Origin of the sequence: Thalassovita gelatinovora (genome assembly GCF_001458355.1) — a bacterium.
GTDB classification, from domain to species: Bacteria; Pseudomonadota; Alphaproteobacteria; order Rhodobacterales; family Rhodobacteraceae; genus Thalassobius; species Thalassobius gelatinovorus.
Genome location: NZ_CYSA01000025.1, coordinates 283,262 through 327,489 on the forward strand (window position 1 = coordinate 283,262; position 44,228 = coordinate 327,489).

Annotated in this window: 44 protein-coding genes (1 of these 44 cut by a window edge); 29 read left to right on the top strand and 15 right to left on the bottom strand. The window is 58.9% G+C overall.

All coding sequences use genetic code 11. The annotated features are described in order from the left end of the window. The 4 genes from TG4357_RS13660 to TG4357_RS13675 form a co-directional block, all read left to right on the top strand. Positions 1–611: the end of a peptide ABC transporter substrate-binding protein gene (locus TG4357_RS13660; RefSeq protein ID WP_058263451.1), read on the top strand. It extends 1,090 nt beyond the left edge of the window; only the last 611 of its 1,701 coding nucleotides appear in the window; its start codon lies off the left edge, out of view; it ends in the stop codon at positions 609–611. 106 nt (positions 612–717) lie between these two features. After that, a complete protein-coding gene (locus tag TG4357_RS13665) occupies positions 718–1,725 on the top strand; it encodes an ABC transporter permease (protein WP_058263452.1) in 1,008 nt (335 codons plus the stop codon). Then, positions 1,718–2,692 (top strand): ABC transporter permease, encoded by a 975-nt coding sequence (locus TG4357_RS13670; RefSeq protein ID WP_058263453.1) that lies wholly within the window; start codon positions 1,718–1,720, stop codon positions 2,690–2,692. Before TG4357_RS13665 ends, TG4357_RS13670 begins: the two co-directional genes overlap by 8 nt. A 232-nt stretch (positions 2,693–2,924) precedes the next feature. Beyond that, on the top strand, positions 2,925–3,986 hold the full coding sequence (locus tag TG4357_RS13675; protein WP_058263454.1) for a YeeE/YedE family protein: 1,062 nt from the start codon (positions 2,925–2,927) through the stop codon (positions 3,984–3,986). Here TG4357_RS13675 and TG4357_RS13680 read toward each other — a convergent pair. The 5 genes from TG4357_RS13680 to TG4357_RS13700 form a co-directional block, all read right to left on the bottom strand. After that, complete coding sequence (locus TG4357_RS13680) at positions 3,922–5,196, bottom strand: DUF3422 family protein (protein WP_058263455.1); 1,275 nt, start codon at positions 5,194–5,196, stop codon at positions 3,922–3,924. The two genes, TG4357_RS13675 and TG4357_RS13680, sit on opposite strands and share 65 nt — an antisense overlap. Positions 5,197–5,430: 234 nt before the next feature. Beyond that, positions 5,431–6,906 carry an NAD(P)(+) transhydrogenase (Re/Si-specific) subunit beta gene (locus TG4357_RS13685; RefSeq protein WP_058263456.1) on the bottom strand — a complete coding sequence of 492 codons (1,476 nt, stop codon included), beginning with the start codon at positions 6,904–6,906 and terminating at the stop codon, positions 5,431–5,433. Between the two features lie 17 nt (positions 6,907–6,923). Next, a complete protein-coding gene (locus tag TG4357_RS13690) occupies positions 6,924–8,495 on the bottom strand; it encodes a Re/Si-specific NAD(P)(+) transhydrogenase subunit alpha (RefSeq protein ID WP_058263457.1) in 1,572 nt (523 codons plus the stop codon). A 124-nt stretch (positions 8,496–8,619) separates the two neighbouring features. After that, positions 8,620–9,069: a methyltransferase family protein gene (locus tag TG4357_RS13695; protein ID WP_058263504.1), complete on the bottom strand. Its 450-nt coding sequence runs from the start codon at positions 9,067–9,069 to the stop codon at positions 8,620–8,622. Between the two features lie 239 nt (positions 9,070–9,308). Continuing rightward, a complete protein-coding gene (locus TG4357_RS13700) occupies positions 9,309–10,259 on the bottom strand; it encodes an MBL fold metallo-hydrolase (protein ID WP_058263458.1) in 951 nt (316 codons plus the stop codon). A 171-nt stretch (positions 10,260–10,430) separates the two neighbouring features. Here TG4357_RS13700 and TG4357_RS13705 point away from each other — a divergent pair, with 171 nt between their 5' ends. From TG4357_RS13705 to TG4357_RS13715, 3 genes are all read left to right on the top strand, one after another. Next, positions 10,431–11,183, top strand: a complete 753-nt coding sequence (locus tag TG4357_RS13705) for an SDR family NAD(P)-dependent oxidoreductase (RefSeq protein WP_058263459.1) — start codon at positions 10,431–10,433, stop codon at positions 11,181–11,183. Positions 11,184–11,187: 4 nt separating this feature from the next. After that, entirely contained in the window at positions 11,188–11,559 is a 372-nt protein-coding gene (locus TG4357_RS13710; protein WP_058263505.1) for an MmcQ/YjbR family DNA-binding protein, read from the top strand. A 202-nt stretch (positions 11,560–11,761) separates the two neighbouring features. Continuing rightward, positions 11,762–14,593 carry a Hint domain-containing protein gene (locus TG4357_RS13715; protein WP_058263460.1) on the top strand — a complete coding sequence of 944 codons (2,832 nt, stop codon included), beginning with the start codon at positions 11,762–11,764 and terminating at the stop codon, positions 14,591–14,593. A 65-nt stretch (positions 14,594–14,658) separates the two neighbouring features. Here TG4357_RS13715 and TG4357_RS13720 read toward each other — a convergent pair whose 3' ends face one another. Both TG4357_RS13720 and TG4357_RS13725 read right to left on the bottom strand, forming a co-directional pair. Next, positions 14,659–15,438, bottom strand: a complete 780-nt coding sequence (locus TG4357_RS13720; RefSeq protein ID WP_058263461.1) for a gamma-glutamyl-gamma-aminobutyrate hydrolase family protein — start codon at positions 15,436–15,438, stop codon at positions 14,659–14,661. Positions 15,439–15,547: 109 nt separating this feature from the next. Next, positions 15,548–16,141, bottom strand: coding sequence for a helix-turn-helix domain-containing protein (locus tag TG4357_RS13725; protein WP_058263462.1), 594 nt, complete (start codon positions 16,139–16,141; stop codon positions 15,548–15,550). A 164-nt stretch (positions 16,142–16,305) separates the two neighbouring features. Between TG4357_RS13725 and TG4357_RS13730 the strand changes: the two genes are divergently transcribed. From TG4357_RS13730 to cobS, 11 genes are all read left to right on the top strand, one after another. Further along, positions 16,306–16,800, top strand: a complete 495-nt coding sequence (locus TG4357_RS13730; RefSeq protein ID WP_058263463.1) for a fasciclin domain-containing protein — start codon at positions 16,306–16,308, stop codon at positions 16,798–16,800. A 41-nt stretch (positions 16,801–16,841) separates the two neighbouring features. Next, on the top strand, positions 16,842–17,048 hold the full coding sequence (locus TG4357_RS13735) for a DUF378 domain-containing protein (protein WP_058263464.1): 207 nt from the start codon (positions 16,842–16,844) through the stop codon (positions 17,046–17,048). A gap of 129 nt (positions 17,049–17,177) precedes the next feature. After that, complete coding sequence (gene pepN, locus TG4357_RS13740) at positions 17,178–19,730, top strand: aminopeptidase N (protein WP_058263465.1); 2,553 nt, start codon at positions 17,178–17,180, stop codon at positions 19,728–19,730. A 102-nt stretch (positions 19,731–19,832) separates the two neighbouring features. Continuing rightward, a complete protein-coding gene (locus TG4357_RS13745; protein WP_058263466.1) occupies positions 19,833–20,276 on the top strand; it encodes a hypothetical protein in 444 nt (147 codons plus the stop codon). Between the two features lie 32 nt (positions 20,277–20,308). Further along, positions 20,309–21,049, top strand: coding sequence for an SDR family oxidoreductase (locus TG4357_RS13750; protein WP_058263467.1), 741 nt, complete (start codon positions 20,309–20,311; stop codon positions 21,047–21,049). Positions 21,050–21,334: 285 nt separating this feature from the next. Then, positions 21,335–22,540 (top strand): hypothetical protein, encoded by a 1,206-nt coding sequence (locus tag TG4357_RS13755; RefSeq protein ID WP_074646896.1) that lies wholly within the window; start codon positions 21,335–21,337, stop codon positions 22,538–22,540. Between the two features lie 76 nt (positions 22,541–22,616). Next, on the top strand, positions 22,617–24,128 hold the full coding sequence (gene gatB, locus TG4357_RS13760) for an Asp-tRNA(Asn)/Glu-tRNA(Gln) amidotransferase subunit GatB (RefSeq protein ID WP_058263469.1): 1,512 nt from the start codon (positions 22,617–22,619) through the stop codon (positions 24,126–24,128). Positions 24,129–24,414: 286 nt separating this feature from the next. Continuing rightward, positions 24,415–24,897 carry a thioesterase family protein gene (locus tag TG4357_RS13765; protein ID WP_058263470.1) on the top strand — a complete coding sequence of 161 codons (483 nt, stop codon included), beginning with the start codon at positions 24,415–24,417 and terminating at the stop codon, positions 24,895–24,897. Between the two features lie 116 nt (positions 24,898–25,013). Beyond that, positions 25,014–25,481 (top strand): DUF4177 domain-containing protein, encoded by a 468-nt coding sequence (locus TG4357_RS19720; protein ID WP_082644152.1) that lies wholly within the window; start codon positions 25,014–25,016, stop codon positions 25,479–25,481. A 268-nt stretch (positions 25,482–25,749) separates the two neighbouring features. Next, on the top strand, positions 25,750–26,373 hold the full coding sequence (locus tag TG4357_RS13775; RefSeq protein WP_058263471.1) for a DnaJ domain-containing protein: 624 nt from the start codon (positions 25,750–25,752) through the stop codon (positions 26,371–26,373). Positions 26,374–26,634: 261 nt separating this feature from the next. Further along, on the top strand, positions 26,635–27,606 hold the full coding sequence (gene cobS / locus TG4357_RS13780; RefSeq protein WP_058263472.1) for a cobaltochelatase subunit CobS: 972 nt from the start codon (positions 26,635–26,637) through the stop codon (positions 27,604–27,606). Positions 27,607–27,707: 101 nt separating this feature from the next. Here cobS and TG4357_RS13785 read toward each other — a convergent pair whose 3' ends face one another. Beyond that, the gene (locus tag TG4357_RS13785; protein ID WP_058263473.1) at positions 27,708–27,968 is read right to left on the bottom strand and encodes a DUF2312 domain-containing protein; all 261 of its coding nucleotides are present in this window, start codon (positions 27,966–27,968) and stop codon (positions 27,708–27,710) included. A gap of 134 nt (positions 27,969–28,102) precedes the next feature. On the opposite strand from TG4357_RS13785, the gene TG4357_RS13790 reads away from it, so the two are divergent. After that, a complete protein-coding gene (locus TG4357_RS13790) occupies positions 28,103–28,318 on the top strand; it encodes a hypothetical protein (protein WP_058263474.1) in 216 nt (71 codons plus the stop codon). Here the strand turns inward: TG4357_RS13790 and TG4357_RS13795 are convergent, their stop codons facing one another. From TG4357_RS13795 to TG4357_RS13805, 3 genes are all read right to left on the bottom strand, one after another. Beyond that, positions 28,319–30,418, bottom strand: coding sequence for a 3-hydroxyacyl-CoA dehydrogenase NAD-binding domain-containing protein (locus tag TG4357_RS13795; RefSeq protein WP_058263475.1), 2,100 nt, complete (start codon positions 30,416–30,418; stop codon positions 28,319–28,321). A 106-nt stretch (positions 30,419–30,524) separates the two neighbouring features. Further along, positions 30,525–30,740, bottom strand: coding sequence for a hypothetical protein (locus tag TG4357_RS13800; RefSeq protein WP_058263476.1), 216 nt, complete (start codon positions 30,738–30,740; stop codon positions 30,525–30,527). Positions 30,741–30,776: 36 nt separating this feature from the next. Further along, the gene (locus tag TG4357_RS13805; RefSeq protein ID WP_058263477.1) at positions 30,777–31,100 is read right to left on the bottom strand and encodes a TraR/DksA family transcriptional regulator; all 324 of its coding nucleotides are present in this window, start codon (positions 31,098–31,100) and stop codon (positions 30,777–30,779) included. 149 nt (positions 31,101–31,249) lie between these two features. Between TG4357_RS13805 and TG4357_RS13810 the strand changes: the two genes are divergently transcribed. From TG4357_RS13810 to TG4357_RS13825, 4 genes are all read left to right on the top strand, one after another. Continuing rightward, on the top strand, positions 31,250–32,113 hold the full coding sequence (locus tag TG4357_RS13810; RefSeq protein WP_074646898.1) for an MBL fold metallo-hydrolase: 864 nt from the start codon (positions 31,250–31,252) through the stop codon (positions 32,111–32,113). Positions 32,114–32,219: 106 nt separating this feature from the next. Beyond that, positions 32,220–32,645: a YeeE/YedE family protein gene (locus TG4357_RS13815; protein ID WP_058263507.1), complete on the top strand. Its 426-nt coding sequence runs from the start codon at positions 32,220–32,222 to the stop codon at positions 32,643–32,645. Further along, the gene (locus TG4357_RS13820) at positions 32,645–33,103 is read left to right on the top strand and encodes a YeeE/YedE family protein (protein ID WP_058263478.1); all 459 of its coding nucleotides are present in this window, start codon (positions 32,645–32,647) and stop codon (positions 33,101–33,103) included. The genes TG4357_RS13815 and TG4357_RS13820 overlap by 1 nt, the downstream gene beginning before the upstream one ends. A gap of 10 nt (positions 33,104–33,113) precedes the next feature. Further along, the gene (locus TG4357_RS13825) at positions 33,114–33,527 is read left to right on the top strand and encodes a protein tyrosine phosphatase family protein (protein ID WP_058263479.1); all 414 of its coding nucleotides are present in this window, start codon (positions 33,114–33,116) and stop codon (positions 33,525–33,527) included. A gap of 72 nt (positions 33,528–33,599) precedes the next feature. On the opposite strand, the gene TG4357_RS13830 is transcribed toward TG4357_RS13825, so the two are convergent. The 4 genes from TG4357_RS13830 to TG4357_RS13845 all read right to left on the bottom strand — a co-directional run bounded on the left by TG4357_RS13830 (position 33,600) and on the right by TG4357_RS13845 (position 38,300). Continuing rightward, a complete protein-coding gene (locus TG4357_RS13830; protein ID WP_058263480.1) occupies positions 33,600–36,284 on the bottom strand; it encodes an ATP-binding protein in 2,685 nt (894 codons plus the stop codon). Between the two features lie 5 nt (positions 36,285–36,289). Next, positions 36,290–36,556, bottom strand: coding sequence for a hypothetical protein (locus TG4357_RS13835; protein ID WP_058263481.1), 267 nt, complete (start codon positions 36,554–36,556; stop codon positions 36,290–36,292). Then, positions 36,553–36,921 (bottom strand): response regulator transcription factor, encoded by a 369-nt coding sequence (locus tag TG4357_RS13840; RefSeq protein ID WP_058263482.1) that lies wholly within the window; start codon positions 36,919–36,921, stop codon positions 36,553–36,555. Before TG4357_RS13840 ends, TG4357_RS13835 begins: the two co-directional genes overlap by 4 nt. A gap of 68 nt (positions 36,922–36,989) precedes the next feature. After that, positions 36,990–38,300, bottom strand: coding sequence for a helix-turn-helix transcriptional regulator (locus TG4357_RS13845; RefSeq protein WP_058263483.1), 1,311 nt, complete (start codon positions 38,298–38,300; stop codon positions 36,990–36,992). A 215-nt stretch (positions 38,301–38,515) separates the two neighbouring features. Between TG4357_RS13845 and TG4357_RS13850 the strand changes: the two genes are divergently transcribed. From TG4357_RS13850 to TG4357_RS13875, 6 genes are all read left to right on the top strand, one after another. Continuing rightward, the gene (locus tag TG4357_RS13850; protein WP_058263508.1) at positions 38,516–39,862 is read left to right on the top strand and encodes a substrate-binding protein; all 1,347 of its coding nucleotides are present in this window, start codon (positions 38,516–38,518) and stop codon (positions 39,860–39,862) included. A 129-nt stretch (positions 39,863–39,991) separates the two neighbouring features. Continuing rightward, positions 39,992–40,999 carry a branched-chain amino acid ABC transporter permease gene (locus TG4357_RS13855; protein ID WP_058263509.1) on the top strand — a complete coding sequence of 336 codons (1,008 nt, stop codon included), beginning with the start codon at positions 39,992–39,994 and terminating at the stop codon, positions 40,997–40,999. A 6-nt stretch (positions 41,000–41,005) separates the two neighbouring features. After that, a complete protein-coding gene (locus TG4357_RS13860) occupies positions 41,006–42,205 on the top strand; it encodes a branched-chain amino acid ABC transporter permease (protein WP_058263484.1) in 1,200 nt (399 codons plus the stop codon). A 12-nt stretch (positions 42,206–42,217) separates the two neighbouring features. Further along, positions 42,218–42,973, top strand: a complete 756-nt coding sequence (locus tag TG4357_RS13865) for an ABC transporter ATP-binding protein (protein ID WP_058263485.1) — start codon at positions 42,218–42,220, stop codon at positions 42,971–42,973. Between the two features lie 11 nt (positions 42,974–42,984). Beyond that, on the top strand, positions 42,985–43,740 hold the full coding sequence (locus TG4357_RS13870; protein WP_058263486.1) for an ABC transporter ATP-binding protein: 756 nt from the start codon (positions 42,985–42,987) through the stop codon (positions 43,738–43,740). An 86-nt stretch (positions 43,741–43,826) separates the two neighbouring features. Further along, a partial coding sequence (locus tag TG4357_RS13875; protein ID WP_144433927.1) for an acetyl-coenzyme A synthetase N-terminal domain-containing protein occupies positions 43,827–44,228 on the top strand: 402 nt, incomplete at its 3' end.

The following is a 44,228-nucleotide window of genomic DNA, read 5'->3' on the forward strand; positions in this document are numbered from 1 at the left end:
ACATCGAAGGTGCCAAGGCGATGCTGGACGAAGCAGGCTGGAAAGTCGGTTCCGGCGGCATCCGCGAAAAGGACGGCGTCAAGCTGAGCTTCCTGTTCCAGACGTCGACCAATGCAGTGCGTCAGGATTTCCAAGCCCTGATCAAACAGTGGTGGAGCGAGATCGGCGTCGAAACTGAACTGCGCAACATTTCGGCATCGGTGTTCTTTGGCGGTGACCCGGGTTCGCCCGACACTTTCCAGCGCTTCTATGCTGACATGGAAATGTACGCCAACAACTTCGATGGCACCGATCCTGAAAGCTATCTGGCGCAGCACACCTGTGAAAAGGCTCCGAAACCGGAAAGCCAGTGGCAGGGTGAAAACATCAACCGTTTCTGTGACCCGGAATATGACAAGCTGGTCGCTGAAATGGGCAAAACCGGCGTTCTGTCCGAGCGCGGTGCGCTTGGCAAGAAGCTGAACGAGATGCTGACCAAGGAAAGCTATGTCGTGGTGCCGCTGGTCGATCGTGGTCGTGTATCGGCGCATTCCAACACTTTGGGCGGTGTTGATCTGAATACTTGGGATTCAGAGCTGTGGAATGCAGCAGATTGGTACCGGATCAAGTAATTTGATCCTTTTTACCCCGGCCTGAGCAAGGCCGGGGTTTTTCTGGCCCGATTTTCGGTATTAACCTTGGGCAGACAATAAGACCAAGCCGCAAAGGCCTCCGTATATGCTGACCTTTACCATTCGACGACTGGTGTTGGCCGTTCCGACACTGCTGTTCATCAGTCTCGTCATCTTCCTGCTGTTGGAACTCGCCCCTGGCGATCCGATGGCTCAGGTTCCTCTCACCGTCCCACCAGAAGTCAAAGAAAAGATGCGCGAGGCGCTTGGCCTTGGCCAGCCCATGCATATCCGTTTCCTGAAATGGATCGTGCAGTTTTTCTGGATTGAACCGCAGATATTGATCGACAATATTTTCGGCACCGGGTTTGCCGATGGCAAGCTGCGGGTGATGAGCTGGCAGACCCGCAGCCCGGTGATGGATATCGTGGTGCAACGCATTCCGCAGACCCTTTGGGTGGTTGGCACCGCCTACATGGTCGGCGTTCTGATCGCGCTGCCGATCGGGATCTATTCCGCCTATCGGCAATATTCGATCTTTGATCAGGCCGGGACATTCGTGTCGATGATCGGCTTTTCGGTGCCGCCGTTTTTTTCCGGGGTGTTGGTCATCGTGATCTTTTCGGTCAATCTGGGATGGTTTCCGTCGATTTACGACACCACGCACAAGGTGGTGGACTGGGACAGTTTCGTCATCCAGCTGCGCCAGATGGTGATGCCGGTGATGGTGCTGGCGTTGCAGATCACCGCGCAGATCAGCCGGTTCATGCGGGCTTCAATGCTGGACAATCTCAATCAGGATTATGTCCGCACCGCCCGCGCCAAAGGGTTGAGCGAATATATCGTGGTGATGGTGCATGTGTTGCGCAATTCGATGATCCCGGTCGTCACCGTGATCGCGCTTGGCGTCCCGGCGATTTTCGGGGGGGCGATCATTACCGAACAGGTGTTCAAGGTGAACGGGATCGGCCAGTTGCTGATCGGCGCAATTCAGGCCAATGACTTGCCAATGGTGCAGACGCTGACCTTTATCTTTGCGCTGTTGATCGTGGTGTTCAACATCATCGCGGATGTTCTTTACGGCATCCTTGACCCGAGGATCCGCTATGACTGATGACAAACGCTTCGTACCCGATGAAGGGCTGGCTCCGGCGTCTTCGGCGCTGCCCGGGGCGGCCGGACCGTTGCAGGAAACCGGCCCGCCGCCGCGCAACAAGTGGCTGGATGTCTGGGATCAGTTCAAGCATCACAAGGGCGCGCTCTATGGCGGCATCCTGTTTTTCGCGATCGTTCTGGTGGTGTTTCTGGGGCCGTTGGTTTGGCCGTATGACGCGACCTATATCGATATTCGCGCCCGCAATCAGGGCCCCAGCCTGTCGCATCCTTTAGGCACCGATCAATTGGGCCGCGATACGCTGGCCCGAATGATGGCGGGCGGTCAGACATCGGTTTCGGTGGGGATCACCGCGATGTTGCTGGCGCTGTTCCTGGGCAGTCTGGTCGGCGTCGTCGCGGGGTATTTCAAACGGCTGGACGGCATATTGATGCGGCTGACGGACTTGTTTCTGGCGCTGCCGCTGTTGCCGCTGCTGTTGGTCATGGTGCTGTTGTTCCGCGACTCGCTGAACGCGGCTTTCGGGCCGGAGACGGGGATTTTCATCCTGATCGTCGGCGCCATCGGCGTAACCAGCTGGATGCCGACCGCGCGGATCGTGCGGGGTGATGTTCTGGCGCTGAAGGAACGCGAATTCGTTTTGGCGGCGCGGTCGATCGGCACCCGCAATTCGATGATGATCCTGCGCCATATCCTACCCAATGTGTTGAGCCCGATCATGGTGTCGGCCACTTTGGGGATTGCCAACGCGATCATCACCGAAAGCGCGCTTTCGTTTCTCGGGCTTGGGTTTCCGCCGGATTTCCCGACCTGGGGGCGGTTGTTGTTCGATGCGACCGATTATTTGCAGCAATATCCCGAACGGGTGTTCTGGCCCGGTCTGGCGATTTCGCTGACCGTGCTGAGCGTGAATTACCTTGGCGACGGGCTGCGCGATGCGCTGGACCCGCGCATTCGGGGGCGGTGACAGACAACGCCCGGCACCGCATGACGGGAAATAAGAACAACCAGAAGGCCCGCAAGTCATCTTGCGGGCCTTTGTCATGGATGGACGGGCGGCACGAAACCGGGTTCCCATCGCTGCCCACTTTACGGAACTTTATCCCTTACAGACTGCTTTGACGACCAGTTCATCGGATTGATTTCCCAAACGGATATTGGCATCGGTGCGTTTGTTCCAATTCATTTCGGGGAATCCTATGTTCGAAACCTTTGGCTTTGACACCGTGACCGCGCCGCAAGCCGCCGTTTATACCGGCCTGATCCTTGGCGTCGTTTTCGGCATTCTGGCACAGATCACCCGGTTCTGTTTCCGCCGCGCCATCACCGGCGACGACCGCAAACAGGCCGCTGGGGTTTGGATGACCGCGCTGGCGCTGGCGATCCTTGGAACCCAATTCGCGGTGTTGAACGGTTGGATCGGGTTCGAGGATCACCGGTTCATGGCAACCGATTTGCCGGTTGCCGCCATCGTGTTTGGCGGGCTGATCTTCGGCGCGGGCATGGTTCTGACCCGGGGTTGCGTGTCCCGGTTGAGCGTACTGACCGGCAGCGGCAACCTGCGCGCCGCTTTGGTTCTGGTGGTGTTCGCGGTGGTGGCCCATGCCACGTTGAAGGGCGTTCTGGCCCCGATCCGCACCACGCTTGGCGGCTATACCGTCGCGTTGGACAGTGCCGCCCTGCCCTTTGCCGGGCCGATCCTGGCGGTGGTCCTGGCCACCCTGTTGCTGACATTCGCCACCCGGTCGGGGGCGCGGGCAACGCATTTGGCTTTGGCGGCCATGATCGGGCTGGTCGCTGCGGCGGGCTGGGTGGCGACCGGGTTCGTTCTGTATGACGATTTCGATCCGATCGCGCTGGAAAGTCTCAGCTTCACCTCGCCTGCGGCGGAAACCTTGTTCTGGGGCGTCGCGTCGAGTTCGATATCGCCCACATTCGGCACCGGGATGTTGGGCGGCGTCATCGCGGGAGCAGCGATTTCGGCGCTGATCCGCGGCGAATTCAAATGGCAAAGCTTCGATAGCCCGCGCCAGACCGGCCGGTATTTGGCCGGGGCGGCCTTGATGGGGGTTGGCGGTGTCTTGGCGGGCGGTTGCACCGTGGGGGCGGGCCTGTCGGGGGTTCCGACCCTGTCCTTCGCCGCTGTTCTGGCTTTGCTGAGCATTGCTGCGGGGGGCTGGACCGCGGCGCGGTTGCTTAGTGCATCTTCTTCTGAACCCGCCGGATCATCCACCACACCACCGCTACAACCGGCAGAGTAAGCGCCGCAGTCAATTCCCCCTTGCTGACCCCCAGAAGGTCGGTAAGGGGATAGGCCGCGTAAGAAGCCAAAGACACGGCGTAGTAGCTGATCGCGACCACAGACAGACCTTCGACGGTTTTTTGCAATTTGAGTTGCATGTCGGCGCGGCGGTTCATGCTTTCCAGCAATTTCTGGTTCTGCGCAGAGCGTTCCACATCGACCCGTGTCCGCAACAGTTCCCCCGCCCGCATCGCCCGGTCGGCCAAGGCCGCCAAACGTTCCTTGGTGGATTGCACCGTGCGCATGGCGGGCGCGTAGCGCCGCATCATGAATTCGTTGAAGGTCTGGCGTCCTTCAAAACGTTGTTCGCGCAACACGCCAATCCGTTGATGCACGATATTGCGATACGCTTCGGTCGCGCCGAAGCGGAACGCGTTATGCGCCACCATTCGTTCCATTTCCGCCGATGTGCTGAGCAGACCAGCCAGAGTGACATCGGCGGCGGTGGTATCGTCGCCCATGTGATCCATCAGCCCGGTCAGTTTCACATCCATTTCGCCCAGTTGTGCCGACAGTTGCTTGACCCGGGCAAACCCCAGCATCGACAGGCTTTTGTAAATCTCAACTTCGGCCAGACGCTGCACGATCCGGCCCACCCGACGCCGCCCGGTGCCGGGGTTGACGAACACCGCGAAACGGGTGTTTCCCGCCGTATCGAGACTGAAATCCGCAGCGATGGTGGCGGCGTCGTCCAAGGCCCGGCTAACCGCGACGCTGTCGGCGACGAACCAGTCGTTGAGATGCTGTTCGATCCGGTCGCGGTCGGGGGCCTGCTGCACCCGGATATGAACCGCCGCGACCCGCACCCCCGGTGCTGCCGCCAGCCAGTCTTCGGGGAACACTTCGAAATCGGCAGGATCAAAGGCCCGTTCGCTGAGCGTGTTGGCAAAGGCCGAATAGGTCACGAATTCGGTATGGCTTTCCCATCTCAGGATATGCCGCCCGATCTGACCGGAATAATGCGTGGCCCCCGGTTGCGGATGCGGGGCACCATAGCGGTCCAGCAATGCAATCAGGTGGTCCATATCGGCCTGACGATCCCGGCTGACCGCCTGATCGGCCTGCTTGACCGCCAGATAGACCGCGGTGCAAGGCACATCCAGCGCCGGGAAGGGCCGCGCATGCAGTTCGTTGGCCAGTTCATAGCGAAGCGGGTGATCGGCAAGCATTGCTGGGACTTTCTGAACAATTCGAATGCTTTCGTAGATCGCATATAATCTGAAAAAGATAAAGCATTTTCAATAGCTTGCAGGAATACAACGGTATACCGTGCGAAAAAACGCCTGCTTTCGGGGGCTTGGGCGGTGACGTTCGCGCCAAAATCGTCGGTCGGGCAGCGCCCTGTTGCATATGAAAAAGGGCGACCCGAAGGCCGCCCTTTTGTATTCTCGTTATGATCAAGATCAGCTGATCTTGGTCAGCAATTCGTCCAGCGACTTCTTGGCGTCACCATAGAACATGCGAGTATTTTCCTTGTAGAACAGCGGGTTTTCGATACCGGAATAACCGGTGCCCTGACCACGCTTGGACACGAAGACCTGTTTCGCTTTCCAGCATTCCAGCACCGGCATGCCGGCGATGGGTGAATTGGGGTCTTCTTGTGCCGCCGGGTTCACGATGTCGTTGGAGCCAATCACGATCGCCACGTCTGTCGACGGGAAATCGTCGTTGATTTCGTCCATTTCCATCACGATGTCATAGGGCACCTTGGCCTCGGCCAGAAGCACGTTCATGTGCCCCGGCAGACGACCGGCAACCGGGTGAATTGCGAAACGCACCTCTTTGCCCTTGGCACGCAGACGCTTGGTCAGTTCGGAAACCGATTGCTGCGCCTGTGCCACCGCCATGCCGTAGCCCGGGATGATGATGATGCTGTCGGCTTCGTCCAGTGCGGACGCTACGCCGTCGGCATCGATCGCCACCTGTTCGCCTTCGACTTCCATCGCCGGACCGGTGGTGCCGCCGAAGCCGCCCAGGATCACGCTGATGAAAGACCGGTTCATCGCCTTACACATGATGTAAGACAGGATCGCGCCCGAAGACCCGACCAGCGCACCGGTCACGATCAGCAGGTCGTTGCCCAAGGTGAAGCCGATGGCAGACGCCGCCCAGCCCGAATAGGAGTTCAGCATCGACACCACCACCGGCATGTCGGCGCCGCCGATACCCATGATCAGGTGATAGCCGATGAAGAAGGCCAGAAGCGTCATCAGGACCAACGACCACAGACCCGCCCCGTTCATGAACAGGATCAGCAGAATGAAGCTGCCAAGCGCTGCGCCCGCGTTCAGCATGTGACCGCCGGGCAGTTTGTTGGCCTTGCCGTCCACCTTGCCCGCCAGTTTGCCAAAGGCAACGATGGACCCGGTGAAGGTCACCGCCCCGATGAACACACCGAGGAAGACTTCAACCTTGAGGATGCTGATTTCCACCGGCGTCTTATGAGCCAGCTTTTCAGCAAATCCCGCGATGCCCATATCATGCAGCATGGCCATGCGGCCGGCTTCGTTCAGGGTCGAGGACAGGCCTTCTTTGAGGGCCAGCACGTTTTGCAGTTCCAGTTCGGCGTTGAAACCGATGAACACCGCCGCCAGACCGACAAAGCTGTGCAGCGCGGCCACCAGTTGCGGCATTTCAGTCATTTCGACCTTTTTTGCCACAAGTTGACCGAGGAAGGCACCTGCGGCGACCATCACCAGAACGATCAGGTAATTTCCCATGCCGGGGCCGAAGATGGTGGCGAAAGCCGCCAGACCCATGCCGAAAATGCCGTACCAGACAGCGCGTTTGGCGCTTTCCTGACCCGACAGGCCCCCCAAGCTGAGGATGAAGAGAACAGTTGCCGCGATATAGGCGGCAGAGACGATACCAATGCTCATTTATCCGCTCCCTTCGTTCAAGATTTCTGGAACATCGCCAACATGCGACGGGTGACCATAAAGCCCCCAACGATGTTGATCGATGCGATCAGGACGGAAATGGCCGACAGGATCACCACCAGCCAGTCGCTGGAACCGATCTGCAACAATGCGCCGAGGATAACGATGCCCGAGATCGCGTTGGTGACCGCCATCAGCGGTGTGTGCAGCGAATGCGACACGCCCCAGATTACCTGGAAGCCGACGAAGCAGGCCAATGCGAAGACGATGAAATGGCTCATGAAGCTGGCCGGAGCGAAAGCGCCGACAATCAGCATCAGCACCGCACCGACGGTCAAAAGCGTGACCTGGAACTTGGTCTGCGCCTTGAAGGCCGCCACTTCGTTGGCGCGCTTTTCTTCGGCGGTCAGTTCCTTCGGGGTTTCTTTCTTCTGCGCAGCGATTGCCTTTACCTTGGGCGGCGGCGGCGGGAAGGTGATATCGCCCTGGAACGTCACGGTGGCGCCACGAATGACGTCGTCTTCCATGTTGTGATTGATCTGACCATCCTTTTCGGGGGTCAGGTCGGTCATCATGTGACGAATGTTGGTGGCGTAAAGCGTCGAGGCCTGCGCCGCCATCCGGCTGGGAAAATCGGTGTAGCCGATGATGGTCACGCCGTTGTCGGTGACGATTTTTTCATCCGCGACGGTCAGCTTGCAGTTGCCGCCCTTTTCCGCTGCCAGGTCGACGATGACGGAGCCGGGTTTCATGGCTTTGACCATGTCTTCGGTCCACAATTCCGGCGCTTCGCGGTTCGGGATCAACGCGGTGGTGATCACGATGTCCACTTCGGGGGCCAGTTCGCGGAACTTGGCCAGCTGCGCTTCGCGGAATTCCGGCGAAGACACAGACGCATAGCCACCGGTGGCGGCGCCATCCTGCTGTTCTTCCTCGAAATCCAGATAGACGAATTCGGCGCCCATCGATTCGACCTGTTCGGCCACTTCGGGCCGCACGTCGAAGGCGAGAGTGATCGCCCCAAGCGAGGTCGAGGTGCCGATCGCGGCCAGACCCGCAACGCCCGCGCCCACGACCAGAACCTTGGCCGGGGGCACCTTGCCCGCCGCCGTGATCTGACCGGTGAAGAAACGGCCGAAATTGTTGCCTGCTTCGATGACCGCGCGGTAACCCGCGATATTGGCCATCGACGACAGCGCGTCCATTTTCTGAGCGCGGCTGATCCGCGGCACCATTTCCATGGCGATCACATTCGCGCCCTTGGATTTGGCCAACGCCATGCCGTCTTCGTTCCCGGCCGGGTTGAAGAAGGAAATCAGCGTCTTGTCCTTGGTCAGACGCTTCAGTTCGGCTTCATTGGGCTGACGCACCTTGGCGATAATATCCGCCGCTTTCCACAGCGCCGCTGCGGTCTTGACGATTTCTACTCCGGCGGCCGCATAGGTTTCGTCCGAGAAACCCGCATTCGCCCCTGCCCCGCTTTCGATGGCGCATTCATACCCCAGCTTCTGCAGCTGCAGCGCCGAGTCCGGAGTCATCGCTACGCGATTCTCCCCGCCGAACACTTCTTTTGGCGTTCCAATTTTCAACTGTCACGTCCCCCTTCAGAACTCTGTTGAATCCTCTCCGACGAATCGAAGCTATATTTCCTTGTTCCGCGCAATAATATTGCGCAGAATATCGCACCTGAGATGCACTTTACCCGACGTCGTGTCAAATCCAACGGCGCGTCTTTTGACAATATTTGGCAAAATCAGCACGGAATTTCACCCGCAAACGGTTTTCTTCGGGAATGACGAAACGTTTTTCGATCAGCCAAAGAAACAGCGGTATCAGTGGTAGCGCCAACACCGCATCGAAGCGCAGGATCAGCCCGGCAAGTACCAGCAGATCGCCCAGATAGATCGGATTGCGCGACCGGCTGAAGATACCGCTTTGGACCATTGTGCTGGCGTCACGGTGCGGCACGATGGTGGTGTGGTGTTTGCGCATTTCCACGAAAGCCAACGCCATCAGCACCAGCCCGCCGCCAACAAGTATTCCGCCAAGAAAGTCGGCAATCGCGCCGCCGAAGCTGAGCCCCATCGTAAAGTAAACCGATTGCACCCAGGCCAGCACCACCGCCGCCAGCAACCATACCGGGGGTATATCAAGCCATTTCAACATACTTGTATCGTATCCTTTATCCCCGCGCCGGGCGGAAGCTATCACGAAACTGTCCGGCTGTGCGGCCAAACATGTCCCTATCTCGTCACCAAGCCCGGAACATCATTCCGGTTTTCAGCTTCGCCACCCGCCAATGAATCCGATTGGCAGCGTCAAAGCGTATTACACCCCATATGCGAGGCGGCAAAGGGGGCATTGACCGATCCGCGCGACGCCCGGATCGGTCATGCAATGGATCATTCCCATTCCATTTCTTCAAAAACGCGACCCGCGTTCTTGGTGGCCAGTTCTTCGAACGTGTCGAGACCCGCCCATTTCGCTTGATCGACATAATAGGCGCTGGCCAGATCACCGCCATTGTCGATATGTTCCCCGATCTTGGCGCGCAGATCGCTGAGGTAATCGAAGGTGAAGCGCCGCACTTGCGCCAGGTTGGTCGGATGACCATGGCCCGGAATCACATAGGTGGGATTCAGCGGTTCCAGCTTGGTTTCCCAAGTTTCCAGCCAGCAGCTTGTGCAGGTGCCCGAAAAAATCGGCAGCATCCGTTCGTGAAAAGCGATATCGCCCGCGATCAGCATGCCCCATTGCGGTAGCCAGACCTGCGTATCGCCCGGATCATGCGCCGGTCCCAGATGCAACACATGGATTTCCACCCCGCCAAGGGTCAGATTGTATTCGTCTTCAAAGCTGAGATTCGGGGGGGCGATACGGGTGCCTTCGGCCTTGTCCCGGTTATAGCCTTCCATCCCTTGCAAGATAAAATCAGCCTCGGAGGTGAAAGCTTCGATGGCATCGACATGGCCCAGGATATCAACCCCCTGATCGGCCCAGTAGGAATTGCCCAGCATCGCGTGGCCCTGGCCGTTTTCATTGATCACCAGTTTCACCGGCTGATCGGTCACCACCTTGATTTCATCATGCAACGCCTTGGCCAGACGGGCCGACGCGCCGCCATTGATCACCACCACGCCTTCGTCGGTGACGATGAAGGACAGGTTGTTGTTGTGGCCGCTGTTTTCATATGTCGGCGGCGCAGTGGCGCCGGTGGCGGTGAACACATGCGGTATCACCTCGACCGGTTTCGAATACAATTCGGATTGCGGGTATTGATCGGCAATGTCTTCGCTGGCCGCCGCAGGCAGCGCACACAGGGTCAGGGCAACCGCCCGGATAATCGTTTTCATGCTATCCCTCCCGGATAAAAATCCCGACTGTGAAATTCACAGATGCGAATGTGTTTGTAAAGGCCCAGCGCACCGGTCTGCGCACGGGGCTGCCGACCGTGACGCAACGCTCAGCTTGCGATACGGGTTCGGACACTTACGCTGACGGCAACTTAACGGGAGGAATAAGACATGGATTTGACAGGCAAACACGCATTGGTCACCGGTGGCGGAACCGGCATCGGGTTGGCCATTGCCAAGGCATTGGCCGGGGCCGGAGCCGAAGTGACGATCACCGGCCGTCGGCAAAACGTTCTGGAAGACGTGGCCGAAGCGAACATGTTCCCCGCCGCAATGGACGTGACCGACGAAGCGCAGGTGGTAAAGGTCATCGACGACGCGGTCGCGGCGCGTGGTCCGATCCAGATCTGCGTGCCCAATGCCGGGGTCGCCATCGGCAAGAAGCTGCACAAGACCGATACCGAATTCTGGCGCCAGATCATGGCGACCAATCTGGACGGAGTTTTCTTTACCATCCGCGAAAGCATGCGGTCGATGCTGACCACTGATTGGGGCCGGGTCATCGCCGTATCTTCGATCGCAGGGTTGCGCGGAATGCCCGGCGGCGGTGCTTATGCAGCTTCCAAACATGGGGTCATCGGTATGGTGCGGTCGATATCCGAAGATTTCATGGGCCAGCCTTATACCTTCAATTCGCTGTGCCCCGGCTATGTCGATACCGACATCATCACCCGCAATGTTGAATCGATTTCACAGCGTTCGGGGATGAACGAAGAACAGGCCCGCGACGTGATGGTGCAATCCAACCGCCACAAGCGCCTGATCGCCGCCGAAGAAGTCGGCGCGGCCGCGCTGTGGCTGTGCGACAACAATTCCGGCAGCGTCAACGGTCAGGAAATCCAGATCGCGGGCGGCAAAATCTGAAATGTTGACGCGGGACGGTTTCAACCGCTTCTGCGCCGGGTTCCCGGCCACGTCCCATGTGGTGCAATGGGGCAATGCGGATGTGTGGAAGGTGGCGGACAAGGTGTTCGCCATCTGCGGATGGGCCGATGAGCGCGACGCGTTCACCTTCAAGGTCAGCAAGCTGGCCTTCGAAGTGCTGCGCGATCAGCCCGGCCTGCGCCCCGCGCCCTATCTTGCGTCGCGCGGAATGAGCTGGATACAACATTATGACGCGCCGGGCCTGTCCGATCCCGAATTGTGCCAGCATATCGCAGCATCTTACGATCTGGTCGCCGCTGGCCTGTCATTGAAGAAACGTCGGGATTTGGGCATTCCGATCCCGAACCGGACCTGATCCCCGTTCAATTGTGACCCCGACGTGGCGACACGCCACAATACCGCCCAGATCCGGGCCGGTCGTCGCAAACATACCCCAATTCCCGCCCAATTCGGTCCCATCCCAATTGTACCCATTATGGAAACGGTCGGCCCGCTAAGCCAGTATTTTCCAGCTTTGCACAGGTCGCCGACCGACCGCACAAATGGGAATGGGTGCAATGGCAACGATGGTTTCCGGGCTGGGTGGCCCGGCAGGATACGGAGAAAACGTCTTTACCAGCAGCACTTTGGCGGCGGGTAATTACGATGACGGGTCCGTCCTGATCGATACATCCTCCGTTTTCGGTGCCGCCGGTATCGATTACAACGGCACCACCTACGATTCGATCTACCTCAATTCGAACGGCAATATCAGCTTTGGCGCGGCCCAGACCGCGTATCAGCCGAACCTGTCGGGCACCAGTACCCCGACCATTGCCGCCTTCTGGAGCGATGTGAACCTCAATTCGGGCGGCGAGATTTACTGGGATCTCGATCCCGCCGCTGGCACCGTCACTCTGACATGGTTGAATGTTTCACCCTATTCCGGGTCCGGCGGCAATTCCTATCAGTTGGTGCTCACGTCGCTTGGCGATGGCAATTTCAACACTGATTTCATCTACGAAGATATCCAGTGGACCAATGGCGGCAGCGGCACCGCGCAGACCGGTTTCACCGATGGCGGTGCCAATGACGAGCCGCTGCCGGGATCGGGCAATGCGGCGACGCTTGCGAATTACGAAACCTATGATTTCGGATCGGGCGACCCCGCGGGCAGCTACAGCCAGAACTACATCGACGGCCAGCAGGCCACCCCTGATGGCATTGTCAACGGCACCTACGGGGACGACGTCATCGATACCACCTTTATCGACAGCGATGGCGAACAGGTCGGTGACACTGCAGATTCCGTGGTGGCGGGCGCAGGCGACGACACGGTGCTATCAGGTGCGGGGGCCGACACCGTAGAAGGCGGCGTGGGCAACGATTCCATCGCTGGCGGCGCCGATGACGATCTGATCTATGGCGATTATGCCCCCGGTTCGGGGCCTGCTACCGAAAGGCTGGACTGGACCGCGCAGGGCGGGAATGGCACCGATCTGAGCGGCGGGTTCACCCAGAATACCGGCGACATGTCAGTTTCGGTCAACTTCACCGATACCGGAAACAACAACGCGGTTTTCGAAATCGACACCGGCGAAACCCAATATGTCGGGGCCGGCGAATCCTTCGATACTGGAAACGGGCTGTACCTGTATGGCAACGGCGATGCGGCGACGTCGACCACCACCTTCGGGTTTTCCGCCAATTCGAACGGCGTCGAAAACGAGGTCGAGAATGTTTCCTTCCGGGTCAACGATATCGACTGGGCGTCGGGCAACCATACCGACACCCTGACCGTCAACGCCTATGATGCCAACGGCAATCCGGTTGCGGTGACGATCACCCCGAACGGGACCGACACGGTCAGTGGCAACACCGTCACCGCAGGTACGACCGGCGAAACCGCCGCAGACCAGGGCGGTTCGGCCTTGATCGAGGTTGCCGGGCCGGTCGAAACCATCGAAATCATTTATGGCAACGGTCAAAGCGGGACGCAGGCGGTTTGGCTTACCGATGTCACTTTCGACACCATTCCGACCCTTGCCCAAGGCGATGACACCCTGTCAGGGGATGCAGGCAACGATACGCTTTATGGCCAGGACGGCGATGACATCCTTGATGGCGGTGCCGACAATGACAGTCTTGAAGGTGGCGCGGGCAATGACAGCCTGAGCGGCGGCACCGGCAGCGATACGCTTTCGGGCGGCGAAGGCGATGATACGCTGCAAGGCGGCGCGGGCGGTGACGACCTGTCGGGCGGCGCCGGTATGGATTTCGTCGATTATTCCGATTCCGACGCGGCGGTGAATATCGACCTTGGCAACAACACCGCCTCGGGCGGGTATGCCGCCAATGACACGCTGACCGGTGGGCTTGACGGGATCATCGGGTCGGACTGGGATGATACGCTGAGCGGCTATGACGGGTCGGGCGCGGATTGGACCAACGTGTTTTACGGCGGCGCGGGCAGTGACCTGATCGACGGGCGCGGCGGCGATGACAGCCTTTATGGCGAAGCTGGCAACGATACGATCATCGGCGGCAGCGGTGCCGATCTGATCGATGGCGGCGCCGATGACGACACGCTTTATGTCGGGTCCGGCGACACCGCCATCGGCGGCGCGGGCGACGATATCTTCATCATCGACAACACGGCGCTTGGTGGTGGTACGATCACCATCGATGGTGGCGAACTCGATGAACCGGGCGGCGATACGCTGGATTTCAGCGGGCTGATCGATTGGGGCGATGTCACCTATACCAATACCGACCCGAACGCGCTGGCCGGTCATGCCACCCTGTCGGACGGCACCACGGTCACTTTTTCCAATCTGGAAGATGTGGTTATCTGCTTCACCGGCGGCACCCGTATCCTGACCCCGCAGGGCGCGCGCCGGGTCGAAGACCTGCGTCCGGGCGATCCGGTCCTGACCCGGGATCACGGCGTTCAGCCGATCCGCTGGATCGGCAGCCGCAGCACCATCGGCACCGGGAATTTCGCCCCGATCCGTTTCGCGCCGGGCAGCCTGGGCAATGAGCGCCCCTTACTTGTTTCGCCACAGCACCGAATGCTGCACCAATCGCATCGGGCCAATCTGTATTTCAACGATTCCGAAGTATTAGTATCGGCCAAACACATGATCAATGGCGGCAGTATTCAGCAGATCGATCAGATCAGGGTCGACTATTTCCACATCCTGTTCGACCGCCATGAAATTGTCTTCGCCGAAGGCGTCGCATCGGAAAGCTTCCACCCCGGCCAAATGGGTTTAACCGCGATTACCGATGCCGCACGCGATGAACTGTTCGGACTGTTTCCAGAATTGCGCAGCAATCCCAACGGGTTCGGCGATACTGCCCGGCTGTGCCTGAAAGCGCATGAATCAAGGGTTCTGATGGCGGCTTGACCGGCTCCGCAGTTTCATCGAGGCAAAAATACTCCCGCGGCGCCCGGCACGGGCGCACAATCGGATCACGCCATCCGTTCCAATGCCACCGTATGCTTGGCTGCAGCCCAGTCATACGCCGCGCGCCCGAATGCTTCGAACAGGGGGCGCGACACCGGATCGTTCGCCGCGTCCCATTCGGGATGCCATTGTACTGACAGGGTGAAGCCCGGCGCATCCTTGACATAAATCGCTTCGGGCGTGCCATCGGGGGCATAGCCGTCGATCACGATCCGAGCGCCCGGCTGCTTGATCCCCTGGCCGTGCAGCGTATTGGTCATCACCTCGCGCGCGCCCATCAGCCGGTGGAACGGTCCGTTTTCGCTGAATTCGACCGTGTGGCGCAGGGCGAATTTTTCCTCCAGCGTGCCGTCGGGCGGCATCCGGTGGTTCATCCGCCCCGGCAGATCGCGAATTTCCGGATAGAGCGATCCCCCCATCGCCACGTTGACTTCCTGAAAGCCGCGGCAAATGCCCAAGAAGGGCTGACCGCGTTCGACGCAGGCGCGCACCAGCGGCAGGGTGATGGCGTCGCGGCAGCGATCAAAATCACCATGCGCTTCGGTCGGGTCTTCGCCGTATTCTTCGGGGTGCACATTGGGCCGCCCACCGGTCAGAACGAAACCGTCGCAGGTTTCCAGCAATTCCTCGACGCTGACAAAACGGGGGTCGGACGGGATTAAGATCGGTATGCAATCCGACACGCCAGACACCGCTTCGGTGTTCATCAAGCCGCCGGCATAGACCGGGTAGCTGTCATTGAGCAGATGTTGGTTGCCGATGATACCGACGACGGGACGTGCCATTTGATGCCTCTGACATACGCTTTGCTTCTAAGTAATATGAACGGCCGATGAAAGGAATAGCATAGAACTGCGGCTGCCCCCTGCGCCAGCGCACACGCCGCTTTTTTCCTCATTCCGCCAGTTTCGGCGTCGTGACCACGATCGCCGTGCAGGGCAGATCGCCGACACCGCGATAGGTATGTTCGAAGCTGGGATCGAAATAGATCGAATCTCCTTGGTCCAAAAGCTGCACCGCGCCATGGATGGTCAGTTCCAGCTGCCCAGAGATCACATAAAGAACCTCTGCCCCGGCATGGCTATGCGGTTCTGATCCGGGCGCAGCGGCGGGAAATTCCGCCAGATAGGCGCAGAGTTTGCTGTCTGAAACCGGAAAATCGAGGCTTTCGAAGAAATAGGTCGGATCGCCCTGGGGCTGATCCGGCAGGCGCAACCGATCCTTGGCGCGCAGCACTTCGATCACTGGCGTTATCGCGCCTTCGGCAAAGAAATATTCCAAACCGACGCCAAACACCATCGCGATCCGCAACAGTGTCGGCAAAGTCGGGAACACCTGCCCGCGTTCGATCTTGGACAACATCCCCGCCGACAGGCCGGTATGATCGCCCAACTGGGCCAGCCCCAAGCCCCTGCCCGTTCTCAGCGTCCGGATTTTTGGACCGATTCGGTAATTTTCGAGCCCTTCGCTCAACGTTTCGGACAGCATCTGTGACCTTTCTTTTCCTGAAATGAAATCTGCCAGCGGCCAATTTTCATGTTGTTACAATTATATTCATATCACGAAATCGTGCCTTTCGTGCAAAACTTTTTCAGGACATTCATCATCCCACAACCGCGTTGAACGCAACGCCTTTTCTGAGGAGACTGCCAATGTTCTTGAAACAAAACCTGAAAGCGGCCAGCATCGCTTTGACCCTTGCCGTCGCACCGATTGCCGCCTTCGCGGACGGTCATGGCGCCAAAGCCGACATCGTCGACACCGCCGTCGCGGCAGGTGACTTCAACACGCTTGCCGCTGCATTGACCGCCGCCGGATTGATCGACGTGTTGAAAGGTGACGGACCGTTCACCGTCTTCGCCCCGACCGACGCGGCCTTTGCCGCCCTGCCCGCAGGCACGGTCGAAGACCTGTTGAAGCCCGAAAACAAGGACACGCTGACCGCGATCCTGACCTATCACGTGGTGCCGGGCAAAGTGATGTCGACCGACCTGTCGGACGGCATGATGGCCGGAACCGTTCAGGGCAGCGACGTTACGATCACGTTGGGTGACGCGGTAATGGTCGGCGACGCCAAGGTGGTCACTGCGGATATCGAAACCTCGAACGGGGTGATCCACGTGATCGATAAGGTACTGATGCCCTGATCATCGCGCTTAACTGACTTGAAACAAAAGGAGAAGACATCATGCAACCGCTTAATCTTATCACTCTGATCCTGCTGATCGTTGGCGGACTGAACTGGGGCCTGGTCGGGTTTGCCAATTTCGATCTGGTCGCGGCGATCTTTGGCGACGGGTCCATGCTGTCACGGATCGTTTACGCCCTGGTGGGTTTGTCGGCGGTCTGGCAGATCGTTTTGGCCAGCAAGCAAATGTCGCCCGCAACCAGCTGATTGCAGGCCACATCGCGACATGCGGCGGCGGGTCAATGCCCGTCGCCGTTGCCGTGTGTTCCGCTATTGCAGCCCCTGCTGCCTGCGCCTAACGTCGGCGCAAACCACACCAGACAGGAGACGCACGGGATGAAAGACGCAGCCCCCCAGACCATCTATCTGAAGGATTACACACCGCCTTCCTATCTGGTGGACAGCGTGCATCTGACCTTCCGGCTAAGCCCGGAACATACTCGGGTGCTGAGCCGGATTGCATTCCGGCCCAACCCCGACGCCGCGACCAAAGACTTCTTTCTGCATGGCGAAGAATTGCGGCTGCATTCGGCCCGGATCGACGGCGCAGAGGTTTCACCGCAGATGACTTTGGAAGGATTGACCTGCGAAGTGCCCGATGCGCCTTTCATCTGGGAATCGGATGTGGAAATCAGCCCGATCGCCAATACCGCGCTGGAAGGGCTGTATATTTCAAACGGCATGTACAGCACCCAATGCGAAGCCCAAGGGTTCCGCAAGATCACCTATTACCCCGACCGCCCCGACGTGATGAGCGTCTTTACGGTGCGGATCGAAAGCGATCTGCCGGTGCTGTTGTCGAACGGCAACCCGGTGGCGCAGGGCGACGGCTTTGCCGAATGGCACGATCCCTGGCCGAAACCGGCCTATCTGTTCGCGCTGGTGGCGGGCGAATTGATCAATCATCCCGACCGTTTCACCACCAAATCGGGCAAGGATGTCGAATTGAACATCTGGGTCCGTCCCGGTGACGAAGACAAATGCGCCTTTGGCATGGAGGCGTTGAAGAAGTCGATGAAATGGGATGAAGACGTCTATGGCCGCGAATACGATCTGGATATCTTCAACATCGTCGCGGTGGACGATTTCAACATGGGGGCGATGGAAAACAAGGGGTTGAACATCTTCAACAGCTCTTGCGTTCTGGCCAGCCCGCAAACCAGCACCGATGCCAATTTCGAACGGATCGAAGCGATCATCGCGCATGAATATTTCCACAACTGGACCGGCAACCGGATCACCTGCCGCGATTGGTTCCAGCTGTGTCTGAAAGAAGGATTGACGGTTTACCGCGACAGTCAATTCACCAGCGATATGCGGTCGGCCCCGGTGAAGCGGATCGAGGACGTGATCGCCCTGCGCGGACGCCAGTTCCGCGAAGATAACGGCCCGCTGGCCCATCCAGTGCGGCCCGACAGTTTCGTCGAGATCAACAATTTCTATACCGCTACGGTGTATGAAAAGGGTGCCGAACTGATCGGGATGCTGAAAACGCTGGTCGGTGACGATTCCTATGCCAAGGCGCTGGACCTGTATTTCGACCGCCATGATGGCGATGCGGCGACGATCGAGGATTGGTTGAAAGTGTTCGAGGACGCGACCGGCCGCGACCTGAGCCAGTTCAAGCGCTGGTATGAACAGGCCGGCACGCCGCGTCTGTCGGTCAGCGATTCCTTTGAAGACGGCAGCTATGTTTTGCACTTCAAGCAGGACACGCCAGCGACACCGGGACAAGATCAGAAAGATCCGCGGGTGATCCCGATTGCGGTTGGATTGCTGAACCCCAATGGCGACGAAGTGGTGCCGACCACCGTGTTGGAAATGACCGAAGCGGAACAGAGTTTCCGGTTCGACGGGTTGGCGGCCAAACCGGTGCCGTCGATCCTGCGCGATTTTTCCGCCCCGGTGATCCTGCAACGCGACAGCACCAACGAAGAACGCGCCTTCCTGCTGGCGCATGATACCGATCCGTTCAACAAATGGGAAGCCGGCCGCGCCTTGGCGCGCAACGGGCTGATCGCAATGATCCGCGACGGGGCCGCGCCCGATGCCGGTTATCTGAATGCTTTGCAGGCGGTTTTGCGCGATGACGGGCTTGATCCGGCCTTCCGCGCGCTGGCGATGGGGCTGCCCGGTCAGGACGATCTGGCCCAGACTCTGGTCGATCTGGGCGACGTGCCCGACCCGATGGCGATCTGGCAAGCGGTCGAGACGTTGAAACAGGCGATGGCGCAGCATATGCAGGACCTGTTGCCGCGTATTTACGCACAATATCAGGTCGATAGCCCCTATCGCCCGGATGCGGACCAAGCCGGGGCGCGAGCATTGGCCAATGCCGCGCTGGCACTGATTTCGCGCATGGATGGCGGCGCACAGGCACAGGCGCAATATGACCGCGCCGACAACATGACCCAGCAATTGGCCGCTTTGGCCTGTCTGATTGCCGACGGCAAGGGAAATAAGGCGGTGCAGGCCTTTTATGACCAGTGGAAAACCGACCGGTTGGTGATCGACAAATGGTTCAGCCTGCAAATCGCCTATTGCGACCCGGACCAAGCAGCGGACATTGCACGGGCGCTGACGGATCATGCCGATTTCACCATGAAGAACCCTAACCGGTTCCGCGCCACGCTGGGGGCGCTGGCGGGCCATCCGGCCGGGTTCCATCACGCCAGCGGTGCGGGATATGCCCTGCTAACCGATTGGTTGCTGAAACTTGATCCGGTCAATCCGCAGACCACCGCGCGGATGTGTTCCGCTTTTGAAACCTGGAAACGCTATGATGCGGACCGGCAAGCGATGATCCTGGCCCAGCTTGACCGCATTTTGGCTCAGCCGGGGTTGAGCCGCGACACGACGGAAATGGTGACCCGCATCCGCAACGCGTGATCCGTGACATCGATCAAAGGGGGGAGGTTTTGAGACCGTCTCCCCTTTTGGTCACTAAACTTTGCCCCATTTTCGTCGTAATCTGGAAGTAGGGTGAAATGTATGTTTCGTATCGAAGAATATCACTTTGACGGGCTGGATCCGTTGCAATGGACCAAAATGCTGGGCCTGAGCACGCTTTGGATTTTGCTGTTCGTTTCCGCCAGACACCTTTCGATCCTCCAAGGTGCCGTTATGGTATCGTGTGTTTCCTTCTTCACCGCTTTGGTGTGGCGCGGCATCGTCAGCAGCACCCGGTCGGGGTGTTGGGTGACTCCTCACCATTTCCATGTCTATTACGGTGAAAAACAATGGTCTTTCCCGTTGTCGGGGATCGCGTCGATTTCTGGCCGCAACGGGCCGTTCGCGATTGGATCGCCCTATCTTGAACTGACCGGTGGTCGTCGTGTTCGCCTGCCGATCACTGCTTTGCCCACGACCCGGCACCTGCGCCGCTGGTTCGCGCATAGCGCAATCCGGGTTGACGCGCTACAAAATCCGGCCTGATAGTTCCGCCCAAGACGGCAGGAGCAGATCCGATGAAACTTGACAGAACCATTCTGATCACCGGTGCCAGTGCCGGTATTGGTGCCGCCTGCGCGCGGCTTGCAGCGGGGTATGGGGCCGATATCATCCTGACCTATCGCCGCGACCGGGCCGGGGCCGAAGCAGTCGCGGCGGATGTCCGGGCGGCGGGCCGCACCGCGCAGATCGCCGCCTGCGACATATCCGATCCGGCCCAGATCGAAGCCTTGTTTGCCGATATCGCGCCCGACACCGCGCTGGACTTGATCAACAATGCCGGGATTGTCGCGGCCAAAGCATCGGTTACCGAAATGACGCCCGAACGGTTGCAGCAGATTTTCAGCGTCAATGTGGTCGGTGCGTTTCTGGTGGCCAAACACGCCGTCACCCATATGCGCCGCAGTGGCAGCCCCGGCAATATCGTGAATGTTTCCTCCACCGCGGCGCGACTGGGGTCGGCCAATCAATATGTTGATTACGCCGCCTCGAAGGCCGCGATCGACACCTTTACCCAAGGGTTGGCCGATGAAGTCGCCGCCGAGGGCATTCGCGTCAACGCGGTGCGTCCGGGATTGATCGAAACCGAGATCCACGCCAAGGGCGGCGAACCCGACCGGCTGCAACGGTTGGTCCACATGGTGCCGCTGCAACGCGCTGGACGCCCCGAAGAGGTCGCAGAAGCGATCCTGTGGTTGCTGTCGGATCGGGCCTCTTATGTCACCCGTTCGATTCTGGATGTGTCAGCGGGCCGTTGACGGTCGTCAAATTCCCGACGGTTTTTAAGGGCAATCGGAAACAATGACGCCCAGACGCCATGATCTGCATACAAATCTAATATTTCTCGGTGAAAACCGGTCACAAATGAACGTGCAATCTTCGTACCTGCGCCTTCTTTCGGCCTGAAAGTCCCAGCAGTTTCCAAGGACACTCTGCAACTCCTCACCAGTAAGAATAGTATGTACAGAAAAAACCCGCTCACGGCCCCGATCAAACAACTCTCCCTCATCAAAACGCTCCCACGGTTCCTGAAAACAACCACATTGAAGCCGCGCCATCGGTCGCAGAAGACCAGATCGCGCACCGTACCGCTGCCGCAGATCGACGCATTGGATATTCCGATACGTGATATCAGCGCCGAACAAGCCGACCGCAGCACCCTGGAAGCGCGCGGCCAATTTTTGGCGCGGCAGGACATGTGGGAAGAATTGGGCCAAGAAATCCGCGCCTACGATCAGGCCCGCGCCGTCACGTCCGGGGGCATGTCCAAGGCCGATCTGATGGCCTATGGTGCCCGGATTGACGTGGTTGTCCCGATCCAGACCGCGCTGAGCGATCCCGGCCTGTTGCCGCAACACGCCCCGCGACACGGGTTACGCGAATTTGAACAGGTTCTGAACGATCACCCCGACGACTATGGCGTCGCGCTGGTTGTTATCAACGCCTATATCGACGCTGCCTGGGCCTGGCGCGGGGAAGGCTGGACCGGCGACATCCCTGCGGATCATTGGCGCGAATTCAGCCTGAAAATGGCCCGCGCCGGTGACATACTCGATCGGTACAGCCCGTTTGAATGCGACAGTCCGGCGCTGGCCGCGACCCGCTGTGCGTTATTGGCCGCACAGCAAGGTGCCGGGCAACGCATTGCCGACGATTACGAAGACCTGATCGATCTGGACCCGGCCAATCCGCGCCATATGCGTGCCTTTGGCAACCACCTGTTGCCGCGCTGGTTCGGCAGCTACAACCAGCTGGAAATCGGTGCCCGCCGCGCCGCGGCGATGACGCAGGACATCTGGGGCATGGGCGGCTATGCCTGGACCTATCTGGATGCGCTGACGGTCGATCCCAAGGCGATTGCGCTGCTGGATACGGATTTTTTCGTCGAGGCGATGCAGGACATTCTGCGCCGCCGCCCCGATCAGCATATCGCCAATACTTTCGCGGCATTCTGCGCGGTGACATTGCGTCAGGACCGGTTTCAGGACCCGGACCACGCGGCATCGGCAAAGACGTTGTCAGACGCGTTCGACTGGATCTTGCGCGATCATCTGCGCGAAGTGCATCCGCTGGTCTGGGCCATGGCCAAACAGGGACCCGACCGCATCAGCGCCGCCCCGGAAACCATCGCCCGCGACGGTGAAATCCGTGCCCGACGCCGGATCGCCGGTCATTTCGACGCCGACATTCGCCGCGGTGCCCGGATCGTGTTCGATGACCGCGGCCCGCAAGTGATCGCCCCGCGCTGAAATCGCCTGCCCTCTTGCCCCTTCTGCGCCCCTGTCCTAGAAGGCGGCATACACGGCGTGACAAAGGACGGACGCGATGTTGGACCTGACCTATGAGACCCCCAAGCCCAAGGTAATTGCCGGGGCGAAACACGATTGGGAACTTGTGATCGGCATGGAAGTCCATGCCCAGGTCAGTTCGAAGGCGAAGCTGTTTTCAGGGGCGTCGACCCAATTCGGCGCGGAACCCAATTCCAACGTCGCCTTCGTGGATGCCGCGATGCCCGGCATGCTGCCGGTGATCAACGAATTCTGCATCGAACAGGCGGTGCGCACGGGTCTGGGTCTGAAGGCCGAGATTCACCTCAAAAGCGCCTTTGACCGGAAAAACTATTTCTATCCCGACCTGCCGCAGGGATACCAGATTTCCCAGCTTTATCACCCGATCGTGGGCGAGGGCGAAATCCTTGTCGATATGGGGCCGGGCGTGGCGCGGTTGGTGCGGATCGAACGCATTCATCTGGAACAGGATGCCGGCAAGTCGATCCATGACATGGATCCCAACATGTCCTTTGTCGATCTCAACCGCACCGGTGTGGCGCTGATGGAAATCGTCAGCCGCCCCGATATTCGCGGCCCGGAAGAAGCCGCAGCCTATGTCACCAAGATGCGCCAGATCCTGCGCTATCTGGGTACCTGCGATGGCAATATGCAAAACGGCAACCTGCGCGCCGATGTGAACGTGTCGATCTGTCGGCCCGGTGCCTATGAAAAATACATGGAAACCCAAGATTTCGGCCATCTTGGCACCCGCTGCGAAATCAAGAACATGAACTCGATGCGGTTCATTCAGGCCGCGATTGATTATGAGGCCAAGCGCCAGATCGCCATCGTCGAAGCCGGCGGTACGGTCGATCAGGAAACCCGGCTTTACGATCCCGACAAGAATGAAACCCGTTCGATGCGGTCAAAGGAAGAAGCGCATGATTATCGCTACTTCCCCTGCCCCGACCTGTTGCCGCTGGAAATCGAACAGGGGTGGGTTGATGATATCGCAAAAACGTTGCCGGAATTGCCGGATGAGAAAAAGGCCCGTTTCGTCACCGGTTTCGGGCTGTCCGAATACGATGCTTCTGTGCTGACCGCCGAAGTGGACGCGGCCGATTATTTCGAACAGGTGGCCGCGGGCCGCGACGGAAAGATCGCCGCGAACTGGGTGATCAACGAACTTTTTGGCCGTCTGAAAAAGGACGACAAGGATATCTGCGACAGCCCGGTTTCGCCTGACCAGCTGGGCAAGATCATCGGGTTGATCAGTTCGGATGCGATTTCTGGCAAGATCGCCAAGGATCTGTTTGAAATCGTCTATACCGAAGGCGGCGACCCCGAACAGATCGTCGAGGAACGCGGCATGAAACAGGTCACCGATACCGGGGCCATCGAAGCCGCAGTGGACGAGGTGATCGCCTCGAACCCCGATCAGGTCGAAAAGGCCAAACAGAATCCGAAACTGGCGGGCTGGTTCGTCGGACAGGTGATGAAAGTCACCGGCGGCAAGGCCAATCCCAAGGCGGTGAATCAGCTGGTCGCGCAAAAACTGGGCCTGTAATCAGCGGCGTGCACGGGATGCGCCCTGAGGGGCAGAATGGGGGCGCTGCCCCCAAACCCCCGGAGTATTGTTGCCAAGAAGAAAACCAAGGACCGCTCTGGTTTCATCTTGGCCTAAATACTCCGTGCGCGGAGCGCAAACCCGAGGGGAAGGCCGCAGGCCGAAGCCGCGATAAAACGGCGCCCCAGGCACAGGGGTCCATTTTGATAACGCATTTCCCTTTGCGCCGCCCCGGCTTGTGGTTTTAGTCTGGGGTGGAAAACCGCAATTGAAGGTAAGCCGCGCGATGAAAGACAGCCCATTTCTCGCCTCCCCCATGGAGGTAAAGCCCGAATGGATCGACTATAATGGCCATCTGAACATGGCCTATTACAATGTTCTTTTCGATACCGGTGTCGATCAGGCCTTTGAACTGATCGGATTTGGTGCGGACTATGCGGCCCAGCGTCGGCTGACCTTCTATACTGCGGAATTCCATGTCCGCTATCTGCGCGAACTGCATTTGGGCGACAAGGTCCGGGTCGGGTTCCAGCTGCTGGATAGCGACGACAAGCGGTTGCATTACTGCCAGTGGCTGTATCACGAAGATGGTTGGCTGGCGGCCACTGCCGAAGGGTTGGCGCTGCATATCGACATGACCGGGCCGCGGGTGGCCCCGTTTCCGGCCGATATTGCCGAAAAGGTGTTGGTGATGCGGGCCGAGCACGATGCCGTGGGACGGCCGGATTTCGTCGGCAAACCCATCGGAATCCGCCATAAATCCGGCTAAGGCGTCACGCGGCCCAGATGCGACAGTCGCGGTCTTTCTGCGGCGATCGGGTGGCTTTCGCGACTCTCTGGTTTGAAGCTTCGGTAATGCACTGCTAGTCTTTTGATGATTTGAGAATGGATTTCGCGATGACGCTTTATGACTACAAGGTGGTGCCCGCCCCGGCCCGGGGCACCAAAGCACGCGGCATCAAGGGGCCTGATGCACGTTTTGCCAACACGATTGAAACGGTGCTGAATGAGATGGCCGCTGCCGGCTGGGAATTTCAGCGCGCCGAAACCCTGCCCAGCGAAGAACGACACGGGCTGACCCATACGGCCACCACCTTTCGAACGCTGTTGGTGTTTCGTCGTCCGCGTCCCGGCGATATCAGTGCCTTCGCACCGCGCCGGGTAGAACCCGCCGATCCGCGACCGGAGGCCGATCAGGATGAAACGGCGCAGGACGATGCGCCCGCAACGACCGTATCGAAGACACCCGAGCAGCCCGACAATGGCGTCGAGGACGTGATTGACGACGAAGACGCCATCAGCAGCGTTCTGCAATCGCGAGCGCAGCAATTGCAACGCGAGGGGAAGCAATAACGTCCAGTGCCGCTTTTGGGTCGGACTTGCATCCCAAGGTGCAAACCCTATTTATGCCTTGCCCATCCAACCCTCCATTGGCGGCGTCAGCCGCCCCCGCAAGGCTGCGGTCAGAATGCAGCCATTGATCCGGTCTTGTCTGCGTGAAACACCCGCTTGGGCCAATCCCGACCCGTTTGCAGATTTCTGCGCATTTTCAGTCCTGCCCCCTTCAATCTGGCGCGAATTGGTCTAAACTCCACGGTCCGAGTCGAATAGGTGATCCAAAATGGCAAAATCAGACCCCTTCGGGTTCGACATGACGGTGAAGTCCGCCAAGAAGAAAAACCCGCGCGGACGACGCGGCATGTCGGGTGCGACCGAAACCTCTGTACGCGTCTGTGAACATGAAGGCTGCGAGGAAGCCGGAAAATACCGTGCGCCCAAAGCGCCGGATGTGCTGGATGAATTCCGCTGGTTCTGCAAAGACCATGTGCGCGAATACAATCTGAAATGGAGTTTCTTCGACGGCAAGACCGAAGCGGAGATGAATGCGCAGCATTCCAAGGACAAGGTCTGGGAACGCGAAACCAAACGGATGGATGACCCCGAGGCCCGCGCCTGGGCGCGGCTGGGGATTGAGGATCCGCATCAGGTTCTGGGCCAGAACGCCACCCAGAATCCGGGCAAGTCGAATGGCGGCGGTCGACGGCTGCCACCAACCGAACGGCGCGCAATGGAAATCCTTGAAGCGCAGGATCACTGGGACAAGGCAGCGATCCGCAAAGCCTATAAAAAGCTGATCAAGGTGCTGCACCCGGATATGAATGGCGGCGACCGCAGCCAGGAAGACCAGTTGCAGGAGGTCATGTGGGCCTGGGAGCAGCTGAAGGACAGCCGCAGCTTCAAGTAAAATCGGCGGTGCCTGCGAGGCTTGGAAAACGCGGTGGACTCCCCCCGCTTTATCCACCGTCAGGCTACGGCCATTTTGCCGGGGGAAAGCAGGGCGCGCCGGGGCAATAACCGGCATATCCGGCACAAAGGACGCAATGGCGGCGATCAACGTCGCGGAAATTGCCGCGCCCCCTTGCCCTCGGGGTCTATATGTTGCACCACAACGGTCGGAACTTTCGGTTCCGAAACGTAAGTATTTTCTGATAGGGCAGACGGCACGATGGACAGCAACGCGAAACCCACCGAAAACATCTCCGTTCGTGACGTATTCGGAATCGACACCGATATGGCCGTGAAAGGCTTTGCCGACCGCGTTGACCGTGTGCCGGAAATCGATCCGACCTACAAATTCGATCCCGATACCACGCTGGCGATTCTGGCCGGGTTTGCGCATAACCGCCGGGTGATGATCCAAGGCTATCACGGCACCGGCAAATCGACCCATATCGAACAGGTTGCGGCGCGGCTGAACTGGCCCTGTGTGCGGGTCAACCTGGACAGCCATATCAGCCGGATTGACCTGATCGGCAAGGATGCGATCAAGCTGAAAGACGGCAAGCAGGTCACCGAATTCCACGAAGGCATCCTGCCTTGGGCGCTGCGCAATCCGACCGCGATCGTGTTCGACGAATATGATGCAGGCCGCGCCGATGTGATGTTCGTGATCCAGCGGGTTTTGGAACATGATGGCAAGCTGACGTTGCTGGACCAGAACGAAGTGATCACGCCGAACCCTTATTTCCGGCTGTTCGCCACCGCCAACACGGTGGGTTTGGGCGACACCACGGGGCTTTATCACGGGGTGCAGCAGATCAACCAGGCCCAGATGGACCGTTGGTCGCTGGTCGCAACGCTGAATTACCTGTCCCATGACGCGGAAACGATGATCGTTCTGGGCAAGGCTCCGCATTTCAACACCGAAAAGGGCCGCAAGACCGTGGCCCAGATGGTGACGCTGGCCGATCTGACCCGGACCGCGTTCATGAATGGCGAACTGTCGACGGTGATGAGCCCGCGGACGGTGATCAACTGGGCCTGGAACACCGAGATTTTCCGCAATGTCGGTTATGCGTTCCGCCTGACCTTCCTGAACAAATGCGATGAATTGGAACGCCAGACCGTGGCCGAGTTCTATCAGCGCTGTTTCGACGAAGAACTGCCCGAAAGTGCTGCCAGCATGGCGATGCTGTAATTCAGCCCGCATCACTGAAGGAAAAAGCCTCGCAGATTTGCGAGGCTTTTTTAGTTTGATCACTGATCTGGGAAAGCCCGGCATCACGCCGGGCCGGTCGCTCAGCTCATGCCAAGCGCTTCTTTATACATCTCAAGAACCGCTTCTTCTTCGGCGATGTCGTTTTGATCGCGCTTGCGCAGGGCGATAACCTTGCGCATCACCTTGGTGTCGTAACCGCGGCCCTTGGCTTCGGCCATGACCTCTTTTTGCTGGTCAGCGATGTCTTTCTTTTCCATCTCCAGCCGTTCGAACCGTTCGATGAACTGGCGCAGTTCGTCTGCGGTCACGCGATAGCTGGCGTCGATTGAAGATTCATCCATGAAACTGCCTCCGTCTGGGTTTGGTCTTCCCTATCGCCCTGCCCCGCGCCCCGCAAGAGGGGCCTGCGAAAATGCGCCACGTTGCCAACACGACGGTGATCCGTTAGGTCGACACAAACAGAGGAGAACGGGCGATGGACGTGTTGATCTGGAGCGGTGCCGCGATATCGATTGCCGGGCTTGCCGGTCTGTTGTGGTGCATCTTCAAGATCGCAGCGGCGAAACGTGCCGGGCTGAGCGACGACGATCTGCGCGCGGCGGTGCAACGCGTGGTGCCGCTCAATCTGGGCGCGTTGTTTTTATCGGTGATCGGGCTGATGATGGTGATCTTGGGCATCTTTCTGGGCTGATCACTCCGGGATCGTGCGGCGGTTGCGGCCCAGCCGGTTCAGCGCGTCGAAATCTTCGCCATTTCTAACCAATGCGGCAATGCCCGGTTCGGGAGCGTAGAGCGCGGGCAGCGCGTCTGTGCAGCGGCGTAATTCCTGCAAGATGTGGAACAGCCCGGCCATATCGGCGGCTTTCATAGGCCCACCCTGATAGCGCGGGAAACCATGGCCCAGCACCATCACCGCATCGATATCCGAGGGCCGCAGCGCAGCGTCACTGCGCAGCAGTTTCGCCCCCTGATTGGCCAGAGCGGCAAGGCAATTGAGCTGTATCTGCGCCAAATCGGCGCCCCCCGGCCGGATCCGGTTCAAATCACGTCCCAGAACGGCCCCGATATCTGGATCGGGATGCGCGGCCATATGGTCATCCCAGCGGTAAAATCCCTTACCGTCGCGCTGCCCCGAATAGCCGGCAGCGATCATTCTTTGCAACAGATCATCGATTGCACCGGATTGGGGTTTGATCCCGTGCAGCAGATGCATTCGCTTCACAACCACATCGAGTCCCAGCCGGTCGATCGCTTTGAATACGCCATTCGGCAGACCGAAATCGATCAGGGCGCGGTCGATGTCATAGGGGCTGATCCCTTGCTGCAACTGGAATATCGCGGCATCGCGCAATGTCATCAGCATGGGTTCACCCAGCGTACCGCCGCCGGTGCCGCAGCGCACCACCACCCGGCCAAGCCCGGCTGCAAAATCGGCTGCCGTGACGATGGTTTCGGCGGTGTTGGCGGCACCGGGGATGACTTCGGCCAGCGTGGTCATCTGTACCGGCGCATGGAAATGCATACCGATCACCTGCGCCGGGCGCTTGGTGGCGGCCGCGATTTCATCGATCGACAACAAGGCGGAATTGCTGACCAGGATCGCATCGTCGCGCGCCACCTGATCCAGCGCGGCAAAAACCTGCGCCTTGGTGGTGGGATTTTCCGCCACGGCTTCAATCAGCATATCGGCACCCGACATCTGGCGCAGATCAACCGTGGTGGTGAGATGCCCAAGCAGGTCGTCCAACCGGTCGCCCGCCCCCAAAGCCCGCAATGTCGCCTTGATTCGTGACAGCGCTTCGGCGGCGGCCTCTTCGGTGCGTTCGAACAAAACCACCTTGTGCTGTTTCAGCACCGCCAGCGCCGCAATGCCGGTGGCGGACACACCGCCGCCGATGATGCCGACGCTTTCGATCTTGCGGGGGTCCGCCTGCAACCGTTCGGGAAAATTCGACGCCCGCCGCTGCGCCTGATGGGCGTGCCGCAACCCCCGCGAATAGGCCGACTGGCGGCAGTCTTCGGCAGCCGCCTGTTCAAAGGCCAGCCCGGCTTCGAACGGCAACAACATGCTGGCTTCGACGCAATCGATCAGCTTGGCTTCGGTTGGGGCATAGCGCCCTTGCATCTGATGCCGCAGCTTGGAAACCGCCGCCTGAAACGCTGCCGGATCGGCAAAGCCATCAACCCGGTCCCTGCCCCGCTGCATCTGGTCGGGATGATCCGCAAGGCGCCGCGCTTCGGTAATGGCGGCTTCGACGGAGGCTTCGGGTTCGGTACGATCCACAAGATCCGCAACCCCTTCCGCATCGATTGGGAACGGGTGCCCGGCCCGGATCAGCATCAGGCTGTGTTCGGCCCCGATCAGCCGGGGCAGCCGTTGCGTGGCCCCGGCCGATGGCAACAGCCCCATTGCAAAAGACGGAAACCCGATCCGCACCGTTTTGTCGGCCACCCGCGCATGGGCAGCCAGCGCCAATTCCGCAGCGCCCCCCAGCACCAAGCCAGAAAGCGCCGCCACCACGGGTTTTGTGCAGTCTTCAACCGCCGAACAAAGCGCAGCAAGGTCGGGTTGTTCCGCTTTGGATTCCAATTCACCAAGATCGAGACCAGAGGAAAAAACGGTCCCCGCCCCGCGCAAAACGATTGCCCGGACCGAAGTGTCCGCCGCGCATTCGGCGATCCGTTCGATCAAAGCCACGCGCAGATTTCTTGACAGGATATTCACCGGTCCGTTGTGCAGCGTCACAATCGCAACACCGTCTTGCTGTTCGGTCTGGACCAGTTTTGTCACGATGGACCTCTTTCGTCATAAAAAACACTGCCGGAATGTTTCCGGCAGTGTGAAAACGGATCCATAAAAGTGCAAGCCTTTCCTTTGGCTTGTCCTTTGAAACCGGTCAGACGGGCATATTGTCGAACATCGATTCAACCACTTCGTCCGTCAGGCGTTCTTCGAGCAGACGCACACGCTGGGGCACATGAACGCCCTCGGCTTGCATCTGTTCGATCACGCTTTGAAGCCGGACTTTTATTTCAGCGCGCTTCGCTTCACTTACTTCTTCGACTTCAGCTTCCAGCTTTTCGATGAGTTCCAGGAACTTTTGTTCAGTCATACGAGGTCTCCTCTTCCAGTGTGCTTTGCCGGTTTCTCAGTGCGATGCGGCGCATGCTTTGCAAAACGGTGTGTCGGGCAGAACATCCAGACGTTCGGATGAAATTTCATCGCCGCACTCAACGCAGATGCCATAGTCGCCTTCGCGAATCCTTTTCAGCGCAGCGCGGATTCGCTTGATTTCATTCTGCCCGGCAGCGCCAAGGTGTTCCAGAACTTCCTCGCCTTCGCGTTCGGTTGCGGCGTCGTCCCAGTCTTTGGTGGTCGGTTCGTCCAATTCCGATTCAATCGCATGCAATCGGCTGTCCAGTTCCGACAACCGTTTCAGCAACGCTGCCTTACGGTCTTTGATCGTTGTCATTTACGCGCTCCTCTTGATACCCCCGAAACACCTAGTGATTGACCGCTGCATTGGCCTTGATACAGGTCAATACAGCGGTATTTCGATTTTTTGACTTGCAACATATGCAGTTTTTATTATATGTTCTTTTGAAACGGAGGACCCCGATCATGAAACCAATCGTAACCGCATTCTTCGACGAAGCTACCAACACTATTTCCTATGTCGTTCAGGATCCGAATGGCAAATCCTGCGCCGTGATCGATTCGGTTCTGGACTTCGATTATTCTTCGGGCCGAACCGATACCAAATCGGCCGATGCAATCATCGCCTTTGTCCAAAAAGAGGGTCTGCAGGTCGAATGGCTGCTGGAAAGCCATGTGCATGCAGACCACTTGTCCGCAGCCCCCTATATTCAGGAAAAGGTGGGCGGCAAGATCGGCATCGGCGACCGGATCAAGATCGTTCAGGACACCTTTGGCAAGGTGTTCAACGAAGGCACCGAATTCCAGCGCGACGGCAGCCAGTTTGACGAGTTGTTCGTCGAAGGTGACAGTGTCCATATCGGCCAGTTGCGGGCCGATGTTTTGCACACACCGGGCCACACCCCGGCCTGCCTGACCTATGTCATCGGCGACACCGCCTTTGTTGGCGACACGCTGTTCATGCCCGATTTCGGCACCGCGCGTTGCGACTTCCCCGGCGGGTCGTCGGAGACGCTATATGCATCGATCCAGAAAATTCTAGCGCTGCCAGATGAAACCCGGATTTTCGTCGGCCACGATTACAAGGCACCCGGCCGCGACGAATTTGCCTGGGAAACCACCGTGGGCGAACAGAAGGCCAAGAACATCCATGTCGGCGAAGGCAAAACCAAGGACGATTTCGTCGAAATGCGCGACACCCGCGACGCGACGCTGGCAATGCCCAAGCTGATCATCCCGTCGCTGCAAGTGAACATGCGCGCGGGCCAGATGCCCGAACCGGACGAACAGGGCGATGTGTTCCTGAAAGTGCCGGTCAACAAACTTTGAGCGCATAAACAGAACAAACCTTCTGCCACCGGAGCGAACGCCGGTGGCAGAAGGCGTTTTGGGTTAAAAAACATCTAACAGGAAAGGAAACGCGATGTTGGAGACTATTCCCGTCGATTGGATCTGGGGGCTGATTGGCGGCCTTATGATCGGTCTGGGCGGTGCCGTTTATTTGCTGGCCAATGGCCGGATCATGGGCGCCAGCGGTATTATCGGCGGTCTGGTGGACCGTAGCGGGCTTGATACTTGGAAAGAGCGGGTTGTGTTCTTGGCCGGTGTGTTCCTGCTGCCGATCCCGCTTTATCCGATGTATCGCGCTGTCGACACCCATATCACCAGCAATATTGCCGTCATCGTCGCCGCCGGTCTGTTGGTCGGCATCGGTACGCGGATCGCCAATGGCTGCACATCGGGGCACGGCGTTTGCGGGATTTCCCGGTTGTCGCTGCGCGGTCTTGTCGCCACCGTGTTCTATATCATGGCGGGCGGTTTCGCCGTGATCATTTTCCGTCATATGCTGGGGTGGGTCTGATGCGTCTTATCTATGCTTTCATCGCCGGCGGATTGTTCGGCGCGGGTCTGTTCATTTCGGGCATGACCGATACGTCCAAAGTGCAAGGGTGGCTCGACGTGTTCGGCAACTGGGATCCCACTTTGGCCTTCGTCATGGGGGGCGCCATCATCCCGATGGCGATTGCTTGGCGTTTTGTCCCCGGACGCAAACCCTTGGTGGGGGGTGCATTCCCGACCCCGCCAGAACCGCGGTTGGGCCGCAATCTGGTGCTCGGATCGGTTATGTTCGGTTTTGGCTGGGGCTTGGCCGGGCTGTGCCCGGGGCCGTCGATTGCATCGCTGACCTATGGCGGGGTGAACCATTGGATCTTTGTTGCGGCGATGCTGGTCGGGATGCTGCTGGCCCCGAAAGTGCGTAGCCTGCTGGACAGCATGGAAAAGTCTTCTGCTCTGGACACCCAGACGCCAGCAGAATAATCCTGTCGTCATGGATATCAGACAGATCACCCCCCGCTATGCCGTTTCGCCGCAAATCAGTGTCGAAGACTTGCCCGCCATCAAGGCGGCGGGTTTCGTGGGGGTGATTTGCAACCGACCGGATGAGGAAGTGCCCCCATCCCATCACGCCGCCACCATCGAAGCGGCGACGATTGAGCAGGGGTTGAGCTTTGCCGCTCTGCCCCTGACCCATCAGACTATGACCCCGGAAAATATCGCCAAGCAGGCAAATCTGGCCGACACTGCGGAAGGTCCGGTTTTGGCCTATTGCGCCTCGGGCACCCGCAGCACGGTGATCTGGGCCTTGGGTCAAGCTGGCAAGCAAAGCGCCGACGATATTTTGCTGGCGGCGGCCAAAGCGGGTTACATGCTGGATCAGTTGCGGCCACAACTGGAAGGGTGATCCCGGCCCCGGACGCGGACCGAGGCGACCAACGAATATCTGTCCCCCGCGCGACAGGGTTTTCGAACCGGTTTATTGCGCGGCCATTTTCATCTTGATCGGCAGGCTGACCCGGAACGCGGCACCGCCTTGTCCCGGCAAATAGGCAATAGAGCCGCCCAGACGCGCCATGATTTCACGACAGATCGCCAATCCCAGCCCGGCACCGCCCGCTTGGCGATCGCTGACCCGGCTGAATTTTTCAAATACCATATCCTGTGCCTGCGCCGGAATGCCCGATCCGTTATCGATGAAATCGACAATCAGATAATTGTCGCGTTCAGTCACCTGAATGGTCAATTCGGGCTGATCCGCGTCGCAATATTTCTGCGCGTTCGCAATCAGGTTGATGAAAACCTGTGCCAGCCGGTCAAGATCGGTTTCCATCAGAATATCGGTTGATATGCCGCTGCGATGGATGTTCAAACCGCTGCTTTCCGCACCGGTCGAGGCTATCGCGTGGGTGATCAAGTCTTGCAACACCCCCTGTCGGATATTCAGATTGACCTGACCATTTTCCAACACGCTGAGATCCAGCAAATCATCAAGCAACCGGGTCAGGCGGATCGCTTCTTGATGGATGATATCGGCATATTTTTCCAAATCGGCCGGGCTGAGTTCTTCGGTATCGCGCAAAATTTCGGAAAACGATCGGATCGACGTCATCGGCGTGCGCAATTCGTGGCTGATCTGACTGAGAAAGGCGTCTTTTTGGACCGATAGCTTCGTCAGCTTTTCGTTGGCGGCGCGCAGTTGCCGCGCGGTGCGGCTCAGTTCGGCCGATTTCGCCTCCAGCTGGCTGGAATATTCCATCATCTGCGCGGTTTCATCCGCCACCGCCAACAGGTCTTCGACCGAAACCGTGGCCCGGCCCATGATCTGGGACACCATCGCATGGGCCGTGGCGGCCCCCACCGATCCGGCCAGTTCGCGTTCCAGGCGTTGCAGGAAATCCGGCGTCGGTTCGGGTAAAAAGCCGACCAGCCCTTGCTCCAACGCCGCCTTCTGAAACAAAGTCTGCGTTTCAACCGGGCCAAGGATACGCTGCGCCATGACCATCAGGTCTTCGGCCTGGGCAACCCCGCCGGACCACCCCTGCGGGTTGCCCGAATGCTGAAACACATTAACGAATTGTGCACCTTGCAACCGTTCCAGCGGCTGCGGGAAGCTGATAATCGAAAATAGAACGAATGCGCCTGCGTTGAGCGACATCGACCACAGCACGGTATGCACCACCGGATCGATACCTTCGATGCCGAACAGCGCCTGCGGCTTCAGCCAGCTTAGCCCCCAAAGCCCGTGTTCCAACACCTCGGCGGACAGGAAAACACCCGGACCAAAGCTGGGTAACAGCATCGAATAGACCCAGATCAGGAAACCGATCAACAAACCTGCCACTGCGCCGGTATGGTTCGACCCGCGCCAGAAAATCGCCCCCATCAGCGCCGGCAGGAATTGCGCAACGCCGGAAAAGCTGATCAATCCGATCGACGTCAACGCCGCCCCGCCGCCCGAAAAACGGTAATACAAATAGCCCAGCGCCAAGACACCACCGATGGACAATCGACGCGCCAGCAGCACCACGTGGCGCACATCGCCGGAAATCACCGCCCCCCCTTGGGCAATCCTCAGCCAGATCGGCATCACGATATGGTTCGACACCATGGTCGAAAGCGCAATCGCCGCGACGATCACCATCGACGTTGCCGACGAAAACCCGCCCAGAAAAGACAGCATCGCCAATCCTTGCTGGCCCTGACTAAGCGGAACGGTCAGCACGAACTGGTCGGGGTTGGCCCCTTCGGGCATGATATCGAGCCCGACAACGGCAATCGGCACCACGAACAGGCTCATGATCATCAGATAGGTCGGAAAGGCCCAGCTGGCGGTGCGCAGGTGGCGTTCATCTTCATTTTCCACCACCAGAACCTGAAACATTCGCGGCAATGTCAGAAAGGCCGCCGCCGACAGCATCGTCATCGCCACCCAGCGCCCGTTATCGACCTGCCAGGTGCCAATGTCCGAGGCATCGATCCGGGCCAAGGTTTCGGACACCCCACCGCCCAGCCCCCACACCACGAAGACCCCAACCGCGACCAGAGCACAGAGTTTCACCACCGCTTCCACCGCGATCGCCATGACGACGCCGTGGTGGCGTTCATTGGCATCAAGATTGCGGGTCCCGAACAGGATCGTGAACACTGCCAGCCCCCCCGCCACCCACAAAGCAGTGGCTTCGCTATCGGCAAATTGCATGGCCTGCGGATCGACCTTGGCGAAAGACGCGAAGGACAGGGTCACCGATTGTAGTTGCAGCGCAATATAGGGCGTGGTGCCGATCACCGCGATCAGCGTGACGAACACCGCCAACAACGGCGATTTACCGTAACGCGAAGAAATCAGGTCCGCGATGGAGGTGATCCGCTGGGTCCGGCCCACCCGTACCAGTTTGCGCAGCCCCCACCACCAGCCGATCATCACCAGCGTCGGCCCGATATAGATGGTCAGGAATTCCAGCCCCGACCGGGCGGCATTCCCGACCGCGCCGTAAAACGTCCATGCGGTGCAGTAGATCGACAGTGAAAGGGTATAGACCAACGGCGACCGTAACCAGGTCGCGCGCCCCCGAAGCGCAGCGCGTTCGGCCATGAAGGCGACCAAGAACAACAGCGCCACATAGGTCAGGCAGACCGCAACAAGGATGTTCAGCGCACCCATCCAGCCTAGGGCCCTTCTTTCCGATCGGAATCGACATTTTCATCCAACCAGAAGGTCAAAAACAAAGTCACCGCCGCCAGCGCCGCCCAGATCAAGAAGATATACAGAATCGCCCGCGATGTCGGGACCTGATTTTCCCCCGACCCGGACCACAGCACCGGCACCGCCCAAAGCACCGCCCCGAGAAACGGCATCAGCTTGGCTGCATCCATCGCCCGGTGCACCCGATAGCTGCGTCGTTCGAGAAACAAAGGGGACTGTTCGCGGCTCATTGCGGCACCAGTTCGTGCAGCGCCTCCAGCACTTCGGCATTGGAAAAGGGTTTGGTCATGAACCGGCTGGCCCCGATTTTTTCAGCCAGTTCGCGATCCTTTGACTGACCGCGGGCGGTCAGCATCAACACCGGCAGATTCTGGGTAGCCGCATCCTGGCGCAATTCGGTCAGGATGTCATAGCCGCTTTTGCCGGGCAACATGACGTCCAGTATAACCAAATCCGGAGATTTGGCGCGAACGACAGACACCGCGTCATGCCCATTAGAATGTGTATCGACCGTCCAGCCATCGCGCGACAGAATAAAACTGATCGCTTCGATGATGTTCGGCTCATCCTCGATCACAAGGACATGTTTGCCCATGCATCGCCTCCCCCCTGAGAACTGACATATCGAACTTTTGTCATTTATCGCGGAGTTCCCGCCGCGAGTCAAAACCCATCGGTCAGGATCGATGGTTCGCGGCGGCCCGCGCAATCCGTGCGCGGACAGATCCGGCAGCCGACACCAAGGCCCCTGACCTCTTCGGGTTTCCAATCCGTGGGCCCCAGCGACACCAGAAGCATATGCGCCTGGAACAGCGGGTCCTGCCCGAAATCGGGTTCCGTCACAGGTTCGGCAATGGCATAGGCCAAAAAGGCAGACCGCCCGTGCATATCCTGTTGAACCACCCGGCGCACCGGCAACAAGGGCCGCGACAAGGCCAGAAACAACGGCCATTTCGGACAGGCCGCGCCAAAGCGTGGCAGCGCAAAGCCTTCGGCGGATTTGCGGAAAATCAAGGTGCCCGAGGCATCACAGCTGACCAGGCCCATCTGCGGCACGCCGTCGGTTGGCGGCAATTCGGCCATCCGCCGCATTGCCCGCGCCACGCTGACCCCGAAATGGCGTGCCAAAACCGCCGGGTCCGTCCCCAAGCTGCGCAATGCCGCGATTGTATCGACAAGCGGCATCCGTTCCGCGTCATCGCAATAGCGTTCCAGATATTGCCGGGCAAAAGATCGCCCCGCCGCCGATTGCAGCATTTCCGCAGATTCCAGTATCGTGTCGACCTTGTCTGCCCCGGCGGTTTCCAGATCGGCGAAATGGTATTCGGCATCGGTCAGGAACGCTTCGAGTTCGTCCTGCGGCGACGCCAACCCGGTTTCTTCGCCGCTGTCCTCATCCAGATAGGTGACCAGTGCCTGCGAGCTTTCCGCCAGACGCTTGGCGTCTTCATTGATATTGCGATGGAACCTGTCGCGCCATTCTGGTTCCAGTTCGGGCGTTTCCGCCAGAATGCCCGCCGTGGACCGGATCGCCGTCACGGTGGACAGAACGTCATGCATCGCAGCGGCCAGATGCGGATCATGTGTCAACCGGTCGGTCAGGGTTTCGACCGTGCGTTCCAGTTCCAGAACCCGGCGGTGACGGCGCACCAGCAATTCGGCCCAACCGGGGTAGCGCCCGGCAAATTCTTCCGGGGCTTCCGTTTGCGCTGCGACGACCTTATCGGCGGCGCGGGCTTCGCCCAAGGTTGCGATGATCGCGGCTTCGGCCCCTTCGGTCAGCGCGGAAGGTTCCACATCCAGCACATCGGCCAGCGACAACAGCAATTTGCCGCCGATTCTGCGCCGATTATGTTCGATAAGATTCAGATAAGATGCAGATATTCCGGCTTTGCGGGCCAGTTCAGCCTGCCGTATCCCCTGCCTGAGGCGCCGTTCCCTGATGCGGGAACCAGTCAATTGACGCTGCGGCATATCGTTTTCCCAACCAAATCAACGCATTTCTGCACTGCGGAAAAATTTATTTACAAATCATACCGCAGTATTGTGCAGTTGTTTACAAATAAATCGTTTTGTCAAAAGCTTTTGTTGCTAAGTTTTCTTTTAGGCGCTGATAATGAATTTGCACAATTGTGCGCGCGGTACTGCATGAGGAGGTAGGGCCGCAATTCATGAAATGGGAGGAATTTATGTCCAAGACCAATCTGACGCGTCGTGGCGTATTGAAGTCGGGTGCCGTTGCTGGCGCTGGCGTCGCGCTTCCGACGATCTTTACAGCATCGTCGGCTGCCGCATATACGAACGAACCCACCGGAGGAACCGTGACTCTGGGCTTCAACGTGCCCCAAACCGGTCCCTATGCAGATGAGGGTGCAGACGAACTGCGCGCTTACGAACTGGCGGTCGAGCATCTGAACGGCGAAGGTGACGGCGGCATGATGCCCACCTTCAGCTCGAAAGAACTGCAAGGCAACGGCATCCTGGGCAAGAAGGTCAACTTTGTGACCGGCGACACCCAGACCAAGTCGGACGCCGCCCGCGCATCGGCCAAGTCGATGATCGAAAAAGACGGTGCCATCATGATTTCGGGCGGGTCGTCTTCTGGTGTGGCGGTTGCCGTGCAGGGTCTGTGCCAGGAAGCTGGCGTGATCTTCATGGCCGGTCTGACCCATTCGAACGACACCACCGGTAAAGACAAAAAAGCCAACGGTTTCCGCCACTTCTTCAACGGTTACATGTCGGCTGCTGCGTTGGCACCGGTGCTGAAGAACCTTTATGGCACCGACCGCAAGGCCTATCACCTGACCGCTGACTACACCTGGGGCTGGACACAGCAGGAATCGATCGCAGCCGCGACCGAAGCCATGGGCTGGGAAACCGTCAACAACGTGCTGACCCCGCTGGCCGCGACTGACTTTTCATCCTATATCGCGCCGGTTCTGAATTCGGGTGCGGACGTTCTGGTTCTGAACCATTACGGCGGAAACATGGTGAATTCGCTGACCAACGCGGTTCAGTTCGGTCTGCGTAACAAGCAGGTGAACGGCAAGAACTTCGAAATCGTCGTTCCGCTGTTTTCGCGCCTGATGGCACGTGGTGCTGGCGAAAACATCAAAGGTATTGTCGGGTCCACCAACTGGCATTGGTCGCTGCAGGATGAAGGTTCCAAAGCCTTCGTGAAATCCTTCGGCACCAAATACGGCTTCCCGCCGAGCCAGGCCGCGCACACCGTTTACTGCCAGACCCTGCTTTATGCAGATGCTGCGCAGCGTGCGGGCACCTTCAATCCTTGCGGGATTGTCGAAGCGCTGGAAGGCTTCGAATTCGACGGCCTGGGCAACGGCAAGACGCTGTACCGCGCCGAAGATCACCAGTGCTTCAAAGACGTTCTGGTCGTGAAGGGTAAAGAAAACCCGACGTCGGAATTCGACCTTCTGGAAGTGGTCGAAGTTACCCCGGCCGCACAGGTCACTTATCCGCCGGACCACCCGATGTTCGCAGGCGGCGCTCTGGGCACCTGTAACCCCGGCGCATAATTCCAAAACGCTCTAACAATTCGGGGCCGTGCGCGCAAACCGCGCGCACGGCCATTTCGGCCAATGCAGCAGGGCGCGTCCGTGCAGCAGGTTTGGCTGACAGCCGATAAATTTTCCAAGGTGGGGACAATGGACGGAATCATCCTGCAAATCCTGAACGGGCTCGACAAGGGCTCAGCTTATGCGCTGATCGCGCTAGGACTTACGCTTATTTTCGGCACATTGGGCGTTGTGAACTTCGCGCATGGTGCGCTGTTCATGATTGGCGCCTTCTGCGCCGTATTCGTGCAGCGCCTGCTGAACCTGTCATTCGAAACGGTCGACCCGGGCAAGACTGACTTCCTCGGCAATCCGTCGATGGTGAAAACGCCTTACATCGAAAGCTGGTTCGGCCACGATATCGGATCGGCGATCATCGACTGGTCGGTACCATTGGCAGTGCTGTTCAGCATTCCGGTGATGATCCTCATCGGCTTTGTGATGGAACGCGGTCTGATCAAACATTTCTATAAGCGTGAACACGCGGATCAGATCCTGGTGACCTTCGGGTTGGCCATCGTTTTGCAAGAAGTCATCAAGGCGTTCTATGGCGCCAACCCGATCCAGACCCCCGCCCCCGAAGCGCTGTCCGGCATTGCCACCTTGGCTGACGGTATCGTCTATCCGGTGTGGCGGATCGTCTATTTCTGCTTTGCCACCGTGATCATCGGCGGTGTCTTCGCCTTCTTGCGGTTCACCACATTCGGCATGGTGGTGCGCGCCGGCATGGAAGACCGCGAAACCGTTGGGTTGCTGGGGATCAATATTGACCGCCGCTTCACCATCATGTTCGGCATCGCCGCCGCAGTGGCCGGCATGGCGGGCGTGATGTACGGCCCGATCAACGCCCCCAATTACCACATGGGCATGGATTTCCTTGTGCTGTCCTTCGTCGTCGTGGTCGTGGGTGGCATGGGATCGCTTCCCGGCGCGGTTGCCGCAGGGTTCCTGCTGGGCATTCTGGAAAGCTTCGCGTCGACCACCTGGGCGACCACCACCATCCCCGGCATCAACCAGATCATCATTTACCTGGTCGCCATCATCATCCTGCTGACCCGTCCGCGCGGTCTGTTGGGTAAAAAAGGCGTGATGGAGTAAGAGACAATGTTTGGACTCAATAAAAAAGACAGCGCTCTGCTGCTTCTCGTCGCCATCCTTACCATGATGGCCCCTTTCATCCTGAACCCCTTCCCCACCGATAGCGGGTTAGCCCAGTTCAACGCCGGCTATCCCGACCTGATGCAGCGCTTCGTGATCTTCGGGATCTTCGCCATCGGGTTCAACATCCTGTTCGGCCTGACCGGCTACCTGTCCTTTGGCCACGCGGCCTTTCTGGGGGTGGGGTCTTATTCGGCGGTGTGGATGTTCAAGCTTCTGTCGATGAACATCCTGCCGGCGGTGATCCTGTCTGTGATCATCGCGGGGCTGTTCGCGCTGGTAATCGGCTATGTGTCGCTGCGCCGGTCCGGGATCTACTTCTCGATCCTGACGCTGGCCTTCGCGCAGATGTCTTTCGCCTTGGCCTATTCGGTGCTGACCCCGATCACCAATGGTGAAACCGGTCTGCAGCTGAACCTTGACGATGCGCGTATTCTGGACCCGGTAAACGATTCCGGATCACTGCCTGTGACCAGCCTGTTCGGGCTGGAAATGCGGTCGTCTTTCGATCTGGCGGTTGGACCTTGGGATTTCACTTTCTCGGTCGGCTATTATGTGTGCGCCATCTTCTTGCTGCTGGCTTTCTATCTTGCGATCCGGATTTTCCGGTCCCCCTTCGGCATGATGCTGCGCGCGATCAAATCGAACCAGCAGCGGTTGAACTATACTGGGCTGAACCCGCGCCCCTACACGTTGGCGGCCTTCGTCATCTCGGGCATGTATGCCGGTCTTGCCGGTGGCTTGCTGGCATCGATGGACCCGCTGGCAGGGGCCGAACGGATGCAGTGGACCGCGAGCGGTGAAGTGGTTCTGATGACCATCCTCGGCGGTGTCGGCACCCTGATCGGTCCAGTTCTGGGCGCCGGTCTGATCAAGTATTTCGAGAACATCTTCTCGAAGATCAACGACACCGTGCTACATGGCTGGTTCAGCTTCCTGCCCGACGGGATCGAAGATTTCCTGGTCACCATCATCCACCCCTTCGTGGGCAAAGGTTGGCATCTGACACTGGGCATCATCTTCATGCTGGTGGTGACCTTCCTGCCCGGCGGTCTTGTCGAAGGCGGTCAGCGCATTGCGCGGCTGTTCCGTGGCAAAAAAACCAAAGACGGTGCCGACGGCGCCAAAACTGAACCTGCAGAGTAAGGAGACACAAGGATGGGTATTCTTGAAGTCAAAGGCGTCAACAAGCGCTTCGGTGGTCTGCAGGCGCTTAGCGATGTGAACCTCAGCGTGAGGGAAAATTCCGTTCACGCCATCATCGGTCCCAACGGGGCGGGCAAATCCACCCTGCTGAACTGCCTTGTCGGCAAGCTGATCCCCGATACCGGGTCGGTGATGTTCGATGGTCAGTCGGTGCTGGGTCGGAAACCGCATGAAATCAACCAGATGGGGATTTCGCGGGTGTTCCAGACGCCCGAGATTTTCGGCGACCTGACGGTGATGGAAAACATGATGATCCCCTGTTTTGCATCCCGCGACGGGGCGTTTCGAATGCATGCGATCGAACATATGCTGGACGATAAGGAAATCGTGGAACGCGCCGAAAAGATGCTGGAAGACATGCGAATGGCAGACAAGCGCCACATGCATTCGGCGTCAATGTCGCGCGGCGATAAACGACGTTTGGAAATCGGCATGTGTCTGGCGCAGGAACCCAAACTGCTGCTGCTTGACGAACCGACCGCCGGCATGGCGCGGGCCGATACCAACAACACGATCGACCTGCTGAAACAGATCAGCGACGAACGTGACATCACCATCGCCATCATCGAACACGACATGCATGTGGTGTTCAGCCTGGCCAACCGCATCACCGTTCTGGCCCAGGGGACCCCTCTGGTCGAGGACGATCCTGAAAACATCAAAGGCAATCCGAAAGTACGGGAAGCCTATCTTGGTGAAACCGCGTAAGGAGTCGGACCATGAACGTCAAACCTGATTTCTCCAAGGGCCGGAACCTTGCCGAAACCGCCCCGGCTTTCCTGTCGGTCTGGGACATTCACGCCTATTACGGCGAAAGCTATATCGTGCAGGGCGTCGATTTTAACGTCCACGAGGGCGAAATCCTCGCCCTGCTCGGTCGCAACGGGGCCGGTAAAACCTCTACTCTGCGGGCCATCGCGCGGCTGGATAATCCAGCGATCACCCATGGTGAAGTCTGGCTCGATCACCAGCCGCTGCACCTGATGAATTCCTACAAGGCCGCGCAGGCCGGGATCGCGTTGGTCCCCGAAGACCGTCGCATCATCGCCGGTCTGACGGTCGAGGAAAACCTCAAGCTGGCGCAGATCGCGCCGCCGATCGGCTGGTCGATCGAACGGCTTTACGAACTTTTCCCGCGGTTGGGCGAACGCCGGATGCAGGAAGGTGTGACATTGTCGGGCGGTGAACAGCAGATGCTGGCGATCGCCCGGGCGCTGGCGCGCGACATCAAGGTGTTGCTGCTGGATGAACCTTACGAAGGGCTGGCCCCGGTGATCGTGGACGAGATCGAGCGCACGTTGCGCACGATCAAGGAACAAGGGATTACCACCGTTATCGTGGAACAGAATGCGGTTCGGGCCTTGGAACTGGCGGATCGCTCTGTCATTCTGGACACTGGCACCGTCGTATTTGACGGCTCGGCGGCCGAAGTTCTTCAAAACAAGGAATTGCGCGAAGAATACCTGGCCATCTGACCAAGGGTCGCATCGGCCCGCCCCTGCTCCGGCTGCCAGTCTGGGGCGGGTCACAGGACAATTGCTGGAGTTCAGGGAGGACCCCGATGAGTGAAAAACTCTACCCCGTGCCGAAATCGTTTTCGGAAACCGCCCATGTTGATGCTGCGCGTTATGACGCGATGTATGCGGCGTCGCTTGCTGATCCCGAAGCGTTCTGGCGCGACCAGGGGCAGCGCGTGGAGTGGATCAAGCCCTTTACCAAGGTCAAGAACACCAGCTTTGCGCCCGGCGCGATCGACGTCAAATGGTACGAAGACGGCACGCTGAACGTTGCCGCCAACTGCATCGACCGGCATCTGGCGACCCGCGCCGATCAGACCGCGATCATCTGGGACCCCGACGACCCCGAAGAAGCCGCCCAGCACATCNCCTATGCCGAACTGCACCGCCGCACCTGCCGGATGGCCAACATCCTGGAAGATCTCGGCGTGCGCAAGGGCGACCGG

What these genes read in the sequence shown, in the direction of transcription:
- TG4357_RS13665 (WP_058263452.1), top strand. Translation starts at nt 718, where the DNA reads ATGCTGACCTTTACCATTCGACGACTGGTGTTGGCCGTTCCGACACTG.
- TG4357_RS13670 (WP_058263453.1), top strand. Translation starts at nt 1,718, where the DNA reads ATGACTGATGACAAACGCTTCGTACCCGATGAAGGGCTGGCTCCGGCG.
- TG4357_RS13675 (WP_058263454.1), top strand. Translation starts at nt 2,925, where the DNA reads ATGTTCGAAACCTTTGGCTTTGACACCGTGACCGCGCCGCAAGCCGCC.
- TG4357_RS13680 (WP_058263455.1), bottom strand. Translation starts at nt 5,196, where the DNA reads ATGCTTGCCGATCACCCGCTTCGCTATGAACTGGCCAACGAACTGCAT.
- TG4357_RS13685 (WP_058263456.1), bottom strand. Translation starts at nt 6,906, where the DNA reads ATGAGCATTGGTATCGTCTCTGCCGCCTATATCGCGGCAACTGTTCTC.
- TG4357_RS13700 (WP_058263458.1), bottom strand. Translation starts at nt 10,259, where the DNA reads ATGAAAACGATTATCCGGGCGGTTGCCCTGACCCTGTGTGCGCTGCCT.
- TG4357_RS13705 (WP_058263459.1), top strand. Translation starts at nt 10,431, where the DNA reads ATGGATTTGACAGGCAAACACGCATTGGTCACCGGTGGCGGAACCGGC.
- TG4357_RS13715 (WP_058263460.1), top strand. Translation starts at nt 11,762, where the DNA reads ATGGCAACGATGGTTTCCGGGCTGGGTGGCCCGGCAGGATACGGAGAA.
- TG4357_RS13720 (WP_058263461.1), bottom strand. Translation starts at nt 15,438, where the DNA reads ATGGCACGTCCCGTCGTCGGTATCATCGGCAACCAACATCTGCTCAAT.
- TG4357_RS13725 (WP_058263462.1), bottom strand. Translation starts at nt 16,141, where the DNA reads ATGCTGTCCGAAACGTTGAGCGAAGGGCTCGAAAATTACCGAATCGGT.
- TG4357_RS13730 (WP_058263463.1), top strand. Translation starts at nt 16,306, where the DNA reads ATGTTCTTGAAACAAAACCTGAAAGCGGCCAGCATCGCTTTGACCCTT.
- TG4357_RS13735 (WP_058263464.1), top strand. Translation starts at nt 16,842, where the DNA reads ATGCAACCGCTTAATCTTATCACTCTGATCCTGCTGATCGTTGGCGGA.
- pepN (WP_058263465.1), top strand. Translation starts at nt 17,178, where the DNA reads ATGAAAGACGCAGCCCCCCAGACCATCTATCTGAAGGATTACACACCG.
- TG4357_RS13745 (WP_058263466.1), top strand. Translation starts at nt 19,833, where the DNA reads ATGTTTCGTATCGAAGAATATCACTTTGACGGGCTGGATCCGTTGCAA.
- TG4357_RS13750 (WP_058263467.1), top strand. Translation starts at nt 20,309, where the DNA reads ATGAAACTTGACAGAACCATTCTGATCACCGGTGCCAGTGCCGGTATT.
- gatB (WP_058263469.1), top strand. Translation starts at nt 22,617, where the DNA reads ATGTTGGACCTGACCTATGAGACCCCCAAGCCCAAGGTAATTGCCGGG.
- TG4357_RS13765 (WP_058263470.1), top strand. Translation starts at nt 24,415, where the DNA reads ATGAAAGACAGCCCATTTCTCGCCTCCCCCATGGAGGTAAAGCCCGAA.
- TG4357_RS19720 (WP_082644152.1), top strand. Translation starts at nt 25,014, where the DNA reads ATGGATTTCGCGATGACGCTTTATGACTACAAGGTGGTGCCCGCCCCG.
- TG4357_RS13775 (WP_058263471.1), top strand. Translation starts at nt 25,750, where the DNA reads ATGGCAAAATCAGACCCCTTCGGGTTCGACATGACGGTGAAGTCCGCC.
- cobS (WP_058263472.1), top strand. Translation starts at nt 26,635, where the DNA reads ATGGACAGCAACGCGAAACCCACCGAAAACATCTCCGTTCGTGACGTA.
- TG4357_RS13785 (WP_058263473.1), bottom strand. Translation starts at nt 27,968, where the DNA reads ATGGATGAATCTTCAATCGACGCCAGCTATCGCGTGACCGCAGACGAA.
- TG4357_RS13790 (WP_058263474.1), top strand. Translation starts at nt 28,103, where the DNA reads ATGGACGTGTTGATCTGGAGCGGTGCCGCGATATCGATTGCCGGGCTT.
- TG4357_RS13800 (WP_058263476.1), bottom strand. Translation starts at nt 30,740, where the DNA reads ATGACTGAACAAAAGTTCCTGGAACTCATCGAAAAGCTGGAAGCTGAA.
- TG4357_RS13805 (WP_058263477.1), bottom strand. Translation starts at nt 31,100, where the DNA reads ATGACAACGATCAAAGACCGTAAGGCAGCGTTGCTGAAACGGTTGTCG.
- TG4357_RS13810 (WP_074646898.1), top strand. Translation starts at nt 31,250, where the DNA reads ATGAAACCAATCGTAACCGCATTCTTCGACGAAGCTACCAACACTATT.
- TG4357_RS13820 (WP_058263478.1), top strand. Translation starts at nt 32,645, where the DNA reads ATGCGTCTTATCTATGCTTTCATCGCCGGCGGATTGTTCGGCGCGGGT.
- TG4357_RS13825 (WP_058263479.1), top strand. Translation starts at nt 33,114, where the DNA reads ATGGATATCAGACAGATCACCCCCCGCTATGCCGTTTCGCCGCAAATC.
- TG4357_RS13830 (WP_058263480.1), bottom strand. Translation starts at nt 36,284, where the DNA reads ATGGGTGCGCTGAACATCCTTGTTGCGGTCTGCCTGACCTATGTGGCG.
- TG4357_RS13835 (WP_058263481.1), bottom strand. Translation starts at nt 36,556, where the DNA reads ATGAGCCGCGAACAGTCCCCTTTGTTTCTCGAACGACGCAGCTATCGG.
- TG4357_RS13840 (WP_058263482.1), bottom strand. Translation starts at nt 36,921, where the DNA reads ATGGGCAAACATGTCCTTGTGATCGAGGATGAGCCGAACATCATCGAA.
- TG4357_RS13845 (WP_058263483.1), bottom strand. Translation starts at nt 38,300, where the DNA reads ATGCCGCAGCGTCAATTGACTGGTTCCCGCATCAGGGAACGGCGCCTC.
- TG4357_RS13850 (WP_058263508.1), top strand. Translation starts at nt 38,516, where the DNA reads ATGTCCAAGACCAATCTGACGCGTCGTGGCGTATTGAAGTCGGGTGCC.
- TG4357_RS13855 (WP_058263509.1), top strand. Translation starts at nt 39,992, where the DNA reads ATGGACGGAATCATCCTGCAAATCCTGAACGGGCTCGACAAGGGCTCA.
- TG4357_RS13860 (WP_058263484.1), top strand. Translation starts at nt 41,006, where the DNA reads ATGTTTGGACTCAATAAAAAAGACAGCGCTCTGCTGCTTCTCGTCGCC.
- TG4357_RS13865 (WP_058263485.1), top strand. Translation starts at nt 42,218, where the DNA reads ATGGGTATTCTTGAAGTCAAAGGCGTCAACAAGCGCTTCGGTGGTCTG.
- TG4357_RS13870 (WP_058263486.1), top strand. Translation starts at nt 42,985, where the DNA reads ATGAACGTCAAACCTGATTTCTCCAAGGGCCGGAACCTTGCCGAAACC.